This is a genomic window from Marinobacter sp. MBR-105 (assembly GCF_053628895.1).
The window spans coordinates 1-55,569 of sequence record NZ_JBRJHG010000021.1; the positions used below are offsets into that span (position 1 = coordinate 1).

The following is a 55,569-nucleotide window of genomic DNA, read 5'->3' on the forward strand; positions in this document are numbered from 1 at the left end:
CCCGCGTCGCTACGCTCCGATGGGTGGCAGCCTTGCTCCGGTCCGGGTGGCAGGCTTCACGTGGAATGGGTGGCAACCTTCAGCGGTTTACGCACTCATAAAACACAGACACCCTCTCACCGCGACTGAACGATGGCGGATTTGAGCCGGAGCGCGACCGGAACTCGATCTCCCGACCACGGATATCCTCGAAAACGACCACCGGATAATAGGTAGTTGAATCGCTGGAACGCGAGCGCTCCAGATCAATGACCGTGCCCATGGCTTCCGTAGCTCGCTCGATAAATGACACCGTACTGCTGTAACTCATCACCGCTCCGACAAGCATACCGGCGCCAATGAGTGTGAAGACGTATTTGAGGATATTCAGGGTTTTCAATGGTTCAATCCTTGTGTTTTGGGGTCTCTTTCCTTAAGCCAGCTGACCAATTTCGGCCCCTTCGGGAACGAGAGAAGGCATTTGGGGCTCACGCCCCTTCAACATATTTGCCAGACGCCGCTCTCGTACCTTGTGAACGGAGGGATCAAACCTGAGAACCTTAAGGGGCACCGGGTCACCCTCCTGCAACTTGTCGAACGTCGCCAGCTTACTCAGATAGAAGGCCCCGCTGTGATTTTGGCCATCAAACTGAAAATCAAACTCAATCAGAAGGTTACACTGATAATGCCCTTCCCCCTGTGGCTCATTTCGATGGTCGTATTCCTGATGAAACTGACAATCCGCTTCTTTTTTGGTCAGTACGCCGTCCACCTCTACACCGTGCTTCCGTAGCAAGGCCTGGCCGTAGAGGTAGCTGGCGCCCGAGTAAGTCGTGACGATAGCAAGCAGAACCAACCCAGCGCCCATCAATGCGAAGAAACCTCCCGCAATCATGGCACCCCAGTCGCCAAAGTCGACGTAGAAAATGCCACCACCCACAGCGGTGGTGATTATTCCTACGCACAGCATCGTTAGCATAATGCCTAGGTCAGCTTTTATTGCGGACCACAGGAGCGGCCAATCAATGTGGTTTTTTCTGAGCATTTTTCCGGCGCTGGGAGGTTAGTTAATGGGTTGAGACTGGTTATCAACTCAACGAACGATTGGCTCTGCTAAGAAAAGACCTACCGAGGAAGAGTTTTGCGCATTCTTTCATGAAGCTCGTCCAACTCCTTCTGTTTTTGCGCCATGTAGTCTTCTTCGATATCGATCAGTCGGGATGTCGGGATGTTGGGCCGTTAGGATCCAGGCGTTCCTGTACCACGTCTGGCCAGTGCTTTCCGCTTCTCATCCTATCGATTTTCTGGACACATTCCATCCCGAAGGCAAATGGGAAGAGAAGATAAGAATCTAACCAGTATAAGAAGGCGCTTCCAGAAATGCCGTTTCCTTCTTTACGCTCTTCGCCAATAAATTTTCTCCCCTGAAGCAACTGATCAAGAAATGAAACTCTGCCAGACTTCAAACCCTTTTCTATAAAGGTGTTCCGGGATTCTGTTTTCCTGCCCGCTTCATCAAACCAGGGGCCGACCGTCATAAAGCATCGTAAATACTCCCAAATGCCAATCAAGGCAGGCAAACGTTTGCCTGCCGGCACACCTGACAGATTCAATACGATCCGTTCGTCCGGTGCGCCAAATTTTTGGAGAATGATTTCCAAATTACCGTGGACTATCGATCCCGAATACTGATTTATAATCTTGTATTCGTAGGCAACCGCCTCAATACCATCCCAATTAGCATGATAAAGGTCCCCTTTCATTTCATAGTAAACTTCCTGAGTCCGCCGGTTAAAAATAATTGGCAAAGATGGGGGTCGACTTAATTCCCAAATAGTGGGCACTGCAATAAGTGCGATAGAAAGTAGCAACAAAAACCAATTCAAATTCGGCGATTGCCCAAAAATCCCGTGCAATAGGAAAGCTAGAATCCCGACACCGCCAATGAAGAAACCTACTCCAGTTAAAGTCCCCCTGCTATCTACACTAGCAGTTCGTAAAGACAAAAACTCCTCATCTTGTGACTCTACGAGACCGGGCTGTGACGGAGCGTAGCTACTACTAGAGCTGCCACTAAGCAGCAAAGTATTTGAGGACGTCCCGAATTTACTAGCTACAGCGTCGAATAGCTTTTTCGCGTCTTCAATCACCAAATATCAACCTTTACTGGAGGCATTTCTAGACCAGGTTGTGGGCGATATATCAGTTCCCCCTGAAGCCCGAAGATCTGGTCATCATCCTCATAAACCTTTCTATATGTTGCTGTGGCTACGGCATTATGAACTCTTGTCCCTTCATGAAGGGTGAAATCAGCGCCAGTCCAAGTCACAGGTGTCCGATTTGGCTGAAGTACCTGCTCTCTTTCCTCCGCATCAAATACAGATCGCAATTGCTGCTCTACCCGCGCCAGAGGTCGTAAATAACGCTTTCCCTCAACTTTAAAAGACCGACATTGTTGATAAAAAATCACCTTGGCAGAGTTTTACGCATCCGTTCGTGAAGCTCATCCAGCTCTTGCTGTTTTTGTACCATGTAGTCTTCTTCGATATCGATCAGGCGGGTTGTTGGGCCGTTTGGATCTAAGCGCTCTTGCACAACTTCCGGCCAACGATGTCGGGCTTTTTTTCTATCAATCTTCTGTATACATTCCATTCCGAATGCTGGCAGAAAGAGCATGTAAGAAGTCAACCAAGAAAGAAAGGCGGTTCCAGAAACACCATGGCCCTCTTTACGTTCTTGCCCCAGTGTTCTTCTTGACTCAAGTACAAGGTCAAAAAAGGAAAGTTCGCCAGACTTCAAGCTTTTGTCTATGAATAAACTCTTAAACTCGGTCCTATTGCCATTCTCGTCAAACCACGGGCCAATCGTCATATAACATCTTAGATATTCCCAGATACCGACCACGGTTCGCAGGCGCTTGCCCGCTGGAACCCCTGATAAGTTCAGCGCTATCCGGTCGTCAGGGGCACCAAATTTCTTAAGAATGATTTCCAAATTTCCATGAACAATGGAACCTGAATACTGATTGATCACTTGGTATTCGTAGGCAACAGCCTCTATGTCGCTCCATTCTGCATGGTAGAGTTCACCCTTAAGGTCGTAATAAATCTCCTGAGTACGCCGATTAAAAACTATCGGCAGTGATGGTGGGCGGTTTATCTCCCATATTGCAGGACCGAAAATAACTAAAACTGAGAGTAAGAAAACCCACCAATCTAGATTGGAGCTATAAGGCGCTCCAAACAGATTGGGCAGCAAAACAAGAAGTATCCCAACTGCACCCACGAAAAAACCCACGCCAGTTAGAATGCCTTTGCTTTCTGCACTGCCTGTTCGTAAAGAAAGAAACACGCAATCCTGTGACTCTACAAGACCTGGCTGCGACGGTGCGTAGCCACTACTTGATTTGCCATTCAGTAACAGTACATTCGATGATGTCCCGAATTTACTAGCTACCGCGTCAAATAGCTTTTTCGCGTTTTCAATCACCAGATATCAACCTTTACCGGAGGCATTTCCAGACCGGGTTGGGGACGATATATCAGCTCACCCTGAAGCCCAAAGATCTGGTCATCATCGTCATAAATCTTTCTGTATGTTGCTGTGGCTGCGGCATTATGAATTCTTGTCCCTTCATGACGAGTGAAATCAGAGCCAGACCAAGTCACAGGTGTTCGCTTTGGCTGAAGTATCTGCTCTCTTTCCTCCGCATCAAATACCGATCGCAATTGCTGCTCTACCCACGCCAAAGACCGGTAACCAACGCCGTTCCTCAACTCATCTCCTGAAAAGTAAATCGTTTCAGGGCCCAAGGCGCTTTGCCCCGGAAGCTCAAGAATCAACCAACAATCCTGCATATGGATTCCCGTATGCGGATTAAACCTCCGAACCCTCTCCAACCTGAGTTTGATAGGAAAAATAGCCGTGTACAATCGCTCCATCTCATCTCGATAGTTCCCGGCCCACCCAGCGGGCTTCACGCCAAATCGGGTATTTGCAAGCCAGCGCTCGAGCGGAGTATTCTGCAAGTAGTGACGGGCTACTAACCCTCCAATTAAAGATGCAGTTAAGCCTACTGACAACGCTGTGTAGTAGCCACCCAATCTGGACAAACCTCGAATTGAAGATGCAACTTGCAATCCCAGTGCCGCCGCCCTTGCCTCACGATATGCCCTGAAGGCTCTGACACTCAGCGCCAGTTGTCCTGATGACACTCCCATCAAACTGACTTCAACTGCAGCCGTATCAAAATCCCCCGCACGGTATGACTCGATCGCTTGAGTGCCAAAAACAACTATATCAAAAGCCGCAGTGACCGCAGTGAACGCGGCAGCAAACGCCCCCACCCCGTGGCTATACGCGTCTGGGTTAGCTGAACGGGATAATCCTTCTTTCCAATTAAGCTCAGACATCTTGTGCTCTAGAGATAAAGCCGCTGCTACGAACCCTGTGACACTACCAGCAGCCTTTGCAAAACCTCCGACATCTTTATCAGGATCAGTATAAAAATCTGAGATTGCAGACACCATGTTCATTCCAGTCAAAACAACCAGAACCGAACGCAACGGTGCCTTTTCTAAAGCGTCCGCCAGTCCATAAGGATTCCCTTTGAAATACTGTCCAGCATTTGCAGATACTGCCCTGATCACGGGCACTTTACGCGCATCGGCAACCGGAGGGCTGAGAGGCGACACTGAGTTTCCGCCATTTTTTGCCGACTCACTCAACCATTGATTAGACTGAACAGCACTCACGCTCTCCACCGCCAATGTCTGGCCAGTTCGAGCTAGCCCCGAAACCAGGAACCCGCTTCCTAAAAGTGATATTCGGTTTGGAAACCCTCTCAACTCGACCGCAGCGACAGGCGAAACAGCATTGAATAATAATTGTGTCGGAGGCGTCGGCGCTCTAGCGACAAGACCGGAAATCTTGGAATTAATCGCGGCAACAAGCGCTGTTGCCGTTTTCGAAAGATCTTCTATGGAGTCGTTCGCCATATCTCCGACTTCAACGAGCTTCTCGATTTCTCCGAGGGACAGGCGCTCTCTTACCCCAAGCAGCGCATTCCAGAACCACTGGGCACCCTCGCCCTGTATGTCGGCCAGACGACCAATCGCACCAGCGCCTTTGCTGAAGTAAGATGGGCCTAACAGAGCAAGACCAAATTTTTCTTGCAAAATGGTGTGGTGGTCTTCTCGGGTAAGATCAAGGCTCTCACAAGAACTTGCCAGTGTTTCAGGACCGTTTGCACATTCGAGCGTCTCCATCCACCGAATCCAGGAATCGAGCAGCCCTCCAACAACTTCTTCAAAATGGGATTGAGACGAATCTGACTCACGCCAGGCCCTCTGCAATTTGGGCAGCTCAACGAGCTCAGGAAGCTTTGCCTCAAGCTGACTGTCCGTCTCGTATAGATCCCTGATTGTCTTGGCAAGGCTCCACTCCCCACCGAACCGAGCTCGCAACCGCTCCTGATTGTCGTGGGCGAGCCGAACCAAAGCGGCCAGATCCTCTGTCACGCCCCAAGGGTCATCAACAACCCCCATTATCCGCTGATCAAACCTCCTCGTGGCACGTTCGATTTGAGGCCAATGCGGAATCGTTGGCGTTAACCCTGACCAATCGAAGTCTTCGATATTAGCGACTTCCGGCAGGCTATAAAACGTCTGTTCATCAAGCCCCTGACAGTGCGGCGCACTTCCCGGGACCATTCTCCTCATGAATTTCTCGCGCTGATCAGACTCATTCACAATCATATCAAAATGAGCATCAGACCACTGGTTTTCGCTCCAGGCAATATCGACCGGCTCTCCCGAGGGAAGCGCTAAAAAAACCGACGTTCTGGAATCAATAACCTCTCCGCCCCGGCTCGTTTCCTGAATATGGGAGTTCGTCACCGAGTACTCGATCAAGCGATCGTCATAGCTGCTCCACACATATAACCAGCCGTCTCTCAACAAACGAGGAACCAATCCAAGCATTCGATCCTGAAGACGCGTATACCGCTCAAAGTTGGGAAATAGATCTGGCAGGTCAGGTAACTCCAATCCAGCTAGCAAATCGCCTTCATAGTTCAAAGGACCAATGGCGTATCGAAGGGGCACAAAAGCTGTCATTAGCGGACAGGTTGCACAATAAGTCATAACACTTCCCTGTGTTTTAGATCGTTTGACGAACCCAGTGCAGATAATAGATCTGAGCCGAAATGGAAGTGAGGCACCACTTTTTGTGAGAGGAGCGCCGGCTCATCCGAAGCATTGTCCTCCGAGGCCCGTGTTGGTTGGTATCTTGTGATCGATGCTGTTTCAGATTGGAAAAAAATAGAGCCAACACCCGACCAGAATTGCGGAGGGAAATGACCGTCAGCCTCAGCCAATCTTGAAACTACCCTGGCATCACCGAGCCTCAACCAAGCCAACAACTCTCCGGGCATAATCACTTGCACTCGTGCCCTCAGAAAATCCAATAAACCCATCTCATCATAAGATGTGTGATACACCGCTGCTCTTCTCATTATGGGATGATTGTTTTCCCATAACGCCTTAAGAACAGTGCTAGCTCTCAGATCCGCAATCATCGGCCCCAAAGCAGACACACCATCATATACACCATCCTTCAATACCATGAGAGGGCATACATCTAACCCCAATTCATACCAGCTTCGCAGCCCATGCTTAGAACATGCGCCGTCAAAAACCAAGAACATATGCTCGGCCGGTGGTAAGGGCTGAAGGCTTTCGCTAATCGTTGAGGTTTGAAGCATCATGAAAGCGCCTCCTTATCAGACCTTACAGAGCAGACCTCCGAGAAAACTTCTTCCTTTCTTGCGGCATTTCTAAAGCTCGCGGCCTGCTTCAGGTCTGCCTCAATCGGCCTAACCTCATCCACCCTTAACGACAGAGCCTCAATGTCTGGCCGACCTCCGGTATCAGATATTTGGGGCCCTGTTGAGCTAATCGAGCCATCAGGTGTTAATGCATTTGGCAACAACGGCCCCGTGACCCCAACCCCACTGCCACTCCCCGGCCCACCCCCGGAGTTCATCCGCACCAGAGGCCCAGACACCGTCACCCCACTCGGGTCTACCTTCACAAAGCTGCCACCCGCTTTAAGTGTCACCTCGGCACCCGCCTCAATCACAATTTTCATACCAGCCTTGTGGTGGATTTCGGTGCCGGCTTCCACCAGCTGGTTTTTGCCCTGCTTGCTGTGGTGGCTGCCGTTTACGGTGAGACTGTAGTCGGCGCCGATGCTCTCGCGATGTTCGCCATCTGTGGTGTGGTGGCGGTTGCCTTTGGTATGGCTGAAGCGGTTGTTTTCCACCGTCAGGTGGCTGTCGTTCCTGATGACTTCGGTGCGGTTGTTTTCCGTCAGCAGGTCCAGGTCTTTCTGGGCGTGCACGTAGATCTGTTCTTCGCCGGCTTCGTCTTCAAACCGCAGTTCGTTGCTGCCCTCGCCCTTGTGGGTTTTGGTCTTCAGGGTGGTCCGGGTTTTGTGTTCCGGCAGCGCGTACGGCGGTGTGTTGGTGGCGTGGTAGGTTCGTCCGGTGATGATGGGCTGGTCCGGGTCGCCGTCCAGGAAGCTGACGATGACCTCGTGGCCAATTCTGGGCAAGGCCATGAAGCCGTACTGGCCACCGGCCCAGCCCTGGGCCACGCGCAGCCAGGCGCTTGAGTGTTCGTCGTTCTTGGAATAGCGGTCCCAAGGGAATCTTACTTTTACCCGGCCGTACTGGTCGCAGTGGATTTCTTCACCCTCGGGGCCGGTGACCAGAGCCATCTGGGGGCCGTCCATCACGGGTTTGTGGTTGCACAGCGGGCGCCAGGTTTTGTCGGCCGGGATGGCGCTGAAGGTGTTGTGGTAGCTGGTGGGCTCGCTGCCACCCTCTTCTTCCAGAGCCTGGGGCTGTTTGCCGGTGTGGGTGATGGCGGTGAGCAGCCATTCCCGGTTCAGGGTCTGGCTGTCGTGGTCCTGCAGTTCCACTTTGGCGCCGGGGGTGAAGTCCGGGCGGTTGCTTTTGCCGTTGGCCATGGATGCGTCGTTTCTAAGCGCATCCAGTTTGTTCTGGGTGAACGGCTGGCCGCTGGCGTCGGCTTTGTAACGGCCGGGGTAGTCGTAGTGCTGGTAGTCTTCCCGGTGGTTAACACCGCCAGCATTTTGTTCATGCATCAGGGCGTAGGCGGGGTTCTTGAAGGTGTAGTCCTTCATGGCCACGGAGGCGGCTTTGACCCGTTCTTCGTAGGCGAACTGGAACACGCAGGCCTGCTTTGTGCTGCCACCGGCTTTGGTGTTGCAGGTAACCGGCTCCAGTTTCGGGGCGTCGCCGTGGTGGTCGGCAAGAATCAGTGCCGGTTGTTCTTCGCCATCCAAGCTGCCGTGCTGGTAGCGGTAGTGCCAGCCTTCTTCGGCGGCCAGGCGTTCCAGGAACTGCAGGTCGGTTTCCTGGTGCTGGACGCAGTATTCCCGTTCTTCCGGTGGGCGTTTGAAGTCAAAGATGGAATCCACAATGCCCCGCTCTTCGAGCAGGGTGCGCACGATGGCGTCGGTGGTCTGGGTCTGGAAGATGCGGCTGTTGTGCATCAGGCCCAGGCGCCACAAGGGCGGCTGGATGACCACTTCGTAGCGGGTGCGGCGGTGGCCGGTGTCGCCCCGCATAAATTCGTTCACCACGCCGGTGAACCGGCGCAGGGGCTGGCCGTCCTGCCACACCACCAAGTCTACCGGTTGTTCCAGTACATCGGCGGCGGCCACATCCGGGTCGGTGCTGGCCAGTTGCAACCGGCCATGGAACAGATCAGACAGCCGTTCGGTCAGCGCGAAGCCGACAACGACAAAGTGATCCGAGGGGAATTCGCCTACACGGGCGGTGAACTGCAATCCGCTTGCCTGGGGCATGACTTCGATCCCTGAAGATTATGTTGAACTGACTCATCCTGAGCAGTCCCGATTATAACCACCAGCCTCCGGAATACCAACCAACAAACCGATGGCCTGTTTTAACCAGTTCTCACCGATGAAAACCCGCGCCTGCAACTTTTGTTGAACCCGGTGAACGGTTAACCTTGAACATCCACTAACAACAAGAGCTGCACCATGGCACAGTACACCATTGAAATTGATGAAACTTTCGATGTTCCCCGGCGCAAGGCATTTGCCGTTTTTAGCGACCACCACCGCTTCGGCAAACTGGTCGGGGCACCGGTCAAGCGCATCAAGGACAGTGACCAGGCAGACCCCAACGGCATTGGCTCGGTTCGCAAGATCGGCATTGGCCCGCTGTCTCTTGAGGAAACCGTACTCGGTTTTGAACCCGACTCTCTGATTGAGTACACCATCAGCAGCATCAGCCCTTTGCGTAATCACCTGGGACGTATTCTGTTCTCCGATGCAGGCGAAGGAAGAACCCGTATTCAGTACTCCATCCGTTTTGAGGATATTGTGCCGTTTACCGGCAAAGCCGTTCAGGTCGCGCTGGAAAAGGGATTACGCCGTGGTATCAAACGCCTGCCGTCAATGGCGTAAGCCTGTGGGAGCGCAGGCAACAATCGGTAACTTGATGAATATCAGATAATTGACCTGAGGCAACAATTTATATTTGTCAATTCTGTACTCTCCCGCGCAGTTTGCAATATCCGGCCATCGGGCTATAAGTGTGCCTGAAGCCGAAGACCCTACTGCTTTGCGGGAGACAGAAATGGCGGCAGCACCGATTGTTCTCTTCGACAACGGACACCACAAGTGCCTGATGTTCGATTCCCTGGTCACTGGCGAAGGCGTTCAGTCCAACCAGTTCCTGATTGTTGATGGCAAACACGAAGCCCTGATCGACCCCGGCGGAGATCTGACCTACACCCCACTCTCCGTCGCCGCGTCCAAGTATATGAACATCCGCGATATGGACTATGTGTTCGCGTCCCACCAGGACCCGGACATCATCGGCGCCATCGACCGCTGGATTGTTCACACTCGGGCAAAAATCGTTACCTCAAAGCTGTGGGCGCGCTTCTTGCCGCACCTGGTGTCCAGCTACGTCACCAACCAGCTCAGCGGCAGCGTCTACGACCGCATCGTCAGTATTCCTGACGGCGGCGCCAATGTGAGGTTCGGGGAGACTTATCTGCAGTGCCTGCCGGCGCATTTCATGCACTCGGTCGGTAACCTTCAATTCTACGATCCGGTCTCAAAAATCCTGTTCTCAGGTGACCTCGGCGCGTCCATGGGCGGCGAAGACGACCATGAGCCGGTGAAAGATTTCGACAAACACATCCCGAACATGATCGGCTTCCACCGCCGTTACATTGCTTCCAAGAAAGTCTGTCGTCTTTGGGCCAACATGGTTCGAGACATGGACGTGGCGATGATCGTGCCCCAGCATGGCAAGCGCTTTGAAGGCCCGGTGATGATTGATCGCTTCCTTAACTGGGTCAGCGATATGGATTGTGGCATTGATCTGGTATCCCAGGACAACTATCGCCAGCCGGTGGAATACGTGTAACAACCCGGTTCCGCAGGGACGCGGAACCACCTCCTGGCAAAAGCTGCGAAATCAGGCCTGTTGCAATCCGCTCAGGTTCAGTAAAATCCGCCTTTTCACTGAACCCTAGAGGCAGCGAATATGGGCAGAGCCTACCAAAACCGCAAAGAATCCATGGCCAAAACGGCCGCCGCGAAAACCAAGGTTTACAGCAAGTACGGCCGCGAGATCTACATGGCCGCCAAGGCTGGTGGCATCGACCCGCAAGCCAACCTTTCCCTGCGCGGGCTGATCGAGCGGGCCAAGAAAGACCAGGTGCCCACCCACGTTATTGAAAAAGCCATCGACAAAGCCAAGGGTGGTGCAGGCGAAGACTATGCGCCGGCCCGCTACGAAGGCTACGGCCCGGGCAACTGCATGGTCATCGTGGACTGCCTGACCGACAACCCGAACCGCACCTTTGGCGATGTTCGCCTGGCGTTCACCAAAACCAAGTGCAAGATCGGCACCCCGGGCGCCGTGGCCCACATGTTTGATCACTGCGCCATCTTTGCATTCGCCGGCCAGGATGAAGAAGCCGTACTGGAAGTCCTGATGGAAGCCGACGTGGACGTTACCGACATCGAAAGCGAAGACGGCAAAATCACGGTATTCACCCCGAACACCGAATACGCCAAAGCCAAACAGGCTCTGGAAGCCGCGTTTGAAGGCATTGAGTTCGATGTGGACGAGATCCAGTTCCTGCCAAAAACCACCACCGTGGTAGAAGGCGACGACATTCCGATGTTCGAGAAATTCCTCGACATGCTGAACGATCTGGACGACGTACAGAACGTATTCCACAACGCAGAACTGCCGCAGGAATAACCTCTGCCGGCAAAGAGTAGTCACAGCGGCGCGACAGGGCGGAGGTAGCAGGCGTGGAAAAGCCAAAGGTTATTATCCTGAAAACAGGCTCAACCTACCCGCAGATACGGGATCAGTTTGGTGATTTCGACGCCTGGTTCCTCCGCAACCTCAACGGTGATCTTGACGTTACCGTGCTGGATGCCGTGCAAACGCCACCCACGTCTGCTCCCAACGACTGGGCTGGCATCGTCATTACCGGCTCGCCGGCAATGGTCAGCGACAAAGCGCCCTGGAGCGAAGAAACCGCCCGCTGGATAAAACAGGCGGTCGAGGCCAAGGTTCCACTTCTCGGAGTCTGCTATGGCCACCAGTTGCTGGCCCACGCTATGGGTGGCAAGGCGGACTACCATCCGAAAGGCCGAGAGACCGGGACGCACACCGTGCGATTGCTCGACAGCGCCAGTTCAGACCCCCTGTTCAGTCAGTTGCCGGCAGAATTCCCCGCCCACCTGACCCACAAGCAATCAGCACTTGAACTCCCTCCGGGCGCTGTACTGCTGGCCAATTCGGCCTTCGAGCCACACCAGGCGTTCCGGGTTGGCGACCATGCCTGGGGCGTGCAGTTTCATCCGGAATTCACCGAAGCCATCATGAAAGCCTATCTCGAAGTCCAATTTCCGGACATCATCGCCGAAGGCCTGGACGCCCAGAGTCTGCTGCAGGGCGTGCGCCCCGCCCCTGATGCCAATCACTTACTGAAGCTTTTCGCTGAGTACCTGAACGCCCGCGCAATGACCAAATAGTCATGGAACCCGAGCGGCTGTGTGAACGTTTTGTATGTTGAATGAGTACAGATCGCTATCTACTGTACTGGAATACAACAGAGAAAGGAGCCTCACATGAACGGTATCAGAAAGCACTTAAGAAAGTTCTCACTGACGATGGCCGTACTCCTCGCGTTTGCGACCACCTTCTCCATGTCCGCCAACGCAGGCATGGTGGGTACCGGTGAGTTGATCCAGCAACAGCAGGTCGATCTGGACCGGCAACAACTGCTGGAAATGCTTGAAGATCAGGACGTGAAGGCAAAACTGCAGCAACTGGGCGTGACAGAAGCCCAGGTTGCGGAGCGCATCCAGAATCTGACGCCGGCCGAACTGGCCGAGTTCGAGCAACAACTGGCCGAAGCACCAACCGGCGAGGGGGTTGTCGGCATCATTGTTCTGTTCCTGGTGGTGTTCATCATAACCGATATGCTCTGCGCGACGGATCTGTTCCCCTTCGTGAAATGCATTCGCTGATTTGTAATGCTGAAAGCGAGCAGGTTTCCTGAACACACCACGGCCGTCATTCTGGCGGCCGTCATTCTGCTGGCGGGGTGCGCATCCACCCCGGACTGGCCAGATACCACGCCCCGTAGCGCTGAATCAGCAAGCTCTGCCACACTGCTTGAGAGTGTTCCCTTCTATCCGCAAGAAAAATACCAGTGCGGTCCGGCATCGCTGGCCATGATGCTGAACGCACAGGGGCTGGAGACCAATCCGGATATACTGAAAGAACTGGTCTACCTGCCGGGCAAGGAAGGCTCCCTGCAAGTGGAAATGGTTGCGGGTGCGCGGTCCCACGATATGCTGGTATACCGTTTACCACCAGAGCCCGAGGCAGTTCTCGCCGAGGTTGAAGCTGGCAATCCCGTTCTGATCATGCAGAACCTGCGCCTGGGCTGGTGGCCTCAGTGGCATTTCGCCGTGGTAGTCGGTTACGACACCGAGAAGCAAGTCTTGATTCTGAACACGGACACCCGGCGCCATTATGAAATGCCGTATAAAGTGTTTTACAACACCTGGGCCAAGGCAGACCACTGGGCTACCGTCATTCTGCCACCGGATCGGATACCCGCCACCGGTGAAATGCTTCCATACCTCCGAGCGGCCCACGATCTTGAAACAACAGGCCATACTCTCGCAGCTCAGCGGGCCTACGAAACGGCAATATCAAAGTGGCAAGAGCAGCCGACACCACTCATGGCAAAAGCCAATCTCCAGTACCAGCTAGGGCGTCATCAGAAGGCCGCTGACGGTTTCCTGAAAGTCATCAACAAATTCCCGGAGTTCGCTGAAGGCTGGAACAACCTCGCTATCGCACTGAACGATGCAGGGTGCCCGGCTCAGGCTCGAAAGGCCTCGGCTTGTGCGGCCACGCTTGCACCGGACCGGTTTGAGTCAGCCGGCGATGACATCCTGTCCAAAGGGGGAAATCCGGAGGGATGCCTGGCGATCCCCGCCTGTCCATCAGAAACGGATTAACAACCGGTCAAACCGGTTTCCTCAGTAATACAACATCTTTCGCCGGTATCTCAAGATCCCAGCCGTAGTTCTGCGCCAGCCAGTCAAAGGTGTACTCTCGGTAGAACACCACATGCGTCGGGTCACGCCGGTAGTGCCAGTTGTCAAACCGATCGTCGTCGGTCTGAAAACAGGTCATGATGCCAAGCAAGCCGCCAGGCCGTAACAGGCGATCCAGCATTTGGAACACCTCGGCCGGCTGGTAAAGGTGTTCGACGACTTCCGTGCAGGTGACAAAGTCATACCGCTGCGTCAACAGCCGGTCGTCGGGATAGAAGAACGGATCGTAAAGAGCCACCGCCAACCCGGCCTCTTCCAGCATCTTCGCTAATGCCGGACCGGGCCCGCAGCCAAAATCCAGGCCGCAGGCGCCAGGTTCCATACGTGCCAGCAAGGGCTCCGCGAGTTTGGTGAGAAACCGCCGGTAACCCGGGTCAGACTCGCTATTCTCGTGCAACTCGTAAACGGCCCGCTCCCGGTCCTCCGCCAAACGACACTCCGGGGCCATGACCGTTGCCTGACACAAACCGCAACGAAGATAGCGCAGATCTCCTATCGTCCGAAAAGGCGCCAACTGCCCGGTTTGGCAAACCGGGCAGTGCGATTGAAGACATTCCTTAGGCTCCGGCTTTTCAATCATGCACTTTCAACCTGACAAAAGTTTCATTGTCATATCCGGCCATGTGGCAGGTTTGTGACCGGCTACGTAAAAGCCCCCCTTTCCCGCTGCCTATACTGCCGCAGAGTAGAGAGGAGCCGGATAGTACCTCTTGAATGATACCAACAGAACAATTCAAGGCTAAGTGCCAGGAAGCCCCCGGCTCAGAGACAGGAACATGGAAACGTCATCCGAACTTGCACTGGAAGTGCCGATCGTCTCGGCTCGCTATGCCCGCCGTTTTGTCCGTTTTATGGAACATCGCGGTGTAAAGCGGCATACCATTCTTGCCAATACCGGCATCACCGACGAAATGCTGAATAACCCGGACGCCAGCTTGTCCATGCATCAGGTCATGGATTTGCTGCGACAGGCGGATTGGCTGATGACCGACGAACGCGCGGCGTTCGAATTTGGCCAACAACTAGACCTGCCCAGTCACGGCCTTCTCGGGTTCGCCATGTTGGGTCAGGAAAATCCGCGACGCCTGGTGAGCATGATCGTCCAATACCTGCGCGTAGGCCTGCCATTGATGGACATGGAACTGGAATCGACCGGCTCCACATTCCGCATCCGGCTGATCGATACCTGGGGCGTGGAGGACTTGAGACCCTGCCTGACCAAAATCTATATGGGCAGCATTCACCGTATCTCCTGCCAGGTTTGCAGCAACTTCCACTTCCAGTTTGATTTCCCGTCGTCTGCCTCGCTGGAGGACTGGCAACTCCTGGCCCCCCGGGTGCGAGTTCGAATTCGAGGCGCCGGTTGCTCAGGTCACCATGCCGTTGAAGGGCTCACCAGCCCCTAAAAGCGAGGCTAACCTGGAGTTTCTGGTAGCCCGTACCCGATGCCATCGAAAACCGGGCAATCTGGAAGCCGACGAGACCGCCATGCAGGTTCGCGAACTGATCATGAGCCAACCCGGCCGCCCCTGCACCACCGAAAACATTGCGCGGCGCCTGGATATCAGCCCGCGCACCCTGCGCCAGCATCTTGCCAGCGCCGGCACATCGTTCAGGGAATTGCGGAACGAAATTCGCGAAAGCTTCGCTACCCTTTATCTGAAAGACACCAACGTACCGTTGGAGTCCATCTCCGAAAAACTGGGGTTCAGTGACCAGGCCGGTTTTACCAAAGCCTATCGATCCTGGACGGGCACAACCCCCGGCGACGTTCGGCGGCAAGCCCGCTCAAAAAAGTGAACACAGCTCACTTTTCGTTTTGACACCGTTCACGGTTTAGACAATCCCTTCGCCTCTCTCCGCTTTGAACAAAAACGGTGCCGCGACAAGCAATGACCCGCGGCACCCTCTCCCCGTCTAATAACGCTGCACTCATACGTGAACACGTATGGCAAAGGGATCTTTGCAAGTCCGATTGAGCAGTCCTTATCGGTGTTGTCTGCAACCCACTACAACAAATAACGACGTACAGAGGACGAACTCATGAAACTCAGGAACCTCAATACGAGTGTCCGCAAGCTCGGCCCCGCGATTGCCGCGGCGGCTTTGATGGCGGGGGGCGCAGGTAATGCGTCTGCCGAGCAGGTTTCCCTGGAACTGGCCTTTGAATGCCCGTTCCCACTGATCGGCACCCAACCCATTCGCGCCCAGATCAGCGCCGACATACCGCCGGTCGCTACCGTTGGACAACCCACACCGCAGTTTCAGGTTGACGCCATTACCGTCGTTAATGACGACGCGCGCACTGGTCTGAAGCTGGTCAATTCCGAGACCCTCGAGGGGGTTGCCACCAGCATCAACGAAATCGTGACGGTCAACCGCACGTTTGACCAGATCGTAAAGCTGGACATTCCGCCAACCAACATTCCGTCCGAGACCGGAGAGTTTAACGTTCCCGCTGCAGGCACGGCTCCCGAGGTACTGTTCACCGATGAGGATATCGGTGAGGCTGAGATTCGCGTCGGCGCCCTGTCCCTGGATCTGATTGCTCGCACCGCCAATGGTGACATAGCCCCGGCGCCCATCGGCGAGATCACCACAGACTGCGTGCAGCTGCCAGACCAGGACAACCTGCTCCAGACCGTTCTCGTCGAAGGCGATACGGTTGAGGCGCCCCGCATTAATGTCGGCGTTGAGGAGCTGGCCTTTGGCAACGTTCAGGCCGGCCTGACCGCTACGCAAACCGTTACCATCTCCAACACCGGCAATTCGGATCTGGGCATCAATGGCATCTCCATTGGTGGCACAGATTCCACAGTGTTCACACAAACCAATAGCTGTACCACCATTGCACCCAGTGCCTCCTGTGATGTCGACGTAACGTTCGCACCGTCCACGGAAGGAACCCGCAACGCTACTCTGATCATCCAGTCTACCGACGCCGAAACACCGTCTGTGGACGTTGGGCTGACCGGCCGTGGAGTCCTGGCACCGGTTCCCGAAATCGGCGTCAATCCGGAGTCCATCGACCTTGGCCGGATACTCCTCGGTGAATCCGCCAGTGCGGAAGTGACCGTATCCAACAGTGGCAACGCTGCTCTGCAGATCGACAGCATTGTACTGGAAGGCGCGAACGCGGCCGACTTCACCCAGTCGACAGACTGTACCACCGTCGCGGCCGGCGAGAGCTGCGCTGTTCAGGTAGCCTTTACCGCAGCCTCGGTAGGCGTGAGCAACGCCAACCTGGTGATCCGTTCCAGCGATTCCGAGAATCCGGAGATCCAGGTTCCGGTCACTGCCGAAGCGTATGAGCAGACCGGAAATCCGACCCTGGAACTGTTGCTGGGCCTTGAAGGCTCAACCCTGATCAAAGCTACCGGCGGCACACTGCCTCTGACTGGCAGCATTGCCACACTCCTTGATCTTGCTTCTGGCACGTTCGAAGCGGACCTGGATGTTGAGCCAACCTCTGGCAACTTCTCCATCAAACTCCTGTTCAGCAAGATCCACGCATCTGCAAACGTTGAGTTTGAACAGGCTGAAGTAACCACCGGTTCTCTGGTCGACGGCAAGCTGACGGCGAACTCTCACCTGTACGTGAAGGTGCCCAAGGTTGCCATCAAACTGTTCGGCCTGCCGGTGAAGATTGGTGGTGGCGAAGAGTGCCAGACCAGCCAGCCAGTTGATATCCAGCTCACTTCCGTTGAAGGCTCCAACTTCTCGCCTGCCACCGGCGGCACGGTAAGCGGTGTCTATGAGCTGCCGGCACTGGAGAACTGCGGCTTGCTCACAAGCTTGCTGAATCAGTTCATGACAGGCCCGGGCAACACCATCGATCTGGAGCTGACTCCAGAGTAGTAAGAACTTCCGGCAATGCCGGAGGCGGGTCCATGGCCAGCGCGGCTGGCCGTGGACCTCATACGCAGTAAAAACAAAATCAAAAAAGGAACAATGCAATGAAAAGCCTGAAAAGAAATCTGCTAGCACTGGCTATCATCGGCGCGCCGTTTGCCGCGCAGGCAGAACTTAAACCAATCGACGATGCTCAGATGGGCAGCATCACCGGTCAGGCCGGTGTCACCATCGAGCTCGAAACCAAAGTAAACATTGGTGAATTCAGATATACCGATGAAGGCTCTCTCGCCATCAAGGACATCAGCATCGGCGGTGCTGGCGCCGGCTATGAAGATGAGATGTTCAAAGACATCGAGATTGGCAGAAGCCTGGCCTTCAAGGATTACACCGACCTGATCGACAATATCAAGATCGAGATCGACGTTGCCGCGGATGGCGACGCCATCATCAACGTACTGCCAATCACCGCAGCTCCTATCGATTTTGGCGTGACAACCGGTGAATGGAGCCTGCAGGGCAACACAGACTCCACGCTGCTGGCAAGCAACTTTTCAATGAGGGGTATCTTCAACAAGGTCGGCATCACGGTGGATACCGCGACCGACAAGCTGACCCTGGACACAAAGGTCGGTATTTCCGATCTGGATATCGATGTCGACTTCCTCGCGATCGGTATTCGTGACCTGCAGCTCACCAAGAATACCTATCTCGAAAAGGTTGCTGACAAAGCAACTGGCGGCAATGGCCCGACCATTCTGGATGCCGCCGCGGATATCGTTGTGGAGGTCTATAAAGACCAACGCTTCGGCAGCTCGGACGATTCCCTGGCGATTGATCTGCAGCAGTTTGACGCAGACATGAAGATTGGCCAGGTTCTGGTGGGCGGAACCAGCATCGGTTCCCTGACACTGGACAACCTCTCTGTGCAGAACACCCGCATGAGAATCTACGGTCACCAGTAATGCACCGAGGGCCCGTTCCGGGCCCTCACTCTGCCAACCCGGCGGCGCGTTTCATTTCCAGATCCAGATCGTTCTCTGCCAAAGGCTCTGAACTGATCAATTCAATCCGCGATTGTTCTCCCGGCTCACAGGGCTGAACGGTCAACGCACCTTCCACCTGATTGATCACGCGCCAACCATCCAGGGTATGCACGACGGCCTTGAACCGCACCAGGCGTTCGTCCATCGCCGTTGCCAGTAGAGACGCCTCAGAGAATTGAATTTCCGGGTGGATGCGCCAGCCCAGGCTGTAATGCCCCTGACCACGGTTGGGCATCCACTGCCATGGCTGCTCGTCCAGAGACGGTGCCGGGGGGCGAAGATCAAGTGCAGCACGCTGTTGATGGGCAGCCGGGCTGGATACCGGCTGACGCTCCATCTCACCGTCCAGCCACCCGGGCGCCAAATGCCCCTGGCTTGTCGTGTAAACGGCACGCTTCGTCAGGGGCAGCGTGGCAACCCAGTCTTCAAACGCCGAGAGTTGCTGTGCCGTGCACAGATCCGATTTGTTGGCGACCAGAATATCGGCAGCTTCGATCTGATCCCGGAACTGCACATTCTCAAGCACCTTCGGGTTCTCGAGCTTGCGTGGATCCACCAGAGTAATCACCGGCCCCAACGCCAGGACATCCTGATAATGCTCTCCGGTCAGGGTATCGAGAATCTGGGAAGGATGACCAAGGCCCGTGGGCTCAATCAGCAGACGATCCGGCTTGGCTCTGGCAATCAGCTGGTTCAGGCCGATCTGCATGGGCAGCCCCGCGACGCAGCACATGCAGCCACCCGGCACCTCGCGCACCACCGCCCCCTCGGTCTCCAGGATGGCACCATCAATGCCCACCTCGCCGAACTCGTTCACCAGTACCGCCCAGGTTTCCCCTTCCGGCTTCTGGCGTAGCAGGTCCAGAATGGCAGTGGTTTTGCCAACGCCAAGAAACCCCAGAATCAGGTTGGTGGGAATCGGTCGGGAAATGCTGGACATAATTCGGGCCTCAAAAACGTTATACTATAACAACATTGACCAGACCGGGCTACGCCCGACTAAGGAGGAGTTAATGCCAAGACTGTTCTTCGGGCTGGAAATTCCTGAGTCGATCAAGACCAGCGTCTTAACGGTAAAAACTGACATTAAAGGTGCCCGCTGGCAAAGCGAAGCCCAGCTTCACCTAACCCTGGCGTTTCTGGGAGAGGTGGAGAGCGAACAGGTTACCCAGGCTCGGGATAACGCCAGAAAGGTGGCCCATACGCCTTTTGAGCTGGAAGCCGCCGGGCTGGGTTGCTTCGGCAAGGAGGAGAGCCCGAAAATCCTATGGGCGGGGGTCTCCCCCGAGGCAGAACTGAGGGGACTGCAACGCACCCTTGCCCAAAGGCTCATCAACGACGGCTTCACTCTGCAGAATCCTTCATTCAAACCTCACATCACACTGAGCCGCTTTCGGGCTGGCGCGGGCTCGGTGGCCGAGCTGATCGAGCGTTATCGGAGCACCCGGTTTGGCAGTTGGTCGGTTCAGGAGTTTGCGCTGTTTGAAAGTACTCCAGGCCAGAGCGGCTCTGTCTATACCGTGCTGGAACGCTATCCGTTAAACGCCTGAAGCTTCAGGATTGCTCAAGTCGGTTTGCCTCGTAGTCCTCAATCAAGGCTCTGGCGAGAACCCAGTCCTCGTCAGCCACATGCACGTTGGTAAAGCCGGCAGCGCCGATTTCGCCCAGTGCACCCTGCAGGTAATGCCCGCCAACGTGCGCCTCTATGTGATTGGCCCTCAGCAGGCCAGCTATGATGTGAGCTTCGGTAATATCCCGGGCCCGATAGGCTATTTGCAAAACGGCGCACTCCTATATGCTTAACGCTGTTTCGACTATAGTCGTCCACATGCCCTGTGTCTCGCGCCCCAAGGATTGTCCATGCTCTGGTTTCTGCTCGCTGTCGTTACTCTTGTTGTCCTGATCACACTGCTGATCTTCCGGGTAAAGGATCTTTCCGAGTACGACGGCCAGGACTGGGTTATCAAGGAAGTTGCTCCAAACCCGGCTCATGATGAGGTCATCGAACGCATCAAGGACATGGGGCGCGCCTCCCGCGGACTGAAGGGCAAAGCCCGGCTGATCGCCCTCCGCAACCATCTGGACAGCCTGGGTGAAGGCGTGGATATCGAATCGGACATCCGGCATCAGGATCATCCACGTGGCGAATGGATATTGGCGCCCGGGGCCGATTCCCGCCGACGTGTGCTCTATATTCACGGCGGTGCCTGGGCTGCTGGCAGCCCTCGCAGTCACCGGGCGATTACCGACCGTTTTTCCCGGATTGCCAATGCTGCCGTTTTTGCGGTTGATTACCGGCTCATGCCCGAACACCGGTTCATGGATGGCATTCGGGACTGCCGCCAGGCCTATGCATGGCTGCTGAATCATGGCCCGGACGGCGAAGCGCCCGTCGACTTTATGGTGGTTGCCGGAGACTCGGCGGGCGGCAGCCATACCCTGTCACTGCTGGCGTGGATTCGCGACAATGGCCTGCGGCAGGCCGATGCCGCCGTTGCCCTGTCACCCTCCACGGATCTCACGCTGACGGCGCCTAGCAATCGCGAGAATATTCGCACGGACCCACTCCTGGGCCCGGTGTTTGGTGGTTTGTCCAAAATCCCGCTGCCCGTGTTGTGGTGGGGAACACTTGCCGCGTTCAGACTCTCTCCCACCAACCCGGTTGCATCACCTCTGCGGGGTGAGCTTAACAAGCTGCCACCCGTGCTTATCCACGCAAGCACCACGGAAATGCTGCTGGACAACGCCACGCGTTACGCCGCCAAGGCAAAAGCCCAGGGTTCACCGGTGGAGCTTCACACCTGGCAGAACATGGTGCATGTATGGCACATCTTCACGCCACTGCTGCCTGAGGCAGACGAGGCATTCGACGACATCGCGGCTTTTCTGAAGAAAGTGGAACAACCTTAGTGGGCTGGTGCCGGCATTACTCTGCCGGCTTTCGCCTGACGTACAGCACCTTATGGACTCGGGCAACGACCGTTCCTGCCTCGTCCACAACGTCGACATACCACTCCGGCAGGTACTTGTCGCCATCAGCGGTGGCTTCGCGTATTTCCTCGAGACGCGCATCGGTCAGCTCGAAGCGGGCCTTTACCACGCCCTTGCCGGGGCGGATAAAATCAATACTCGCGGACTTGTCCCACACGATGTAATCGTTGCCCAGTCGGCGCATCAGTAACAGCATATACATTGGGTCAACCATGCTGTAGAGAGATCCGCCGAAGTGCGTGCCCACGTAGTTGGTGTTGTACCAGTGCTGACGCATTTCCACCGTTGCAGAGCTGAAGTCATCAGCAATGTGAGTGACTTTAATACCTGCCCCCAGGTAAGGGGCGAAAGTAGAGAGCACTCTGCGCAGGGCGCCGGCACTGGCAAACCAGCGGCGAATGGTTGAATTCATAGGAACATCCAAACGGTTGAGAATCAGCCTGAAAACTGTGTAGCTGGCTATCCTCTTACAGCCACACTGCATTTTCAACGAAAATTCATACGACCGTTTGAATTATTTAGACTGGAAACATCAAGGTTTCACATTGAACCACTGGGGATAGTTCAGCAGGCAGTACAGTGCGAGCATGTCATAAACCGCATGCCAGACCATCACCATGGGCAAGCTGCCCCATACCAGGTAAGCGCCACCAAGAATCAGGCCCAGACACGTCGCTACCAGAAAATAGGTAAACGACACATAGTGCACCAACCCGAACAACACAGAGGCCGCCAGTAAGGCTGTCCAGGGCCCGGTGTGCTGCATTAGCCAGCCCTGCACTGCACCACGAAACAACAGTTCTTCCCCCACCCCGGCGAGCAGGCACAAGGTCAGCAATACCGGCCAGCGATAACTCGCCGCGAAACGGTAAAGGGCCTGCATTTGCGAACCAAGATCATCAGGGAACAGCCAGGAGAGCTGAGTCAGCAGCAATAGCACAAGGTAGGTGGTGCCAGCGCCCAGGATCCCATACAGCAGGATTTTCAGCAGATTCAGGCCGTTCAGCATTAACGGAATATCGAACAGCCAGATCGCGATCCAGCCTACCAAACCAATACCGCCCTGAAACAACAGGGCGGCGGTGATGGATAGTTTGGCGCGACCTTGGGCCATAACTCAGTTTTCGAACAGGCCCTTGACCGGGAACAGATCGTCGTAGGCGGGCGCCTGCTTCTGGGCCTTGGCCTGGAAGGATTTCATCATGTCCGTAGGGCGGAACATGCCGGACTGCCATGTGGCCATGTAGCGGAGGCTGTCTTCTACGCTGTGATCGCGGCTGAAGTTGATCATTTCTTTACAGCCGGTCACCGCCAGCGGCGAATTGGCAGCGATCTGGGCGGCAATGGACATCACGCCCTCAAGCATCGCTTCCTGAGTCTCGTATACCGAGTTCACGAAACCCAGGCGATGGGCTTCTTCAGCACCGAATTTGCGGCCCGTATAAGCCAGCTCACGCACCACGCCCTCAGGCATCAGTTTAGGCAGCCGCTGCAGCGTGCCCACATCAGCTGTCATGCCCAGCTCGGTTTCCTTGATTGTGAAATAGGCATCGGAGGTGCAATACCGGCTGTCAGCAGCGCACACCAGGTCCAGAGCCCCACCAATACAGCCCCCGTGCACGGCAGCCAGCACCGGCAGACGTACTTTCTCCAGAGAGCTCAGAGTATCCTGCAGCTGCAGTACGACTCTTCGCAGGTTCTCCGCCATACGGCCAGGGTCACCACTCATGGGCACGGATTTCGGATCCGAGAACACGCCCAGATCCATGCCTGCGGAAAAGTGCTTTCCGGTCGAGGAGATCACAATCACCCGGGCATCGGTATTAGCTTCAATGTCCTGAACGCAGCGCGGCAGCTCCAGCCAGAATGCCTTGTTCATGGTATTCAGCGCCTCGGGGCGACTGAACTGAACGTGGGCGATGTGGTCTTTTACTTCAATATTGAAACTTTCGTAGTTGGCGAGTTCAGACATGATGGATCCCGTATCATCTGAGAGCATGGTTTCGTATTATTAGGGTGCACATTACCGCGAAACGAGGCACGATGGAATTCACTTTCCTTGGCACATCGGCCGGAACACCAACCCGGTCACGCAACGTCACCGGCCTGGCGCTTTGCCTGTCGGGGCCCAAACCCTGGTATCTGGTGGACTGCGGTGAAGGCACCCAGCACCAGCTGATGCGCACACGGTATTCGGTGATGCAGTTGCGCGCCATGTTCATCACCCACATCCATGGTGACCACATCTTCGGGCTACCGGGCTTGCTTACCAGCGCTTCCATGCTGGGTCGCACCGAGCCTCTGGACATCATTGCGCCGCCACAGGTACGCCGGTTTATCGATGCGGTCATCGAAAACAGTGACTCCAGCCTGAGTTATCCGTTGAACTTCATCAACTCGGAAGCTCCGGGTTTTTACTGGCAGGATGACCATTTGGGTGTTACCAACGTGGCGCTTTCACACCGGGTACCATGCCGGGCCTACGTATTCACAGAGCGCAACCTGGAACGTCAGCTGCAAAAGGAGAAACTGGTTGCTGATGGCATAGAGCCTGGCCCTCAATGGGGCGACCTGCAGAAAGGCAAAGATGTTCTACTGGATGATGGGCGCCTGCTGCGTAGCGACGATTACACTCACATTCCCAGAACCGCGCGAAAAATCATTGTCGGCGGTGACAACGACACCCCGGAACTGCTGAAAGATGCCTGCCAAGGCACCCACGTCCTGATTCACGAGGCCACCTACACCCAGGATGTCGCAGACCGGGTTGGCCCCTGGCCCCAACACAGCTCGGCGCAGCAGGTGGCCCGGTTCGCACAGGCAACGAAGCTGCCCAATCTGGTACTCACCCACTTCAGCTCCCGCTACCAATCGGCTCCGGGTGGCACACCGCACATCAATCAGCTCGCCGCCGAGGCGTTGCAGCATTACACGGGCCACCTTTTCCTGGCCCGGGATTTTGACACCTACCGTCTGGAGAAAGACTTCCAGCTACACAAAGTTGATCACAGCTAATCAGTCGCTATTCTGGCCTAACGGCAGTACCACCCATTCAGGGTCTTCAAATTCACCCAAAGGCCGGATCTCAACAAACGGAGCGGCGCTTTTAATGATTTCCGCGATCCTCGGGTCCTTCCGGGCATCCATGGCATCGCGGTCGGCCTTGCTGTCCCAGCTGGCGATAGCGATCAACTTGTTCGGCTCACCAATCTTTCGGTGTAGTTCGGTACCACGGGCACCGGGCGCCTGCTGAATCAGCTCACTGGCCCGGACCCAGGCATCGGCATACTCCTCGGCAGAGTGCCCGTCTTTCACCGTGACCTCGAAAATATACTTCATCGCATCCTCCCGATTTGCAGCATCCTGAGGTCATGGTCCAGACTTGAAGAGTACAGATCAAATTCTGACCACAGGAGACGGACGCATGTATCAGAAAATACTGGTTCCCGTCGATCTTGCCCATCTCGACAAGATACCCAAAACCCTGAACACCGCCATCGACATGGCCAAACACTACCAGGCCAGCCTGTGCTACGTGACAGTCACCAACAGTACCCCGGGAGCCGCGGCCCACAACCCGAAGGAACTGGCAGACAAACTCACGGAGTTTGCCGAGGAACAGGGTAAGAGCCACGGCATTCAGACCGAATCCAGGGTGCTGGAATCGGTCGATACCGCCGTTGAGCTGGATAAAATACTACTGGGCGCGATCAAGGATACCAAGGCCGATCTGGTAATCATGGCCTCCCATGCACCGGGCCTCGGCGACACCCTGCACCTTTTGCGGTCTAACGGGGCAGAAATCGTCAAACACAGCGACATTTCGGTGTTCGTGGTTCGCTGAGCCTTGCGGTAGACTGGCCGGACATTCACAGGGAAGTCACCAATGTCCGCACCGCTTGTTTTTGCTGTTATCGCCAGTGCCCTGATTGGCGGCTCGCTGTTCTATTTGTTTTTCTACCGCAACTGGCGACGCCAACGCGAACTGCAACAACCGTTTCCTGCGCAATGGAGACAACACCTCCAGAGCAGTGTCCCCCTCTACAACCGGCTCGCCGACAGCCACAAAACCCGGCTGGAGAATCTGGTGCAGCTCTTTATCTCGGAGAAGGAATTCTACGAATGTGCCGGTTTTGAAATCGATGACCGGGTGCGAGTGACCATTGCCGGCCATGCTTGCCTTTTACTGCTTGAACGCGGGTTTTACGAATACGATGACGTCAAAAGCATCCTGGTCTATCCCGATATCTACCGAGTAAAGGACACCGAAAGCGATGGCCTGGTGGTCAGCGCCAGTGACGAAACCCGGGCCGGAGAGGCCTGGTCCCACGGCCGGGTGATTCTGGCCTGGAGCCAGTGTGAACAAGCCAGCGCCAATCCTCATGGCCCGCACAATGTGATTCTCCATGAATTCGCCCATCAGCTGGACTACCTGGATGGCACCGCGGACGGCGCGCCACCACTGAGTGGCGATGAGGCGGCGCACTGGCAGAAAACCATGACCGAAGCCTGGGACCACCTGCAGCATCGACTGGAACACCACCACAAACCCTGGCTTGACCCCTACGGCGCCACCGAACCAGCCGAGTTTTTCGCGGTGCTGACCGAGGCCTTCTATCAACAACCGCAGCACTTGAAACGTGAACAACCTGACGTCTACGCTGCCCTGTGCCGTTTTTACCGGATCGACCCGGAGCACATGCGTGCCTGCCTGCCTTGATGATCAGCCGCCTGGGCCGTTTCCCTTGACGCCGAGACGATCCAGGTACAGATGCAGCTCTTCCTCGCTGATATTCACGTATTCCAGTACCCGGCCATAGAGCATCACGGTAGGTACATTACGCCCGCCCAATTCCTTCTGGGTCTCGCTCAGGACGTAAAGTATCGTCCGTTCCGTTTTTGTGAGACCATCCCGCGCATCGGGGATCACCTCGTCTATTCCGCGTAAACTGCTCATATTTCTGAATCCGGTAAGCTGCCCATGGAAATCAAAGTCAATTATCTCGACAACCTGAGGCTTGAGGCCAAGTTTGACGATTTCACCGTCATCTCAGACCAGCCCGTCCGCTACAAAGGCGATGGCTCGGCGCCCGGCCCGTTTGACTACTTCCTGGCCTCATCTGCCATGTGCGCGGCTTACTTCGTAAAGGTTTACTGCAACGCCCGGGATATTCCCACAGACAACATCCGCCTGTCGCAGAACAACATTGTAGACCCGGAAAACCGCTACAAGCAGATTTTCAAGATTCAGGTGGAACTGCCGGAAGACATTTCGGACAAGGACCGCCAGGGCATCATCCGCTCCATCGACCGTTGCACCGTGAAAAAAGTGGTGCAAACCGGCCCGGATTTCCAGATTGAAGTGGTGGAAAACCTGGACGAAGACGCCCAGGCCCTGCTCACCGCCGCCCCGGGCGGCGACGGCAACACCTATATCGAGGGCAAGGATCTGCCGCTGGAGCAGACCATTGCCAACATGACCGGCATCCTCTCGGATCTCGGCATGAAGATCGAGATTGCCTCCTGGCGCAACATCGTGCCCCACGTGTGGTCTCTGCACGTGCGCGACACCGCGGCCCACATGTGCTTCACCAACGGCAAGGGTGCCACCAAGGAAGCCGCCCTGTGTTCGGCCCTGGGTGAGTTTATAGAGCGGCTGAACTGCAACTTCTTCTACAACGACCAGTACTTCGGCCAGGACATCGCCAACAGCGAGTTCGTGCACTACCCGAACGAAAAATGGTTCCAGCCAGGCCCGGAAGGCGAGTTGCCGGACGGCATTCTGGATGACTACTGCCTGAAGATTTTCAATCCGGACGGCGAACTGCTGGGCACGCACCTGTTTGACACCAACTCGGGCACGCCCGAGCGTGGTATCTGCAGCATTCCGTATGTGCGTCAGTCAGACGGAGAGACCGTTTACTTCCCCTCCAACCTGATCGAGAACCTGTACCTGAGCAACGGCATGAGCGCCGGTAATACCCTTCAGGAAGCGCAGGTACAGTGCCTGTCAGAAATCTTCGAACGGGCAGTCAAGAAAGAGATCATTGAGAACGAAATCGCCCTGCCGGATGTTCCCGAGAGCGTGCTGGCCAAGTACCCGGAGATTGTCGAAGGTATAAAAGCCCTGGAAGAACAGGGCTTTCCGGTACTGGTGAAAGATGCCTCCCTGGGCGGTCAGTTCCCGGTGATGTGTGTCACCCTGATGAATCCGAAAACCGGCGGTGTGTTTGCTTCCTTCGGTGCACACCCCAGCTTCCACGTTGCCCTGGAACGCAGTCTGACCGAGCTGCTGCAGGGTCGCAGCTTTGAAGGTCTGAACGACCTGCCGGCGCCCACCTTCAACTCCATGGCGGTGACCGAACCCAATAACTACGTTGAACACTTTATCGATTCCAGTGGTGTGGTGTCCTGGCGGTTCTTCAGCGCCAAATCCGACTACGATTTTGTGGAATGGGATTTTTCCGGCAGCAACGAAGAAGAAGCCGACACCCTGTTCGGCATCCTCGCGGACATGGGCAAGGAATGCTACATGGCGGTGTTCGAAGACCTCGGCGCTCCGGTCTGTCGAATCCTGGTGCCGGGCTATTCCGAGGTGTATCCGGTGGAAGACCTGGTGTGGGACAACACCAACATGGCCCTGGAATTCCGCGAAGACATCCTCAACCTGCACCGTTTGAGTGAAGAAGAACTGGCCGATCTGGTACAGCGCCTGGAAGAGGCCGAGCTGGATGTGTACATGACCATCGTCACCCTCACCGGCATCGAATTCGATGAAAACACCGTGTGGGGCCAGCTCACCATTCTGGAACTGAAACTGCTGATCTACCTGGCATTGGGCGAGCTTGAAGAGGCCCAGGAGCTGGTGGAGATGTTCCTGCAATTCAATGACAACACCGTTGAGCGCGGCCTGTTCTATCAGGCCATGAACGCGGCTCTGGAAGCCACGTTGAACGAAGAACTGGAACTGGACGACTACCTGTACAACTTCCGCCGGATGTTTGGTGACGAGGTAATGGATGCCGTAGTGGGCTCGATTAACGGTACGGTCCGCTTCTTTGGCCTGGAAGAAACCGGCATGGACCTGCGCGGGCTGGACCGGCACCTGAAGATGATCGAGAGCTACAAGAAGCTGCACGCGGCCAGGGCCCGCAAAGCCGGGCTGTCAGCCTAACCGGCGGGCGCCGGCTCGCCGGTGTGGATCACCCGCTTGCCGATCACCCGGATAGCCTCAGGCCGGCAGGTTGCGCGAAACGGGGTCTTGCCGGCCACGTCGCCATCCACCGTTACCGTCTTGGCGCGGGTGGTTTCTACGTGGCACCACTTGCCCTTGATCTGGATCACGGTGCTGGTCCGGCGCGGCGTCTTGCGGTTCAGGCGCACCATCAAAAATGCAAGTAACAGCTGCGGCAACGGGCGCGGTTTAACGGCAATGACATCCAGCAAACCATCGTTCGCAGAGGCCTCCGGTATTTCATGGCCGCCACCGAAATAGGCCCCCGTGGCAACGGCAATCGATAGCCAACGACCACCCAGATTAGAACGATCAGTACGTATATGGGCGTGGAATCCCCGCTGGGCGCCCAGTTGTCGGAACAGTGTGGCCATGTAACTGAACTTTCCAAGAAACCTTTTGGTGGGTGAACTGGCCTGGCGTGAAGGCAAAGTGCCCAGGCCAATGTGGGCCACGTTGAGATAGATGCGGTCATCAAACTCCGCCACATCAATCATCTCGGTGCTACCGTCCGCCACCAGACGGGCCACCTCTGCCGGTTCAGACGGAATACCCAGGTTGCGAGCAAAATCATTAGCGGTTCCCGAGGGAAGAACCGCGAGAGTCGCGCCGGTGCGCAGGCAAAGACCGGCCACACCGTTCACAGTGCCATCCCCACCCGCGGCCAACAGTACGTCGTTGCCAGTCACCAGGCGCAGCCACTGTTCAGCCTCATCCAGCCTGCACTCGGTTACGTTCTCGATGCCCTGCTCGCGCAGATAGGGCAACCAGAAATCCGCATCCCGGCAGCCATCACCGGAACCGGGGCTATCCACCAGCCAATACGCCATACCATTCCCTCTGGAGAAAGAAACTGTCCCCTTCATTTGATAGCATGGCTGATCGATTTCTTCATGCAGGAAGCATTACCGTATGGCAACGCGCATTACTCTCCATTACTGCACTGGCTGTAACTGGATGCTGAGATCCGCCTGGATGGCGCAGGAACTGCTGACCACCTTCGACGGCATGGTCGACGAGCTCACCTTGAAACCCGGCTCCGGCGGCATCTTTGAAGTCTGGGTAAACGATACCCGAATCTGGTCCCGCAAGGAGCAAGGGGGCTTCCCCGATATCAAGCAACTGAAACAGCTGGTGCGGAATCAGATTGCCCCGGAGCACTCACTGGGGCACTCAGACAAGCCGGTGTAGTACATCTACGAGGGTGGCTACCCGCTCCCGCACCTTTTCGCTACCATACGCCACCCTCAAAACGCCCGCCCGCTGCGCCATGCCCGTCTGCAGCTGCTGTTCGCCAGAGGTGATCCAGTTGATTTCTGCAGAGGCTTTCCCTTGTCCATCAACGCCTTATATACCGACTTGTCGGGCTACTACGATCTGATGTGTGCCGATATCGATTACCCGGCCCAGAGTCTCGGGATACAGCGGTTACATCAGCTATTTGGCAATGGCGGCAGGCGTCATCTGGATCTGGCCTGTGGCACCGGGCCGCACATCCGGCATTTCCTGAACCTCGGTTACCAGTGCGAAGGGCTGGATATTAATCAGCCCATGCTGGATGTAGCCGAGGAGCGTTGCCCGGAAGCCGTCTTCAGTGTTCGGGATATGTGCGAATTCCGGTTTGATAGTCCATTTGATCTGATTACCTGCTTCCTGTACTCCATTCATTACAGCGATGGTATCGAGAAGCTTCAGGGCTGTATCGAAAGCGCCCACCAGGCGTTATCAGCCAACGGATTGTTCTGTTTCAATGCCGTAGACAAGACCCGAATCAACAACAACCTGTATGTCAGCCACTCCGCCCGGCACGATGGCAGTGAGTTTACCTTTCGGTCTGGCTGGCATTACGTCGGCAGTGGTGAACGGCAGTCGCTCCGGCTTAGCATTGATCGCACCACCAATGGCATCAGTGAATCCTGGCAGGATGAGCACCCCATGGTGGCACTGAGCTTCCGGGAGCTGGCCACCCTGTTACAGCCCTGGTTCGACGTGACCATCTTCGAGCACGACTACGAACGCATCGTGCCCTGGGATGGCGAATCCGGAAACGCACTGTTTGTCTGCGTAAAGCGTTGAGCGTTACCGGATTTCGCTGAGAAGAATAGTGGTTAGTGCTTCATGCCGGCGTGGTCGTTCATCGCCGGGGCACCGTCAAGGGGGCGCACCATCAGTTCAATATTCAGGTCTTCGGCACCATCAAAATCCAGTCTTACCGGAACTTTCTCGCCCTCAACTAGGGGCTCAGGCAGCCTTTCAAGCATCAGGTGATAACTGTGAGGTTTTAACTCCACGGTTTTGCCGGCGGGTATCAGAAGACCACCATCTACCGGCTGCATACGCATGACACCCTCATGCATGGAAGTTTCGTGAATCGAAACGTTGCCGGCTCTAGGGGTTTCTGCGCCCACCAGGGTGATGGCCTGTTCACTGTGGTTGGTGATCGCCATATAGCCCACACCCATGGGCGTACCCGGCGGTGTTGGCCGACTCCAGGGCTGATTGATCTGTATCGGATGGCTCTGGTGGTCGTTACCGTGTGCGTGATCGGCGGCAAATGCGGCCGGGGCGAACAGGGCTGCGCCCAATGCCAGAGCAATCAGGGGTTGTTTCATTCGGCGTTCCTTGTTTTCTGACAAATATCACTACTGTAGCGGCCGGCTCCGACCACTTCAAAGCCATCAGGAGCGACGAATGGTCGCAGGGATATTGTCCGTGTTTGCCGTGTCAGTGAGCACCTGACGAACGTCTGCCATAGGCACCGGCCGGCTGAAATAGTAACCCTGGAAGCGCAGGCAGCCCATTTTGATCAAGGCCTGGGCCTGAGCCTGCTCTTCTACACCCTCAGCGATCAGACTCATGTTGTGGCTGCGGGCAATGGCGACGATGCTGCGCACCATATTGGCGGCTTTTTCATCTTCAACAATACCGTCCACAAAGCTTTTGTCGATTTTAAGCTCATCCAGAGGTAACTGGCGCAGCAGGCTGAGGGAAGAATAGCCGGTTCCGAAATCATCCATGGCCAGGCGTATACCGTGGCTTCTCAGGTCGCAGATAGTTTGCAGCACCTGATCGAAATTGCCCATGAACAGCGTTTCGGTAATCTCCAGAACCAGAGAGGACGGCGAGACATCGTGGGTTTTCAAGGCGTTCAATACTGTATCCACGAAGCCTGGCTGGCAGAACTGAATCACCGAGATGTTGATGGCCAGATCCAGCGGCTGTTTCACCTTGTCTATCAATTGCCGGAATTCCCTCAGGCTGGTGTCCAGCACGAAGTTACCCAGAGGAATCATCAGGCCGCTTTTCTCGGCCACATCCACGAATTCTGCCGGCGAAACGAATCCCAACTCTTCATCCTGCCAGCGCACCAAAGCCTCCAGACCAATGGTTTCGCCTGCATCGTTCACCTGCGGTTGGTACACCATATAGAGAGCATGAGAGGCCAGGCCATAGCGCAGCCTCTGTTCCACGTTCAGCCGCCGTAGATAAGCGGTTTCCATTTCTGCCTTGTAGACGCAGACGGCATTCCGGCTTTGTTTGGCCTCATACAACGCCAGGTGGGCACTACGAATCAGCTTGCTGAGGGAGTCTCCGTCTTCGGGGTACCGGGCCACCCCGACACTCGCGCCCACCTGCAGACGAAGCCGGCCCACTTCGAAGATTTGGGCCAGATCTTCTACCAGTGCCCGGCAGGCATCGGTCAACGAGGGGATGTTGGTATTGGGGGTAACGATGGCGAATTCATCGCTCCCGAGCCTCGCCAGATCGTCGTGTCGTTCCGCCAACCGCTCAAGTCTTCGCCCAAATTCCACCAGGGTGTGATCCCCGTACTCCAGCCCAAAGCGGTCATTGATGCCACTGAAGTTATCAATGTTGATCACCACCAGACTGAACGGCCTCGCCTGAGAAAGCCTGCCTTCCAATCGATCCAGGAGCCCGGCGCGGTTTAACAGGCCGGTGAGATCGTCATGTCGAGCCCGGTACAGCAACTCTTCCCGACGCTCTCCCTCGGCACGATCAATAACCCGGAACAACAGGTAGAGCAACCAGGCACCCAGTACAAAGCCAATCACGTAGGGTACGAGGGTACCCATAAAATCGCGGTAAAGAGGGGCAAAACGCGTCTCGGACACTGTCCAGATCTGATACCGAGCGTCGAAGGTGGCGGCTGTCAGATAATCTCGCTGGTCGCGGGTCATATGAAAAGAAACCGCCTCCGGACTGGCCATGATATCGGCCATGGTCTTTCCGGTTCCCTCCTCGAAATCACGCCGCTGTGCGCTCAAACGCTCCTCGTTGACCTGCGAGGCAGAATATCGCTCAGGCGTTGCGCCCTCTCGCGACATAAACTGGACGTATTTGTCTGCCTCCCGAAACAGGATGACACTGTCCTCGGGACCATCGTGCAGATCCTGCCCAAGAACTGAACCTTCGGCACCAATCTCCAGTCCGGCGGTCATTACTGCAACCACAGAACCATCGTCCGCTCGCAAGGCCTTTCGTATCGGGATCAACCAGGCACCGAGCGCATCCATATAATAAGTACGCCCTACCACCATCACATCCGACTCAAGGGCTTGCCTGAAACCTTCTGCGGTACTGGGGTTCTCCAGGAGATTGGGCAGGCGGCTGGTGTCCATATTGGTGCTGATACGAACCAGCGTGCCGTCCGGGCGAGCCAGGCCAAAACCTACGAGGGCCGGGTTAACCGAAAGGATACTGTCCAATAAAGGCATTTCCCTCCGCTCTTCCAGCGGTTCGCCACTGTCGAGGAGTTCGCGCCCCACGACATCAAGCACCAGCTCCTGAGTCCGGAACAGACTGTGAACGGATTGGGATATGAGCTCAGCTCTGGACAATTGATGCGCAGTTTCATCAGACAGGGTCTCCCGCCAGCGCTGCTGGAGAGACACCCCTAAAAGCGCAACGCCGACGATTACGATCAGAAAATACAGCGTCCAGATATTGCTTTTCAGAGCCGCCAAGTAGTCAGTCCATTTGTCCCGGTGAATGGGTTAATTTCGCTAACCATGATTATAGGATGACGCTGCAAATACGCACCCTGTTTTGACACAACCTTACCAAAAAAGATGATGCCAAAAGGAACTTTGCCGTCGTTATCCAGACAATCTGTTCATCTGGCGTTCATGCCGGATAGGGTTTACTGAGGCTAGAATCAAAACCGAAGCCAACGGCAACCAGGCGGAAAAGGAGCCAGACAATGAACGTAATGTCAGTGCTGAACCAGATCATGAACCAGGCCCAGGGCGGTCAGTCCCGCCAGGGCAGCCAGGGTGGAATGAACGTAAACCAGATGATGGGCAACCTTGGCAACCAGCTGTCCGGAGGTAAAAGCGGCAGTGGCATTGACGTAAAAAGTCTTCTGGGCGGCGGAGCACTGGGGCTCATGCTGGGCTCCAAGCGTGGCCGGAAAATGGGCGGCAAGGCACTGAAGTATGGCGCCCTGGCCGGCGTCGGCGTACTGGCATGGAAGGCCTATCAGAACTACCAGAGCACCAACCAGGGCCAGGCACAGCCCGCCCCGGTGCAACAGGGCCAACCCCTTGAGCAGTTGCAGGGAGCCGACCAGGAGCGTCGTGGGCTGGAAATTCTCCAGGCCATGATTATGGCCGCCCGTGCCGATGGCCATATCGATGCCAATGAAAGACAACTACTGACTCAGGAAATCGAGCGACTGGGCCCGGACGACGAACTCCAGGCATGGATCCAGCAACAATTCGATGCGCCACTGGATGCCAGTGCTCTGGCACGCAACGCCGATTCGCCCCAGGCAGCCCGGGAAATCTACGTGGTCAGCGCGGTGATGATTGACGAACAGAACCCGATGGAGCGTGCCTGGCTGGAACAGCTGGCCGGTGCCCTGAAGATAGAACCCAATCTGGCCAAAGAACTGGAACAACAAGTGCTGGCTACCAGTTAATCAATCACAGCAGACGGCACCGGACTCCCCGGTGCCGAATCCAAGTCAGGCCTTCTTAACAAACTCCGACTTGAGCTTCATGGCCCCCACACCATCAATCTTGCAATCAATGTCGTGATCGCCATCCACCAGGCGGATGTTCTTGACCTTGGTTCCCACCTTCACCACCAGGCTGGAACCCTTCACCTTCAGATCCTTGATTACGGTGACGGTATCGCCATCCTGCAGCTCATTGCCATTGGCATCACGAACCACCTTGCCTGCTTCAGCCGCTGCCTGCTCGGCCTCCGTCCATTCATGGCCGCACTCCGGGCACACCAGCTGAACGCCATCTTCGTAGGTGTATTCAGAACTGCACTTGGGGCAAGGGGGCAACTGAGACATTATCATTTCCTGTTAACTGAATGAGCACAGGATTATACCACTATTGCCCCGGCGCCACCCTCGCCAGAATGTCCGGGTTCTCCGACAACGGCAACGCCAGAATCACCCCTTCATTCGAAGCCGGAAAAATGCCCGTCAACGCTGTCACATTCACCTGGTGTGAGACCATCACCACCGGCATGCCGGGCCCAAGGGCATTCACCAAGTTGATGGTTTCACGGGTCTGTTGCGGGCCATCGCCCCGGTTGCGAAAAAATGAATTCAGAGCCGGCCACTCAGTCACTGGCCCCATATTCATCTCCTGGGCGGTCTCAAGACATCGACACCACTGGCTGGAAAACACCCTCGCCTCATCAATTCCATGTTCTGCCAGAAACGCTTTCCACGCCCGGGCCTGCTCACGCCCCGTGTCGTTCAGGTTCCTCTGGGTACTGCAATCTCCGAGCACAAACCCGACTGGATCACCGGTGCCTGGAGCCAGGGCATGACGCAGCATCAAAACGGCGCTCCCCTCTCTAAGGGCAGCCCAGGCGTCCTTTTCTGAGGCGTGGGTTTGAGAAAACCCTAAAGCGCCGATGGCCATCAAACAAAACACAAACGCTTTCATAATGATTCCTCAAAGATTCCGTCAGCGCGCATATCGCGGCGGTATCACCAGTGCCAGATCTGTGTCATTGGGGGTTACTTTCCAAAAATTTCGAAGGCCATGGATGGCCTGAGAGAAGCGCAAATGGATGTGCTCGTAGCGGTTTTTGGAAAGTAGCCGCCAATGACACAGGCACCCAATGTCTTACCGCCTAATAGCCAATACGCGGAACCAAACTAACAGGCTCACCCCATGAAAGGTTAAACTGACCACCAGCCAAACCAACGAAGGAAAACCGAAATGCCAATCTGGGTCGACGCCGATGCCTGCCCCGTTCCCATCCGGGAAATCCTCTGCCGTGCCGCTACCCGCTGGCAAATCCAGACCACCTTCATCGCCAACCACGCCATCAGCCTGCCACCAAGCCCACACATCAGCCGCCGGCAAGTCCCCCACGGTTTCGACGTTGCAGACAACGAAATCATGGACCAGATGAGCAAAGGCGATCTGGTGATTACCCAGGACATTCCCCTGGCCGCCGAAGCCATCGAAAAAGGCGCAGACGTCTTCAACCCCCGTGGGCAGGCCTTCACCAAAGAAAACATCCGCCAGCGCCTTGCCATGCGCAACTTCATGGAAGAAATGCGCAACGCCGGCCAGGTAACCGGCGGGCCGGCCCCATTCAGCCAGGGAGATCGAAAAGAGTTTGCCGACCAACTGGACCGGTGGCTGCAAAGAAACGCCCGCAAGTGAAAATGATTCTGTTTTAAAAAACGAAAGAATCCGCTACCCTTCCCGCCTCTGACAACCAGACAGCAGAAGGAAGCGGAACATGACCACACGCGCCCAGCACACCAGCAGCTTTGCCGCTCTCGGCCGCCTGCTTCGATACGCGCGTGGTTACCGGCGCCAGATCATCGCCTCCACCACCTGCTCCATCATCAACAAGCTCTTCGACATTGCCCCGGAAATACTGATCGGCGTCGCCATCGATGTAGTGGTGAACCAGGAAGAGAGCTTCGTTGCCGGCCTGGGCTTTGAGACTGCGCAGGAGCAGATCACCATCCTGGCGGTACTCACCTTCTTCATCTGGGCTGGTGAGTCGCTGTTTGAGTACCTGTTCCAGATTCTCTGGCGCAACCTGGCCCAGCGACTGCAGTCCGATCTCCGACAAGACGCTTACGAACACGCCCAGCGTCTGGACATGAGCTTCTTTGAGGCCAACAGCTCCGGACAATTGGTAGCCACCATGAACGACGATGTAAACCAGCTGGAGCGTTTCCTGGATGGCGGCGCCAATGCCATGATTCAGGTAGCGGTTACCGTAGTGGCTGTGGGTGCCGTATTCTTTGTGCTGTCGCCACTGATTGCCCTGTTGGCCTTCACACCTATTCCCCTGATCATCTGGGGTGCCTTCTATTTCCAGCGCAAAGCCGGCCCGCTGTACGCAGACGTAAGGGAGAAAGTGGGCGACCTGTCCAGCCGCCTGGCCAACAATCTGGGTGGTATCGCCACGATCAAGAGCTTCACCGCCGAACAGCGGGAAGCCAAACGCCTGAAGGACGCGAGCGAAGCTTATGTTGATGCTAACCGCCGCGCCATTCGTATCAGCTCCGCGTTCATTCCGGTCATTCGAATGGCCATTCTGGCCGGTTTCCTGGCCACCTTTACCGTTGGCGGTATGATGGCGCTGGAAGGCAGTCTGAACGTGGGCGCTTACGGGGTGCTGGTGTTCCTCACCCAGCGACTGCTCTGGCCCCTGACCGGGCTGGCGGAAGTGATTGATCTGTTTGAACGGGCCATGGCCAGTACCCGACGGATTCTCGATCTGCTCGCCGAACCGGTAAACGTCCGGGATGATGCCGGCAAGTCCCTGGAACAACCCGTTCGCGGAAAGGTCTCATTCAACCAGGTGAGCTTCCGTTACGCCGGCAGCGGCGCAGGCATACAGGACATTACCCTGAGCGTTCCAGCAGGCAATACCCTCGCGTTGGTGGGGGCGACCGGCTCCGGCAAGTCCACATTGATCAAGCTGTTATTGCGGTTCTACGACCCCTCCCATGGAGACATCCGGATTGACGGCCAGCCCATTCGTGGGGTGAGCCTGAAGTCCCTGCGCGATGCCATTGGCCTGGTCAGCCAGGATGTCTACCTGTTTGAGGGCAGCATCCGCGACAACCTTGCCTATGGCAAACCCGATGCCAGCGAAGAAGAGATCATTGATGCCGCTCGTACTGCCGAGGCCTGGTCCTTTATTGAGGCGCTACCGGAAGGCCTGGACACTCCTGTTGGTGAACGAGGCATTCGCCTGTCCGGCGGCCAGCGTCAAAGACTGTCCCTGGCCCGGGCGCTGCTGAAGAATCCACCCATTCTGGTTCTGGACGAAGCAACCAGCGCCGTGGATAACGAAACCGAAGCCGCCATTCAGCGCTCACTCAAGCGCATTGGTCATAACCGCACCGTCATTATGATTGCCCACCGGCTTTCCACCATTGTGGATGCGGACACCATTGCCGTGGTCGAGAATGGCCGGATTGTTGAGGAAGGCGATCACGACAGCCTGATACGCAATAACGGAGCCTACGCCGCGCAGTGGCGCGTGCAAACAGGTCAGGCGTGAGAAGGTAATGCTGTTCACCACTTATTATTGATAGGTATTCGCATTTAGATTATCCTGCCAGCCACAGAAACAGGGGAATCTGAATGTCCGCGTTTTTTGATGTCCGCGATCTCGCCGTTCACATTGGTAGCACGGCTATCCTTCATAACATTAACCTGGCCTTTAACGAAGGCCAGGTGACCGCCCTGCTTGGCCACAACGGCTCGGGGAAATCCACTTTGTTAAAGACACTGGCCAGGCAGATTCCAGCCAGTACCGGTGATGTCAGGCTTGAGGGTAACGCTGCGAAATGTCTGGGCGCCCGCGCTTTCGCCAGGATTGTCGGCTACCTGCCCCAGCACCCGCCGGGCACCGATGGCCTGACGGTCCGGGAGCTGATCGCGCTGGGCCGCTACCCCTGGCGAGGCCCGCTTGGCCGCTACAGCGATGCGGATTATGCGCTGATTGATCAGGCTATCGCAGACACCGACCTCAAACCTTTTGAACACCGCTCTGTCGACACCCTCTCTGGTGGCGAGCGCCAACGCGCCTGGATTGCCATGTTGCTGGCACAGCAAACACGCTGCCTGCTGCTGGACGAACCCATCTCCGCCCTGGATGTAAAGCATCAGGTAGAAACGTTGCGCCTTGTTCAGCGCCTTGCCCGCCAGCGCGAATTGACCGTGATTGTGGTACTGCATGATGTCGATCTGGCCTCCCGCTTCTGCGACCGGTTGGTGGCCCTGAAAGCGGGCCAGGTGGTGGCCGATGGCACTCCGGCAGAGATCATGGACAGCCAGATTCTTGAATCCATCTACAGCGTTCCCATGGGCGTGATGGAGCGGGCGCCGGGGCAATGGGTTTCCTATGTCCATTAACACGAAAGCCATGATGCTCGGTGCCCTGCTCTTTCTGCTGCCGACCGCAGGAACCGCCCAGACCTGGCAACACGAAGGCGGCACACTAACCCTTGAAGCCCCTCCTGAACGCATTATCGCGCTGAACTGGGCCGCCACCGAGACGCTGCTATTACTGGGTATCACCCCCGTTGGCGTGGCAGACAAAGCCGGCTATCACACCTGGGTTCAGGAGCCGGAACTGCCTGACAGCGTCGCCAATGTCGGCACCAGGGTCGCGCCCAGCCTGGAGGCAATCGCAGAACTGAAACCCGACCTGATCGTCACCAGCACCGAAATGGCTCCCGCGGCCGAACTGTTGGAGCGGATTGCGCCAACCTACGTCATCAGCGTGTATAAAAAAGACGCCCGACCATTCGACAGGGCCCGGGAAATGCTGATAACCCTGGGCGAAATCACCGGCCGGATCGACCGGGCCGAATGGGTACTGGCCGATATCGAACAGACCTTGCGTCAACAGAGGGAGCGCCTGGAACGGGCTGGCATTACCGAGAAGCCGGTTGCCCTGGTGAACTTTATGGACGACCGCCATGTCCGCATCTATGCCCCCAACGGTCTGTTCCAGACTGCCCTGGATAACCTTGGGCTTACCAATGCCTGGTCAGATCCAGGCAACTACTGGGGGTTTTCAGCCATAGGCCTTGAATCTGTGGCAGATGCACGAAACAGCCGCATCGTGGTGATAGAGCCACTGGTTCCGGGCCTGGCTGACAGTCTGGCTAACAGCCCTTTCTGGACCTACCTGCCACCGGTACAGAACGACGAGATCTACCGGATTCCCGCTGCCTGGCCTTTTGGTGGGGTTTATCCTGTGAAGCGCCTGGCCATTGCCCTGACCAACGCTCTGATTGAAGGGGGCAGTGACAATGTCCGCCGCTGAATCCGCTCTGCACACCGCCAGTCGCCCGGAGATTCCAGCCAGGCTCCCGATTGCGGTCGCGTTACTCTGGCTTACCGCATTCAGCGCCAGTGCCTTACCCTGGTTCGACCAACTGCACTTTTCACAGCTTCTCGCCGCATTCTGGACCTTTGATGGCAATCAGTACACCTCCGTTCTGGCCCACTTCAGCTGGGCACCGAGGGTCTCCATCGCGATACTGATTGGCTGCGCACTGGGATTGGCAGGAGCTGTTACCCAACAGGTACTTGGCAACCCATTGGCCTCACCCACAACCCTGGGGGTCGAAGCCGGAGGACAGTTCGGTGTTACCTTTGCCACCCTGTTTGCACCAGGTTTGCTGGCTTTCAGCCCTGATCTTGCCGCAGTAGCCGGTGGCTTGCTCGCCATCGGCCTGGTAATAGTGCTCACATGGCGGCTTGGCTTCTCACCTGTGACCGTGATTCTGGCCGGGCTGGTGGTTACCTTTTTTCTCGGCGCCATCAACATGGCCTTCCTGCTTCTGAAAGGTGAGTGGCTCGGTAATCTGTTTATCTGGGGCGCGGGATCTCTGGTACAGAACAACTGGACCCCATTCTTTGATCTGCTTCCCCGGGTGCTGGTTATTGCCGCGCTCATGCTGGCCCTGATACGCCCGCTACAGCTGCTTCAGCTTGGTCAGGCCTCAGCAGATTCGCTGGGAGCAAAGGTGTCGTTACTTCGCGCCGCTGCACTTTTCCTGGTGGTGCTTATGAGCTCCGTGGTGGTGAGCCGGGTTGGTCTTGTCGCATTTGTTGGCCTGGCAGCACCAGTATTGGCAAGACTGCTGGGCGCCAGAACACTGACCGAACGGCTGTTCTGGAGCACACTGGCTGGTGGCGGCCTGCTGTTACTGGCGGATACTCTGGCCCAATGGGCGACTGCCTGGGATGGCGGCTCGCTGGTGCCGACCGGTACGACCACCGCTCTCATTGGCGGCCCGGTTATCCTTCTGGCGCTCCAGGGTTTCCGAAACACCCACCACATGCCTGACCAGGGCAACGGACCTGCGGGCTTTCTGCCGCGCCGCCGAAGCCCGCTGTTGGTTGCCGGAACTCTGTGCTCTCTGTTAGCCCTGACGATCATTCTTTCCATGAGCTGGTCTCCGGGTCTTGAAGGTTGGAACTGGACCCCGTTGGCACAGTGGACAGACGCCTGGGTATGGCGAGGCCCAAGGTTAATGGCTGCTATCCTTGCCGGCATGGCTCTGGGTATGGCCGGCACCCTGATTCAGCGGATGACCGGCAACCCCATGGGCAGTCCGGAGCTCCTCGGCATCAGTGGCGGTGCAGCGTTGGTGATGGTGGTTATGGTCCTGACCGGACTTGAAATTGGCCGCCTTGGCCAACTGGCGGCGGCCACGGCGGGTGCCGCCGGCGCTCTGGGCCTGTTACTGCTGCTGGCCCGCAAGCACCAGTTCGCGGGCAACCAGCTGTTGCTTGGCGGCCTGGCACTGTACGTTTTCATGGATGCCGGCCTGAGACTGGTGATGGCCTCTGGCGGCACCGTTGCAGCGCGCCTGCTGAACTGGATGTACGGCTCCACCTGGCTGATCTCGGAATCCGAAGCCTTCGGTCTACTGGCACTGGTGGTAGGCCTTTCGACCTTGCTCTTGCTTGCCCTGCGACCGCTCACACTGCTGCCCCTGGGCGAAACATCCGCCTCTGCCCTGGGACTGCGGGTGCCACGAGCGCGACTTCTTCTACTGGTGCTGGCTGCCGTGCTGACCGCGGCGTCGACTGTAGTGATCGGGCCATTAAGCTTCGTCGGGTTGATCGCCCCGCACCTGGCCCGGGTACTGGGACAACAGACCGTGGGCCGGCAAATGCTGGTCGCAGCCCTGGCAGGGGGCCTACTGCTTTCACTGGCCGACTACCTGGCCCGGGTTCTGGTGTATCCCAATCAGCTACCCGCGGGGCTGCTGGCCGCCCTGGTCGGCGGCTTGTACTTCTTGTGGGGGCTAAGCCGTCATGGTCGCGGCTGAGACAGCAACGCAATGGCTGACGGATTACCACAATCTGTTGGCCCGCCACGACCTTGACGCTACCACTCTGATGGACAGCGCACTGACACCCGCCAACCGCGAACAACCCGCGTTGTTCTCCCTGGCCCAGCTACTGGCAAATCCAGACCTTCTGCAACAACAGGTCCTCAATGACTATCAGGATGCCGATCATCCGCGACTCCGCAAGGCGCGGCTTTCTGTCCTGCACCAGAGCCTGGCACTTCAGATTATCGGACCATTGGTGATCCGGCTGTTCAGGGATGGCAGCAGTGCTGCACTCGATCCCCGGCGGGTTTTCCTGTGCCCGACAACATCAACACCAGCGGACCCGTCTCGCTGGCAATATGCGGCCAGTGAACAGGAGATCCTGGAGCCTGAGGCGTTCATAAGAATTCTCAGTGAGCAGATGCAAGACTGGTACGGCGTGTTCCGCCACCATTTCGGGGTTAGTCCGGGGGCCTATTGGAGCAGCGTCGGGCTGGCGCTGGGTGCGCCCTATTCGGTGGTGTGGAACCGGGTTAATCCGGCAGAGTTGTGTAAACAGGCCGGCAGCTGGCTGGCGCAGTTCAAATGCGAGGCCAACCGATACATTGACTGGATTCCGGCAGAATTCAGCCAACAGTGGTGTGCCATCCCTCAGCGCAAAGGGTGCTGCCTCAAATATCTTTTGCCCGGAGGCGGCTATTGCGGAACGTGTGGGATCTATCGGAAAGAGCGGATCAGCTAGCTCCGAGCATCGAAACCAGTATCACTCCCAACGCAATCAATCCTATGACGGCACCTGAACCTGCCGCCAGCTTCAATCCATCGAGTATTTCCTGTTCCGGATTCATGCTCACTCTCCTTGAGGCTTGATCAACAAAACCGGGGCAGCCAGCGCAGCGCCGACTGCCCCACCCTGTGATTAATACACCCAGGAAACGGTCAGGCTGGCATTGGCCGGCTCACCGTAGAAACCCTGGGCCGAGGCACCAAATTTTTTCAGGCTCTCGATGTACTTCTCGTCGGTAACGTTGTTTACGTTCAGGGTTGCATTCCAGTGTCGGGCGAAATCATAGCTTGCCATCAGATCCAGCACCGCATAGCTGTCCTGCTCTGTGACGATGGTCTCACCGGCATTCGGGCCGGTAGTAGCAACACCCTGTTCCTGGGTAATCTCAGACTGCCAGCGTACCTTGCCACCAAGCTTGAACCCTTCGACCCCAGGCACCTTCCAGGTAGCGCGCAACTGGGCTAGATGCTCTGGCACGAAGGACTTGGCCCCTTTACCATCCTTGTCCTCAATATCCACATAGGTATAACCGGCGAAGAGCTGGATTCGGTCGGTGAGATCACCCACTATTTCGGCTTCCACACCCTGGCTGGTCAACCCATCCACAGCGGTGTAGTATGAATCATTGGTTCCGGCGAACACGCCTTCTACCTCGGCTACGTTCTTCTGCTCAGTCTGGAACAAAGCAATAGTGGTATTCACACGGTCGTTCTGAAACTCACTTTTCAGGCCCAGCTCGTAGTTGACCCCGTCAATCGGATCCAGTCGATCACGATTGATGTCCACCTCAGTCTGGGGAGTGAAAATCTCGGTATAGCTGGCGTAGACCGAATGATCGTCATTGATGTCGTAGATCAGACCTGCATAGGGTGTTTCTACGGCATCGTAGCTACTTTCCTTGGTCGCTCCGTAGCTTTCGCCCTTGTTATCCAGCCAGGTCAGACGGAGCCCTGTAATGGCGGTGAGTTGATCGGTCAGGGACCAACGAGCGGCAGCATAGGTGGACGTTTCGCGGTCGGTCCAGTCAGAGCCGCCAACACCATTATCGAAAGCAGGCTTGGGGTAGTTCCCATCCCACTCATTGAGCGGTGGCAAGGGAGTCCCGATGCCGCGGCCATAACGAGACTCATCCACCGTCTCTGAGCGCGACCAGGATGCCCCCAAAACCAGCTCGTGGGTTCGATCAGCCAGTTGGAACGGGCCGGTAGCGTATGCATCAACCACCCACTGTTCCACGTCAAGATCGTATTGACTGGGATAGGCAACGAGTCCCTCGCCAGTTTCCGGATTAAGCTGTACTCCAGAAGGCGTGTACTGATAGAACAGCTCGGACTCGCTCTCATTCTCCAAACGGAACACCGTGCCCGTGGCTCTCCAGCCACCAGCAAGCTCCTGACGCAATTCAACAAAGCTGTTGTGCTGGGTGTTGTCCCAGTAGGACCAGTCTGACGCCGTGCTGGTTGAACGCGCAAAATCCGTCGCTGAGCCATCGGAGTAGAACAAAGGCAGCGCACCCCACAACGGACTGTCTGTATCAGACGTCTGAATGGCGTGGCCAAGAGTTAGCAACGTGGTATCGGTCAGGTCTGCTTCCAGCACCCCGTAGAACATCTGCTTTTCGTTGTTATACCGGTCCAGGTAGGAGCCTTTGTCCTCATAACCTGCAACCACACGGCCGCGCACCGCACCGGATTCAGACACGGCACCGGAAACATCACCGACAATCCGTTTTTTGTCCCAGGAACCACCAGTCACCGCAACCGAGGCATTGGTGTCAGCGGTTGGGCGCTTGCGGATAAAGTTGACTGTGGCGGCCGGGCTGCCGGAACCGGTCATCAAACCGTTGGCGCCCCGAACCACCTCCACGCGATCAAAGAAGGCGGTGTCCAGCTCACCCTGAACGTTGTCATATACCGCCGGCATGCCAACACCGTCGTACTGGAAGTTGTTGATATCGAAACCACGTGAGGTGTAATACGTGCGGTCTGTTTCCACCGACTCTACGGTGACACCGGTGGTGCCTTCCAGAACATCGTTAATGTCGTTCTGGGCGAAATCGTCCATCTGTTCGCGGGTAATGACCGTGACGGCCTGAGGGACCTCCCGGTGTGACAGCTCCATCTTCATGGAGGTTGTGCTGGCTCCGCTGATGTAACTCTCCGTCGTTTCCGAGGCCACCTGGCCACGGGTTGCGGTAACATCCAGGGCTTCCAATGCCTTCGGTTCGCTGCCCTGCGCTGCTGCCAGTCCCGGCAGAGTCGCACACATCATGGCAGTGATCAGGGTTTTTCTTCTAAATCGGGGCTCCGGATTCAGAGACATCTAACGGCTCCTTGGTTGATTAAGACCATGTCATTTTTAAACCCCACTATGTTAATGCGAATGGTTTAGATTTGAAACACCAAATGCAAATGATCTGGGATTATCACGAAACTCTATATCTCCAGAGGCTCGCATCGGCCGCAATACCACGACCTGCTATGGTTATTGCAGGTGCTGAAGATCTCTAAAAACAGCAGAGAGGCGGAGACGGATATGTTCAAGCGCAAATTCTGGAAGTGGAGCCTGGCCAGCTTACTGGTCTCGGCAGCCCTGGCCACACAGGCAAACCAGACCTTTCAATCCGAAAAGGCAGACTTTCATCTGGAAACCGTAGCCGCGGGGCTGGAACACCCCTGGGCCATCGCTTTTCTGCCCGACGGGTCTGCACTGATTACTGAAAGGGAGGGCCGTTTGCGAATTCTGGAAAATGGGCAACTTCGCAGTGAACCAGTCAAAGGCCTGCCGGAGCTAGTCGTTTCGGGCCAGGGTGGTCTGCTGGATGTGCTGCTGCATCCGGATTTCGAGACTAACCGGCTGTTGTTCCTTAGCTACGCCCATCGTAATCGCGAGGGCATGACCACCCGGGTTGCCCGGGCAACTCTGGCTGACAGCTCTTTGCAAGATGTCGAGGTGATCTTCGAGGCTCTTCCCCGCTCAAACACCAGCCGGCACTTCGCAGGCCGGATGCAGTTTGATCGCGACGGCAATCTATACATCTCAGTCGGTGACCGGGGTGAAATGGATCGTGCCCAGGATACCGCAGACGATGCCGGTGGCGTTCACAGAATCACCATCAGCGGTGAGCCGGCAGAGGACAACCCCTTTGCCGATCGAAGCGGCTTCAAAGCGTCTTTCTTCACCTATGGCAACCGCAACATTCAGGGTATGACCCGGCACCCACAAACCGGTGAGATCTGGAGCCATGAACATGGCCCCCGGGGTGGCGATGAGGTCAACATCCTTCGCGCGGGTAATAACTATGGCTGGCCCAAGGTCACCTACGGCATTGACTACTCGGGCCTGCCGATTTCCAGTCGTACCACGATGGAAGGCATCACAGAACCACTGCATTACTGGGACCCATCCATTGCGCCCTCTGGCATGGCGTTCTACACCGGCGATCTGTTCCCGCAGTGGCAGGGCGATCTTTTTGTCGGCGCCCTGAAGCTTCAGAAACTGGTGCGCTTGTCCCTGGACGGAGAAAAAGTCATCGAGGAGGAAGATCTGCTCACCGAACTGGGTGAACGTATCCGCGACGTGCGTATGGGGCCAGACGGTGCACTCTGGCTGCTGACCGACTCCGATAACGGCAAGGTATACCGGATGGTGCCGGCGGATTGAGGCTCAGTGCGGGTCGTTGGTTCTTTCGGTTTTCTCGAACTGCGGCAGGTTGTCGGTGATATCGAACCAGTCGGATTTCGACCCCACATAAACGTGCTGGGCCGCCTTTTTTCCCAGCGGCTCATTGATCACGCCAATTCGCAGCCTGAGGATGCCAGGAATAGCATCGACCCGGCTGTAAAGAGGGCTTCCACAACGGCTACAGAAGGCCCGGTATTTGCCGGGCCGGGATTCAAATTCGGTGATCCGGTCCTCACCGGCCGTAAATCGGAACCGGACAGCCTGAACCGGCGCACTGGCTGAAAAGGCACTGCCATGATTGCGGCGGCACTGGCTGCAGTGGCACAGCGCTATAGGCCCAATCGGGCCATCGTATTCAAACTGGATATCACCACAAAGGCACTGGCCGGTATACATAACACTCCTGGCTCCGCGAAGGCTCACTGTTCGCGCAGATGATACCGGCTGGCAGCCGGATTAGCAGCCCCGGTTCCGCAAACTCGTTACCCGTAGTTTTTTTCCAGATAAGCAAGAATGCGAGCCGATTCAAACAACCCCTCCCCGCTATTGGGATCTTCCAGATAGGGCACCTGCACCCGGCCATGTTGCTGGAAAAACGCGTCCCGCTTGCCGCCAGGAATGGGCCGGTACGGACCGGGTTTGATGCGCTGTCGGGCAGGTCCGACTTCAGTCCAGTGTTCCTTGCCCAGATTATGCAAGGTGTACGGAATCTCGTTTTCGCAGAGTCGTTCCCGAATCAGGCGCGAGAACGGGCTGCCTTCGAAACTCCACAAGTGAAGCCCCTGCTCAGGGCGCCGGGCTGGCCGCGCACGCATCCCGCGAAGTTCACTGGCCCCGGAGCCTGCAGCGCCGAGTGCCGGTTGCCAGGGACGGCCCTGGTAGTAGCGAGGCACGGAACGATGCGCATACTGGCGGAACAGATACTCGATAATCGCCTCGGATTCATACAGCACTTCGCCGGTGTTCTGGTCATGCAGCAGGGGAAACTGCTGCTTGCCCCCCAGGGTCTCGGCTTCCGGGCGGAATACCCGACCACCCTTCGGGCAGGGTCGAATCTCAACGTCCAGATGCAATGCCGTCAGCACCTCACGAACACGTCGGCAGTATGGACAGGCTTCAATGTCATAGAGAACCAGCGGCTTCTCAGGTTGCGGAACAGCCTTGATAACCAGGCACCCGCGCCAGGCTGCAAAAGAAGAAGTGGCAACCGATTCCAGCACATTCACCTGATGCTTCAGCGTTTTTAACATGATCATTCCCTTGTTTTCGTCATTTTCTGCATTGTCCCACAGGAGAATCTGTGCCCATTGGCCCGCAGGCCCCTGTGCCGGCGTCATACTAACTCACTGATTCTTCAGGCCACTTACTCGATGTCACAAAAACTCAATATAAACAAAGACTCTACTGCCATTTTTTAACGTCATGTATAGCTTTTCTGCATAGTACATACGCAAAGAATGGGCTATTGTACAAAGAGAACACAACAACGGATTCCGGTCATGAATACTCAGGGGTTGCAGGCGGGCAAAAGCCTTGCCGCAGGCAGATTTGCGTCAGGAGCAGTGGCGCTGGCCATCGCGTTGGCCAGCGCCCCGCTCGGCCAGGCTTTCGCTCAAGAACAGACCTCTGCGGAAGAGGCCTTTGCCAGCTCCCGTCACTGGGCCAGCCAGATCCGAAGTTACGCCAGCAAATCCCTGAACAGCGATGAAGCTCTGAGTGTTGCCGTTATTCCCCTCAACGGCCCCGGCATTGAGCAGTATGTAAACGCTGACACACTGATGAGCCCGGGCTCCATCATGAAGCTGGTAACCACCTATGCTGCCCTGGAACTCCTGGGCCCTACCCACCACTGGAAGACCGATTTCCTCACAGACGGCATGATGGTGGGCGACAGCCTGAAAGGAAATCTCTACGTACGCTTCGGTGGCGACCCCAAACTGACCCTGGAACGGCTCTGGAGCACCCTGCGTGAACTCAAGAGCATGGGCATCAACCGTATTGAAGGCGACCTGGTCCTGGATGGCAGCTATTTCCGGGTCGACGGCGGCTTCCCTGCGTTCGAGGATAACGGCGACAACCCCCACGCGCCCTTTCTGGTGGAACCCTCCGGCTACCTGACCAACCTGAATCTGCTGCATTTTCAGGTGCGCGCCGATGAGCGTGGTACACAGGCCTGGACAACCCCGGATCTGGGCGAAGTCTCCATTGATAATCGGGTAACGGCGTTACCGGAAGGTCCCTGCCCTGCCCGCAGCCGGTTTGACTGGGAGCCGGTATTTCATGAAAACCATCAGGTAACGGTGCGGGTGACCGGGCAGTTACCGCAAGGCTGCCGCACCACCACCTACCTGTCTCTGCTACCGCACGAACGGTACTCGGCCTCAGTGATTCGCTCCGTGCTGTCTGAAATGGGCATTATTATCAGTGGCGGCGACCGCTTTGAGAGCGCACCGGAAGACGCACGGCTGGTCATGCGCACCACCTCCCCAGATCTGGTTTCCATGGTGCGAGACATCAACAAATGGAGCAGCAACGTCATGGCCCGCCAGATGCTGCTGACCATTGGCGCCGAGTTCCGCAAAGAAGATGACAAAGACGATCGGGTAGCCGGTATCCGCACGGTGTACGAATGGCTGGAGAATATGGGCATCAACACCGCTGGCATGGTGATTGACAATGGCGCCGGGCTAACCCGCCATGGTCGCATCACGGCCCGGCAAGGCGCCCAGATACTGCAACAGGCCTGGGACAGCCCCTACGCCTCTGACCTGATGGCCTCAATGCCCATTATCGCCATGGACGGAACCATGGCGCGCCGGCTTCGCAACACCGGCATGGATGGCGAAGGCCGAATCAAAACCGGTTATCTGGAGAATGTTCGCTCAATCGCGGGGTTCACCCGGGACGATAACAACACCACCTGGGCCATTGTCGGCATGGTGAACAACGACCCTGCCTGGAACGGCCAGGCGGTTCTGGATCGGGTACTTTATTCCTTGCATTTCCGGCCGCCGGTGGGAACCACGCTTTCCCAGTCTGATATGACAACGTCCACCATTCAGTAACAAAAAAGCCCCGGTAAACCGGGGCCCTTCATGTTTCAGTGTCTCAATCTCAGGTTTGCGGTACCACGAAGTCATCTAGCAGGGTCAGACTGGCAGTGTTTTCAGTATCCTCCGGCGCCAGGCGTGCAACAGCCGTGTATACCTTTGCGCTTTCCAAGGAGATAGTGCCTGTTCGGAGCAGCGTTGTAGAGCCATCGCTGGTGGTTATAAACACAACGTAGTCGCCTTCCGGCACGCTCAGGTAGCCAGAAGACTCACCGTACTCGAAATCGTTCAGAACCGGGGTAGCATTACCGGGATTCGCTCCGGCATTTGCAGCAGGTACCAGGAAAACATCCACAAGCTGAGCCTCTACAGCACCGTGAATGACCCGCAAACGGGCTTCGGTTGCAATTCGACGGTTATCATCTGAGAACACCAGAGCATCAAGGCCATCCGCCAACACGCCCGCTGCAATCACGGTTTTGATGTCACCATTTGCAAGCGGCAAAGTTGCATCGATTGCTATAGGTGTAGTGGCCCCGGTGGGCGTAATGGCAATTCGGGTATCCCCCACATTGCGGGCGACGTAATTGCCGAGGGTCGCAGATAGCGGGGCTGTCTCAGTAAAAGCGACGTTGCCCGCCGCCGGGGTACCATCAGGATCTTCGTTAAGATAAATATCAACCGCGGGAGTGGGAGGAGCGGAGTTGTGAACCGCGCGAATACCCGCACCAGCATTTACATCCAGTATTTCCGAGGTCTCACTGCCATTGACTACCAACAAGCTCACCGGCGAGTTACCGAACACCGTATTGTCAACAGCGGCAATCAACAGGTCCGAAGAGGCAGACAGGGCAACAGGACCACTGTCATAGACAACAGTTCGATCACCAGCAGGCGTAACGCGGATCTGGTAAGTTCCTGCATCCAGCTCCAATGGACCCACTGATTCACCGAAGGAAAAACTGAAGGTCGGATCTGCGGGTAGGTCAACACCATTGGCTGAGACGTAAACAGACACCTCTGAGGCAGCGTCCTGGGCGGCTGGTGATAAATGCGCAACCCGCAAACGGGCGGAATTCTCACTCTCGCGCTCGCCATCATCAGTGAGAACCAGAGGCTGGATGGCGCCAACCTTCCCGGTCGCGATAATGTCGTAGCTTGTATCATCATCAAAACGCGTACTACCCACTTCGATCACCGTCAACGTGTCCCCGGTGGGGAGCAGGGCATCAACATCAACAGAGTAGTTGCCTCGGTTCGGAGTCAAAACCGCGGCCTGCTTGAAGTCAGCTCCACGCACTCTGGTGGTACCGTTGAAGCTGACGTTGACCGACGGCGCATCGGATACTGCATGAATAACGCGAATGCTGGTGTCTGGTGTACTGCTCGAACCATCAAAACAACCCGCCAGCATAAGGCTGCTGGCGACCAGAACGGGTAAAGCCACTGTGCTTTTCATTGTTTCTGTTCCTCACATGCTTAAAGGTTGTATACCGGTTAAAGTGGTTCAAACCTGCACTGATTCAGTCCCTGACCAGTGTCGAAAGCAAATTACGGTGAGGCGAGAAAAATGGATTTACAGTTTTTTACATTTAAGCGAACAATTGTGAGGTGAACAGCATCGGTATGGTGATTTCATCAATCCGGCCGGCGTTCTTTGGAAAACAACCGGGCCATGGTCCAGTCCGCCATTTTGCCCGCCATTGGCGCGATAAAGCTGACCAAAGGGAAAGCCACCGCCCAGGCAACAGCAAAAGCTGCGCCCCAGCGATGGAAAAACCCCTCGGTCAGGCCGGTGTTGATCAGGGTAATAATCCCGGACATCAACAGCGACATGATGCCGGACATATAAAAGGCAAAAACGAACTGGCGCACACGCGTTTGCTTGTAACTGGACATGCTTTCCTTCCCGGTTTTGATGTATAGAGCAGTACCGAATCCAATCAGGCGCCCGCAGCGTACGAAAAAAGACACTGCTGCCGATCATAAGTTGCAACATCTTAATGAGCATGCAACGTTTTTCCATACGGCTTTTTACCAAGGAGCACAGGTAATGGATGACCCAACGCCCGGAATAATCCGCGCCCGCTGGATCGTCGGGCTGGTTTTGCTGATGTTTCTGGCGGGCTGTAGTCAGACGCGCCTGGCCTACCGCTACGCCGACTGGGGCGTCGTCTGGTGGGTAGAGGATTACATCAGCCTGACCGGTGAACAAGAAGCTCAGTTGAGTCAGGATCTGGAAGCGCTCAGACAATGGCATTGTTCATCAGAGTTGCCCCGTTACCAGCAGTGGTTGGCAGTCCTCAAATCAGATCTGGCGAAAGGGACGCCGAGCGAGGCCACGGTTCTGTTCCACCAGGAACAACTCATGGACTTCTTACCCGAATTGTTGGAACGGGCCACTCCGGTAGCCGTCAATCTGCTGTCTTCTCTATCGGATGAGCAGGTAGCGCAACTAGCCGACAACATGGCGGAGAAGCAGCAGAAGCTGGAGCAGGAAATGCTGGAGGGATCACCCGCTCAAACCGCACAGGCACGTTCTGAACGGACTATTGAGCGTATTGAACGATGGCTTGGCGAACTGAATCAGCAACAGCGGGCCATCGTCGAAAGCTGGTCAGCGGATCGTGGCCGGCAAACGGAAATCTGGTTAACAGGGCGGAGAAACTGGCAATTGGCATTGCTCGACACACTGGAGAGACGACGCCAGTCCGGCTTTGCTGAACAGGTGAACGAGTTGCTGGTTCACTCAGAGCGCGCCAGAGGAGCGGAATACCAGGCCATGCTGGCCGACAGCCGGGTGGCGATGGCCGGCTTGATGCACGATCTTCTGCAGGCTGGAGATACCCGGCATCAGGATCACCTGCTGGCCAGGGCCAGTGAGCTGAAAGGAGATTTTGCAGCGCTGACCTGCAGCTAAACACGGATCTCGATACCAAAAAAGGGCCGGATGAACCCGTATCATCCGGCCCTTTTTGCGTCTCGATCTGTGTCAGACCGTCAGGTAACCACCATCCGCATTAATGCAGGCTCCAGTGGTATAGCTGGAAGCGTCAGACACCAGGTACAGCACAGTACCCGCCATCTCATCGGGTTCCGCCACACGCTTCATCGGGATGTGGGCCATGGCCTGCTTCTTGATGGCCTCATTGGTGGTCAGGGCGCTGGCAAATTTGGTATCGGTCAGGCCCGGCAACAAGGCATTCACCCGCACATTCTGCTGGCCCAGCTCCATGGCGAAAGATTTGGTCATGGAAATCACTGCTGCCTTGGTCACCGAATAGATGCCCTGGAAGTGGCCGGGGTTTACGCCGTTAACCGAGGCCACGTTCACAATGGAACCACCACCGTTCTTTTTCATCAGCTGAGCGCCACGGGCGCACATGAAGAAGTAACCACGGATGTTCACGTCTACGGTTTTGTGGAAAGCACCCAGGTCGGTGTCTTCCACCGGACCGAAGTATGGGTTGGCGGCTGCGTTGTTCACCAGGATATCCAGTTTGCCGTGCGCTTTGGCGATGTGCTCCCACACCGCTTCAATCTGGTCCATCTCGCCAATGTGGCAGGCGAAGGCTTCGGCGCTGCCGCCGTCTTCACGGATGCTGCTGGCCACGGCCTCACAACCGTCAATCTTGCGGCTACTGACAATCACGTGAGCACCGTAATGAGCCAGCGTACGGGCGATACTCTCGCCGATACCGCGGCTGGCGCCGGTTACCAGGGCGACTTTGCCAGTCAGGTCGAACAGGTTTTTGTTGCTCATGGAATTCCCTCAGCTTATCGGAATGTCACCAGGGCGGGGTCTTCCGCTTCCAGGTGGCTATAGTTGTTGAATACGGCCAGGCTGCGCCGGGGGCCGGAATACAGAATGCGGGACACGCTGGTGTTGGCAATCACATTGTTCATCTCCAGCGCCTTGCGGTCTGACAGTTCAAGCAGGCGCTGGGCAATGACCGCAATGGGGCCGCCAGAGGTGGACACAATCACATCGGCACCATCGGCCAGTTCAATCAGCTGATCCAGTGCATGGCCAACCCGCTGCCGGAATCCGTTCCAGGTTTCGCTGTATTCCTGGTCGAACTCGCCACTCACCCAGCGGGTCACTGCCTTCTCGAAAGCCTGCTGGAAGGCTCTAGCAGGTTTGGGAAAGCTGGCGAGGTCCCGCGCCATCACCTGTTTATCCGCCCATTCCGGACGCAGGCGCTCCACCACTTCCAGATGATCAAACTCGTTCAGGCCTTCCAGCGCCTGCATATCCGGCAGGCTGACACCGTAACCGGTAGTGATCGCCTCCACAGTTTCCCGATGGCGCTGCAAGTTACCGCCAAAAATAGCACCCGGCTCCACCTTGCCCGCCAGCCAGCGGCCCAGAATCCTGCCCTGCTCCCAGCCTCGCGGCGAGAGCTGGTCGTAGTTTTCCTTGCCGAAACTGGCCTGGCCGTGGCGCACCAGATAAATCGTGGCCATTACAGGGTGCTCTCGCTAATCAGGCGCTGGCACCGTTTCTCCAGATAATTGGCGGCGTGGCCAAAGGCGGCAAAGCGCTTGTCTTTGGTCTGGCCGTGGTAGAAGCGGTAGTAGATTTGCTGGATGATTACCGCCAGGCGGAACAGCCCGTAAATTTCATAAAAATCGAACTTTTCCGCCCGGAAGCCGGATTTCTCCATGTAGTAGTCCACCACTTCCTGTCGGGTCAACATGCCGGGCCGGTGCGTGGGCTGGCGCCGCAGCATCTGGAACGGGCCTTCGTCGTCGGCTTCGATCCAGTAAGCCAGACTGTTGCCCAGGTCCATCAGCGGATCACCAATGGTGGCCATTTCCCAATCCAGCACGCCAATCACTTCAAACGGGTTGTCCGGGTTCAGCACCACATTGTCGAAACGGTAGTCGTTGTGAATAACCACCTGAGCGATATCATCCGGCATCTTATCGTTCAGCCAGGCCATGACCTCTTCGAAGTCACCGACATCGTCGGTACGGGCCTTGCGGAAGCGGTCGCTCCAGCCGCCAATCTGCCGCTGCACGTAACCCGCGCCCTTGCCCAGCTTGTCCAGGCCTGCGGCCTTGGCGTCCACCGTATGCAGATCCACCAGCTTGTCGATCACGTTCAGGCACAGTTTGCGAGTGTCTTCGGCGCTCAATTCCAAATCCTTCGGGAAATCCTGGCGCAGAATGATGCCCTTCAGGCGCTCCATTACATAGAAATCACACCCCAGTACACTGTGATCGTCGCAAATGGCAACAATGTTGGGCACGTAGGGATAGACTGGCTTCAACGCCTCCATCACCCGCGCTTCCCGCAGCATGTCGTGGGCGGACTTGGCGATCTTGCCGAACGGTGGCCGGCGCAGCACGTAGGACTGGTCGCCATAATCCACCTGATAGGTCAGGTTGGACGCACCACCGGGGTACTGCTTGATGCTCGGCTGGCCTTCCAGGCCCGGAATGGCCTTCTTCATGAACTGGTCGACGGCGCTGATATCCAGCTCTTCGCCTTCACGGATGTCTACGGCCTGGTCGATCTGTGTCATTCAATCTCTCCTGTGATGTGTTCAGGCGTTCGCCTTGCTACCCATCTTGCTCATCCAGCGCTTGGTTTCCTGGTGCATCAGCCAGTCAAACGCCCAGGGGGCGTGGCGCTTGAGCATCCACATGCGGCGCTCTTTGGCGTGGGGCAATACCCAGAAGTCCTTGTCTTTCACACTGCGGAAGATATCCTCGGCCACGTCTTCGGCGGTGATGCTGGAGCGCTTCATCAGCTTGTTCACGTTCTGTTGAATACCGGGAATATCCGAACGCATGGTGCTGGCCAGGTTGGTCTGGAAGAACGCCGGGCACACGCAGCTGACGTGAATGCCGGAATCACGCAATTCCTGGCTGAGGGT

General features: G+C 56.4%; 57 protein-coding genes (1 of these 57 only partly in view). 28 read left to right on the forward strand and 29 right to left on the reverse strand.

All coding sequences use genetic code 11. From position 1 onward, the window contains the following. Nucleotides 1–79: 79 nt before the first annotated feature. The 7 genes from ACSSVV_RS18845 to ACSSVV_RS18875 form a co-directional block, all read right to left on the reverse strand. Nucleotides 80–379, reverse strand: a complete 300-nt coding sequence (locus ACSSVV_RS18845; RefSeq protein WP_454106737.1) for a DUF3592 domain-containing protein — start codon at nt 377–379, stop codon at nt 80–82. A 33-nt stretch (nt 380–412) separates the two neighbouring features. After that, nucleotides 413–1,024, reverse strand: coding sequence for a DUF3592 domain-containing protein (locus ACSSVV_RS18850; protein WP_022993483.1), 612 nt, complete (start codon nt 1,022–1,024; stop codon nt 413–415). 166 nt (nt 1,025–1,190) lie between these two features. Continuing rightward, on the reverse strand, nt 1,191–2,129 hold the full coding sequence (locus tag ACSSVV_RS18855) for a hypothetical protein (RefSeq protein WP_454106738.1): 939 nt from the start codon (nt 2,127–2,129) through the stop codon (nt 1,191–1,193). 316 nt (nt 2,130–2,445) lie between these two features. After that, nucleotides 2,446–3,468 (reverse strand): hypothetical protein, encoded by a 1,023-nt coding sequence (locus tag ACSSVV_RS18860; RefSeq protein WP_023011532.1) that lies wholly within the window; start codon nt 3,466–3,468, stop codon nt 2,446–2,448. Then, nucleotides 3,465–6,122: a toxin VasX gene (locus tag ACSSVV_RS18865; protein ID WP_023011533.1), complete on the reverse strand. Its 2,658-nt coding sequence runs from the start codon at nt 6,120–6,122 to the stop codon at nt 3,465–3,467. Before ACSSVV_RS18865 ends, ACSSVV_RS18860 begins: the two co-directional genes overlap by 4 nt. Continuing rightward, complete coding sequence (locus ACSSVV_RS18870) at nt 6,119–6,745, reverse strand: DUF4123 domain-containing protein (RefSeq protein WP_023011534.1); 627 nt, start codon at nt 6,743–6,745, stop codon at nt 6,119–6,121. The genes ACSSVV_RS18865 and ACSSVV_RS18870 overlap by 4 nt, the downstream gene beginning before the upstream one ends. After that, nucleotides 6,742–8,874 (reverse strand): type VI secretion system Vgr family protein, encoded by a 2,133-nt coding sequence (locus ACSSVV_RS18875; RefSeq protein WP_454106739.1) that lies wholly within the window; start codon nt 8,872–8,874, stop codon nt 6,742–6,744. The genes ACSSVV_RS18870 and ACSSVV_RS18875 overlap by 4 nt, the downstream gene beginning before the upstream one ends. 198 nt (nt 8,875–9,072) lie before the next feature. On the opposite strand from ACSSVV_RS18875, the gene ACSSVV_RS18880 reads away from it, so the two are divergent. From ACSSVV_RS18880 to ACSSVV_RS18905, 6 genes are all read left to right on the forward strand, one after another. After that, a complete protein-coding gene (locus ACSSVV_RS18880) occupies nt 9,073–9,501 on the forward strand; it encodes an SRPBCC family protein (RefSeq protein ID WP_454106740.1) in 429 nt (142 codons plus the stop codon). Nucleotides 9,502–9,673: 172 nt separating this feature from the next. Further along, nucleotides 9,674–10,474, forward strand: coding sequence for an oxygen-binding di-iron domain-containing protein (locus tag ACSSVV_RS18885; protein WP_222534691.1), 801 nt, complete (start codon nt 9,674–9,676; stop codon nt 10,472–10,474). Between the two features lie 120 nt (nt 10,475–10,594). Then, entirely contained in the window at nt 10,595–11,320 is a 726-nt protein-coding gene (locus ACSSVV_RS18890; RefSeq protein ID WP_454106741.1) for a YebC/PmpR family DNA-binding transcriptional regulator, read from the forward strand. Between the two features lie 53 nt (nt 11,321–11,373). Then, nucleotides 11,374–12,105, forward strand: a complete 732-nt coding sequence (locus ACSSVV_RS18895) for a glutamine amidotransferase (RefSeq protein WP_454106742.1) — start codon at nt 11,374–11,376, stop codon at nt 12,103–12,105. A 96-nt stretch (nt 12,106–12,201) separates the two neighbouring features. Further along, nucleotides 12,202–12,603 (forward strand): PA2779 family protein, encoded by a 402-nt coding sequence (locus ACSSVV_RS18900; RefSeq protein ID WP_014420840.1) that lies wholly within the window; start codon nt 12,202–12,204, stop codon nt 12,601–12,603. Between the two features lie 6 nt (nt 12,604–12,609). Further along, entirely contained in the window at nt 12,610–13,608 is a 999-nt protein-coding gene (locus tag ACSSVV_RS18905; RefSeq protein WP_454106743.1) for a PA2778 family cysteine peptidase, read from the forward strand. A gap of 7 nt (nt 13,609–13,615) precedes the next feature. Here the strand turns inward: ACSSVV_RS18905 and ACSSVV_RS18910 are convergent, their stop codons facing one another. Beyond that, the gene (locus tag ACSSVV_RS18910) at nt 13,616–14,155 is read right to left on the reverse strand and encodes a class I SAM-dependent methyltransferase (RefSeq protein ID WP_022992929.1); all 540 of its coding nucleotides are present in this window, start codon (nt 14,153–14,155) and stop codon (nt 13,616–13,618) included. Nucleotides 14,156–14,483: 328 nt separating this feature from the next. Between ACSSVV_RS18910 and ACSSVV_RS18915 the strand changes: the two genes are divergently transcribed. The 4 genes from ACSSVV_RS18915 (at nt 14,484) to ACSSVV_RS18930 (ending at nt 18,524) form a co-directional block, all read left to right on the forward strand. Further along, nucleotides 14,484–15,113, forward strand: a complete 630-nt coding sequence (locus ACSSVV_RS18915; RefSeq protein ID WP_022992930.1) for an AraC family transcriptional regulator ligand-binding domain-containing protein — start codon at nt 14,484–14,486, stop codon at nt 15,111–15,113. Continuing rightward, nucleotides 15,091–15,507: a helix-turn-helix domain-containing protein gene (locus tag ACSSVV_RS18920; RefSeq protein ID WP_454106744.1), complete on the forward strand. Its 417-nt coding sequence runs from the start codon at nt 15,091–15,093 to the stop codon at nt 15,505–15,507. The genes ACSSVV_RS18915 and ACSSVV_RS18920 overlap by 23 nt, the downstream gene beginning before the upstream one ends. Before the next feature lie 243 nt (nt 15,508–15,750). Then, complete coding sequence (locus ACSSVV_RS18925) at nt 15,751–17,565, forward strand: choice-of-anchor D domain-containing protein (protein ID WP_022992932.1); 1,815 nt, start codon at nt 15,751–15,753, stop codon at nt 17,563–17,565. 98 nt (nt 17,566–17,663) lie between these two features. Then, entirely contained in the window at nt 17,664–18,524 is an 861-nt protein-coding gene (locus ACSSVV_RS18930) for a DUF6160 family protein (RefSeq protein WP_011785631.1), read from the forward strand. Nucleotides 18,525–18,549: 25 nt separating this feature from the next. Here the strand turns inward: ACSSVV_RS18930 and ACSSVV_RS18935 are convergent, their stop codons facing one another. Then, complete coding sequence (locus tag ACSSVV_RS18935; protein ID WP_022992933.1) at nt 18,550–19,545, reverse strand: CobW family GTP-binding protein; 996 nt, start codon at nt 19,543–19,545, stop codon at nt 18,550–18,552. 73 nt (nt 19,546–19,618) lie between these two features. Here ACSSVV_RS18935 and thpR point away from each other — a divergent pair, with 73 nt between their 5' ends. After that, nucleotides 19,619–20,155 (forward strand): RNA 2',3'-cyclic phosphodiesterase, encoded by a 537-nt coding sequence (thpR, locus tag ACSSVV_RS18940; protein ID WP_022992934.1) that lies wholly within the window; start codon nt 19,619–19,621, stop codon nt 20,153–20,155. A gap of 4 nt (nt 20,156–20,159) precedes the next feature. Here the strand turns inward: thpR and ACSSVV_RS18945 are convergent, their stop codons facing one another. Beyond that, nucleotides 20,160–20,384 carry a putative signal transducing protein gene (locus ACSSVV_RS18945; RefSeq protein WP_011785634.1) on the reverse strand — a complete coding sequence of 75 codons (225 nt, stop codon included), beginning with the start codon at nt 20,382–20,384 and terminating at the stop codon, nt 20,160–20,162. 81 nt (nt 20,385–20,465) lie between these two features. On the opposite strand from ACSSVV_RS18945, the gene ACSSVV_RS18950 reads away from it, so the two are divergent. Beyond that, entirely contained in the window at nt 20,466–21,515 is a 1,050-nt protein-coding gene (locus tag ACSSVV_RS18950) for an alpha/beta hydrolase (protein ID WP_022992935.1), read from the forward strand. A gap of 16 nt (nt 21,516–21,531) precedes the next feature. Here the strand turns inward: ACSSVV_RS18950 and ACSSVV_RS18955 are convergent, their stop codons facing one another. The 3 genes from ACSSVV_RS18955 to ACSSVV_RS18965 all read right to left on the reverse strand — a co-directional run bounded on the left by ACSSVV_RS18955 (nt 21,532) and on the right by ACSSVV_RS18965 (nt 23,568). Beyond that, nucleotides 21,532–22,008, reverse strand: coding sequence for a DUF4442 domain-containing protein (locus ACSSVV_RS18955; protein WP_022992936.1), 477 nt, complete (start codon nt 22,006–22,008; stop codon nt 21,532–21,534). Nucleotides 22,009–22,128: 120 nt separating this feature from the next. Then, nucleotides 22,129–22,710 carry a CPBP family intramembrane glutamic endopeptidase gene (locus tag ACSSVV_RS18960; RefSeq protein WP_454106745.1) on the reverse strand — a complete coding sequence of 194 codons (582 nt, stop codon included), beginning with the start codon at nt 22,708–22,710 and terminating at the stop codon, nt 22,129–22,131. A gap of 3 nt (nt 22,711–22,713) precedes the next feature. Next, complete coding sequence (locus ACSSVV_RS18965; RefSeq protein ID WP_011785638.1) at nt 22,714–23,568, reverse strand: crotonase/enoyl-CoA hydratase family protein; 855 nt, start codon at nt 23,566–23,568, stop codon at nt 22,714–22,716. Nucleotides 23,569–23,639: 71 nt separating this feature from the next. Between ACSSVV_RS18965 and ACSSVV_RS18970 the strand changes: the two genes are divergently transcribed. Continuing rightward, nucleotides 23,640–24,611: a ribonuclease Z gene (locus ACSSVV_RS18970; protein WP_454106746.1), complete on the forward strand. Its 972-nt coding sequence runs from the start codon at nt 23,640–23,642 to the stop codon at nt 24,609–24,611. Here the strand turns inward: ACSSVV_RS18970 and ACSSVV_RS18975 are convergent, their stop codons facing one another. Further along, the gene (locus tag ACSSVV_RS18975) at nt 24,612–24,935 is read right to left on the reverse strand and encodes an antibiotic biosynthesis monooxygenase family protein (protein ID WP_454106747.1); all 324 of its coding nucleotides are present in this window, start codon (nt 24,933–24,935) and stop codon (nt 24,612–24,614) included. 85 nt (nt 24,936–25,020) lie between these two features. Between ACSSVV_RS18975 and ACSSVV_RS18980 the strand changes: the two genes are divergently transcribed. Beyond that, nucleotides 25,021–25,440 (forward strand): universal stress protein, encoded by a 420-nt coding sequence (locus ACSSVV_RS18980; RefSeq protein ID WP_011785641.1) that lies wholly within the window; start codon nt 25,021–25,023, stop codon nt 25,438–25,440. Nucleotides 25,441–25,482: 42 nt separating this feature from the next. Then, nucleotides 25,483–26,316, forward strand: coding sequence for a M90 family metallopeptidase (locus ACSSVV_RS18985; RefSeq protein ID WP_022992940.1), 834 nt, complete (start codon nt 25,483–25,485; stop codon nt 26,314–26,316). 3 nt (nt 26,317–26,319) lie between these two features. Here the strand turns inward: ACSSVV_RS18985 and ACSSVV_RS18990 are convergent, their stop codons facing one another. Next, nucleotides 26,320–26,553: a hypothetical protein gene (locus tag ACSSVV_RS18990; protein ID WP_011785643.1), complete on the reverse strand. Its 234-nt coding sequence runs from the start codon at nt 26,551–26,553 to the stop codon at nt 26,320–26,322. Between the two features lie 24 nt (nt 26,554–26,577). On the opposite strand from ACSSVV_RS18990, the gene ACSSVV_RS18995 reads away from it, so the two are divergent. Next, nucleotides 26,578–28,770, forward strand: coding sequence for an OsmC domain/YcaO domain-containing protein (locus tag ACSSVV_RS18995; RefSeq protein ID WP_454106748.1), 2,193 nt, complete (start codon nt 26,578–26,580; stop codon nt 28,768–28,770). On the opposite strand, the gene ACSSVV_RS19000 is transcribed toward ACSSVV_RS18995, so the two are convergent. Then, nucleotides 28,767–29,660 carry a diacylglycerol/lipid kinase family protein gene (locus ACSSVV_RS19000; RefSeq protein ID WP_014420826.1) on the reverse strand — a complete coding sequence of 298 codons (894 nt, stop codon included), beginning with the start codon at nt 29,658–29,660 and terminating at the stop codon, nt 28,767–28,769. The genes ACSSVV_RS18995 and ACSSVV_RS19000 overlap by 4 nt on opposite strands. Nucleotides 29,661–29,742: 82 nt before the next feature. Here ACSSVV_RS19000 and ACSSVV_RS19005 point away from each other — a divergent pair, with 82 nt between their 5' ends. Both ACSSVV_RS19005 and ACSSVV_RS19010 read left to right on the forward strand, forming a co-directional pair. Further along, the gene (locus tag ACSSVV_RS19005; RefSeq protein WP_011785649.1) at nt 29,743–30,021 is read left to right on the forward strand and encodes a SelT/SelW/SelH family protein; all 279 of its coding nucleotides are present in this window, start codon (nt 29,743–29,745) and stop codon (nt 30,019–30,021) included. A 141-nt stretch (nt 30,022–30,162) separates the two neighbouring features. After that, nucleotides 30,163–30,906, forward strand: a complete 744-nt coding sequence (locus ACSSVV_RS19010; RefSeq protein ID WP_011785650.1) for a class I SAM-dependent DNA methyltransferase — start codon at nt 30,163–30,165, stop codon at nt 30,904–30,906. A gap of 32 nt (nt 30,907–30,938) precedes the next feature. Here ACSSVV_RS19010 and ACSSVV_RS19015 read toward each other — a convergent pair whose 3' ends face one another. After that, nucleotides 30,939–31,442 carry a copper chaperone PCu(A)C gene (locus ACSSVV_RS19015; RefSeq protein ID WP_011785651.1) on the reverse strand — a complete coding sequence of 168 codons (504 nt, stop codon included), beginning with the start codon at nt 31,440–31,442 and terminating at the stop codon, nt 30,939–30,941. Nucleotides 31,443–31,508: 66 nt separating this feature from the next. Next, a complete protein-coding gene (locus tag ACSSVV_RS19020; RefSeq protein WP_454106749.1) occupies nt 31,509–33,815 on the reverse strand; it encodes a putative bifunctional diguanylate cyclase/phosphodiesterase in 2,307 nt (768 codons plus the stop codon). A 236-nt stretch (nt 33,816–34,051) separates the two neighbouring features. Between ACSSVV_RS19020 and ACSSVV_RS19025 the strand changes: the two genes are divergently transcribed. Continuing rightward, on the forward strand, nt 34,052–34,771 hold the full coding sequence (locus ACSSVV_RS19025; RefSeq protein WP_454106750.1) for a tellurite resistance TerB family protein: 720 nt from the start codon (nt 34,052–34,054) through the stop codon (nt 34,769–34,771). Nucleotides 34,772–34,816: 45 nt separating this feature from the next. On the opposite strand, the gene ACSSVV_RS19030 is transcribed toward ACSSVV_RS19025, so the two are convergent. After that, the gene (locus tag ACSSVV_RS19030; RefSeq protein ID WP_011785654.1) at nt 34,817–35,155 is read right to left on the reverse strand and encodes a zinc ribbon domain-containing protein YjdM; all 339 of its coding nucleotides are present in this window, start codon (nt 35,153–35,155) and stop codon (nt 34,817–34,819) included. A 40-nt stretch (nt 35,156–35,195) separates the two neighbouring features. Continuing rightward, nucleotides 35,196–35,738, reverse strand: a complete 543-nt coding sequence (locus ACSSVV_RS19035; protein ID WP_454106767.1) for a histidine phosphatase family protein — start codon at nt 35,736–35,738, stop codon at nt 35,196–35,198. Between the two features lie 303 nt (nt 35,739–36,041). Here ACSSVV_RS19035 and ACSSVV_RS19040 point away from each other — a divergent pair, with 303 nt between their 5' ends. From ACSSVV_RS19040 to ACSSVV_RS19065, 6 genes are all read left to right on the forward strand, one after another. Further along, nucleotides 36,042–36,494 (forward strand): YaiI/YqxD family protein, encoded by a 453-nt coding sequence (locus ACSSVV_RS19040; protein WP_011785656.1) that lies wholly within the window; start codon nt 36,042–36,044, stop codon nt 36,492–36,494. Nucleotides 36,495–36,573: 79 nt separating this feature from the next. Further along, nucleotides 36,574–38,361 (forward strand): ABC transporter ATP-binding protein, encoded by a 1,788-nt coding sequence (locus ACSSVV_RS19045; RefSeq protein WP_454106751.1) that lies wholly within the window; start codon nt 36,574–36,576, stop codon nt 38,359–38,361. Between the two features lie 83 nt (nt 38,362–38,444). After that, nucleotides 38,445–39,218 (forward strand): ABC transporter ATP-binding protein, encoded by a 774-nt coding sequence (locus ACSSVV_RS19050; protein ID WP_454106752.1) that lies wholly within the window; start codon nt 38,445–38,447, stop codon nt 39,216–39,218. Next, nucleotides 39,208–40,137 carry an ABC transporter substrate-binding protein gene (locus ACSSVV_RS19055; RefSeq protein WP_454106753.1) on the forward strand — a complete coding sequence of 310 codons (930 nt, stop codon included), beginning with the start codon at nt 39,208–39,210 and terminating at the stop codon, nt 40,135–40,137. The genes ACSSVV_RS19050 and ACSSVV_RS19055 overlap by 11 nt, the downstream gene beginning before the upstream one ends. Then, nucleotides 40,124–42,157: a Fe(3+)-hydroxamate ABC transporter permease FhuB gene (fhuB, locus tag ACSSVV_RS19060; RefSeq protein ID WP_454106754.1), complete on the forward strand. Its 2,034-nt coding sequence runs from the start codon at nt 40,124–40,126 to the stop codon at nt 42,155–42,157. Before ACSSVV_RS19055 ends, fhuB begins: the two co-directional genes overlap by 14 nt. Beyond that, on the forward strand, nt 42,144–42,905 hold the full coding sequence (locus ACSSVV_RS19065; RefSeq protein ID WP_014420811.1) for a (2Fe-2S)-binding protein: 762 nt from the start codon (nt 42,144–42,146) through the stop codon (nt 42,903–42,905). The genes fhuB and ACSSVV_RS19065 overlap by 14 nt, the downstream gene beginning before the upstream one ends. Nucleotides 42,906–43,082: 177 nt before the next feature. Here ACSSVV_RS19065 and ACSSVV_RS19070 read toward each other — a convergent pair whose 3' ends face one another. Then, entirely contained in the window at nt 43,083–45,272 is a 2,190-nt protein-coding gene (locus tag ACSSVV_RS19070) for a TonB-dependent siderophore receptor (RefSeq protein WP_454106755.1), read from the reverse strand. A 213-nt stretch (nt 45,273–45,485) separates the two neighbouring features. On the opposite strand from ACSSVV_RS19070, the gene ACSSVV_RS19075 reads away from it, so the two are divergent. Further along, the gene (locus ACSSVV_RS19075; protein ID WP_454106756.1) at nt 45,486–46,613 is read left to right on the forward strand and encodes a PQQ-dependent sugar dehydrogenase; all 1,128 of its coding nucleotides are present in this window, start codon (nt 45,486–45,488) and stop codon (nt 46,611–46,613) included. A gap of 3 nt (nt 46,614–46,616) precedes the next feature. Here the strand turns inward: ACSSVV_RS19075 and ACSSVV_RS19080 are convergent, their stop codons facing one another. Then, on the reverse strand, nt 46,617–47,030 hold the full coding sequence (locus tag ACSSVV_RS19080; RefSeq protein WP_454106757.1) for a GFA family protein: 414 nt from the start codon (nt 47,028–47,030) through the stop codon (nt 46,617–46,619). Between the two features lie 86 nt (nt 47,031–47,116). Beyond that, nucleotides 47,117–47,884, reverse strand: coding sequence for a glutathione S-transferase N-terminal domain-containing protein (locus ACSSVV_RS19085; protein ID WP_370258212.1), 768 nt, complete (start codon nt 47,882–47,884; stop codon nt 47,117–47,119). A gap of 249 nt (nt 47,885–48,133) precedes the next feature. Between ACSSVV_RS19085 and dacB the strand changes: the two genes are divergently transcribed. Further along, nucleotides 48,134–49,699, forward strand: coding sequence for a D-alanyl-D-alanine carboxypeptidase/D-alanyl-D-alanine endopeptidase (gene dacB / locus ACSSVV_RS19090; protein ID WP_454106758.1), 1,566 nt, complete (start codon nt 48,134–48,136; stop codon nt 49,697–49,699). A gap of 49 nt (nt 49,700–49,748) precedes the next feature. Here the strand turns inward: dacB and ACSSVV_RS19095 are convergent, their stop codons facing one another. Continuing rightward, a complete protein-coding gene (locus ACSSVV_RS19095; protein ID WP_023010864.1) occupies nt 49,749–51,143 on the reverse strand; it encodes a DUF4397 domain-containing protein in 1,395 nt (464 codons plus the stop codon). 179 nt (nt 51,144–51,322) lie between these two features. Continuing rightward, nucleotides 51,323–51,583 (reverse strand): DUF2798 domain-containing protein, encoded by a 261-nt coding sequence (locus ACSSVV_RS19100; RefSeq protein WP_023010865.1) that lies wholly within the window; start codon nt 51,581–51,583, stop codon nt 51,323–51,325. A 154-nt stretch (nt 51,584–51,737) separates the two neighbouring features. Between ACSSVV_RS19100 and ACSSVV_RS19105 the strand changes: the two genes are divergently transcribed. Then, nucleotides 51,738–52,604 (forward strand): DUF6279 family lipoprotein, encoded by an 867-nt coding sequence (locus ACSSVV_RS19105; RefSeq protein ID WP_454106759.1) that lies wholly within the window; start codon nt 51,738–51,740, stop codon nt 52,602–52,604. A 72-nt stretch (nt 52,605–52,676) separates the two neighbouring features. Here ACSSVV_RS19105 and ACSSVV_RS19110 read toward each other — a convergent pair whose 3' ends face one another. The 4 genes in view from ACSSVV_RS19110 to ACSSVV_RS19125 are tightly spaced (at most 21 nt apart) and all read right to left on the reverse strand, a layout consistent with a single transcriptional unit that may run on beyond the window. After that, nucleotides 52,677–53,447, reverse strand: a complete 771-nt coding sequence (locus ACSSVV_RS19110; RefSeq protein WP_114433616.1) for an SDR family oxidoreductase — start codon at nt 53,445–53,447, stop codon at nt 52,677–52,679. A gap of 14 nt (nt 53,448–53,461) precedes the next feature. Next, nucleotides 53,462–54,151 carry a histidine phosphatase family protein gene (locus ACSSVV_RS19115; protein ID WP_454106760.1) on the reverse strand — a complete coding sequence of 230 codons (690 nt, stop codon included), beginning with the start codon at nt 54,149–54,151 and terminating at the stop codon, nt 53,462–53,464. After that, nucleotides 54,151–55,215, reverse strand: a complete 1,065-nt coding sequence (locus ACSSVV_RS19120) for a phosphotransferase family protein (protein ID WP_454106761.1) — start codon at nt 55,213–55,215, stop codon at nt 54,151–54,153. Before ACSSVV_RS19120 ends, ACSSVV_RS19115 begins: the two co-directional genes overlap by 1 nt. Nucleotides 55,216–55,236: 21 nt before the next feature. Next, nucleotides 55,237–55,569, reverse strand: partial view of an SDR family oxidoreductase gene (locus ACSSVV_RS19125; RefSeq protein WP_011785673.1) — the end only. The gene runs 489 nt beyond the window's last position; 333 of the gene's 822 nt are visible here — the last part of the coding sequence; its start codon lies off the right edge, out of view; the stop codon is at nt 55,237–55,239.

What these genes read in the sequence shown, in the direction of transcription:
- ACSSVV_RS19045 (WP_454106751.1), top strand. Translation starts at nt 36,574, where the DNA reads ATGACCACACGCGCCCAGCACACCAGCAGCTTTGCCGCTCTCGGCCGC.
- ACSSVV_RS19040 (WP_011785656.1), top strand. Translation starts at nt 36,042, where the DNA reads ATGCCAATCTGGGTCGACGCCGATGCCTGCCCCGTTCCCATCCGGGAA.
- ACSSVV_RS18915 (WP_022992930.1), top strand. Translation starts at nt 14,484, where the DNA reads ATGGAAACGTCATCCGAACTTGCACTGGAAGTGCCGATCGTCTCGGCT.
- ACSSVV_RS18960 (WP_454106745.1), bottom strand. Translation starts at nt 22,710, where the DNA reads ATGGCCCAAGGTCGCGCCAAACTATCCATCACCGCCGCCCTGTTGTTT.
- ACSSVV_RS19055 (WP_454106753.1), top strand. Translation starts at nt 39,208, where the DNA reads ATGTCCATTAACACGAAAGCCATGATGCTCGGTGCCCTGCTCTTTCTG.
- ACSSVV_RS18980 (WP_011785641.1), top strand. Translation starts at nt 25,021, where the DNA reads ATGTATCAGAAAATACTGGTTCCCGTCGATCTTGCCCATCTCGACAAG.
- dacB (WP_454106758.1), top strand. Translation starts at nt 48,134, where the DNA reads ATGAATACTCAGGGGTTGCAGGCGGGCAAAAGCCTTGCCGCAGGCAGA.
- ACSSVV_RS19015 (WP_011785651.1), bottom strand. Translation starts at nt 31,442, where the DNA reads ATGAAACAACCCCTGATTGCTCTGGCATTGGGCGCAGCCCTGTTCGCC.
- ACSSVV_RS18900 (WP_014420840.1), top strand. Translation starts at nt 12,202, where the DNA reads ATGAACGGTATCAGAAAGCACTTAAGAAAGTTCTCACTGACGATGGCC.
- ACSSVV_RS19065 (WP_014420811.1), top strand. Translation starts at nt 42,144, where the DNA reads ATGGTCGCGGCTGAGACAGCAACGCAATGGCTGACGGATTACCACAAT.
- ACSSVV_RS19110 (WP_114433616.1), bottom strand. Translation starts at nt 53,447, where the DNA reads ATGAGCAACAAAAACCTGTTCGACCTGACTGGCAAAGTCGCCCTGGTA.
- ACSSVV_RS18925 (WP_022992932.1), top strand. Translation starts at nt 15,751, where the DNA reads ATGAAACTCAGGAACCTCAATACGAGTGTCCGCAAGCTCGGCCCCGCG.
- ACSSVV_RS18875 (WP_454106739.1), bottom strand. Translation starts at nt 8,874, where the DNA reads ATGCCCCAGGCAAGCGGATTGCAGTTCACCGCCCGTGTAGGCGAATTC.
- ACSSVV_RS18990 (WP_011785643.1), bottom strand. Translation starts at nt 26,553, where the DNA reads ATGAGCAGTTTACGCGGAATAGACGAGGTGATCCCCGATGCGCGGGAT.
- ACSSVV_RS19035 (WP_454106767.1), bottom strand. Translation starts at nt 35,738, where the DNA reads ATGGCCATCGGCGCTTTAGGGTTTTCTCAAACCCACGCCTCAGAAAAG.
- ACSSVV_RS19100 (WP_023010865.1), bottom strand. Translation starts at nt 51,583, where the DNA reads ATGTCCAGTTACAAGCAAACGCGTGTGCGCCAGTTCGTTTTTGCCTTT.
- ACSSVV_RS18950 (WP_022992935.1), top strand. Translation starts at nt 20,466, where the DNA reads ATGCTCTGGTTTCTGCTCGCTGTCGTTACTCTTGTTGTCCTGATCACA.
- ACSSVV_RS18985 (WP_022992940.1), top strand. Translation starts at nt 25,483, where the DNA reads ATGTCCGCACCGCTTGTTTTTGCTGTTATCGCCAGTGCCCTGATTGGC.
- ACSSVV_RS19005 (WP_011785649.1), top strand. Translation starts at nt 29,743, where the DNA reads ATGGCAACGCGCATTACTCTCCATTACTGCACTGGCTGTAACTGGATG.
- ACSSVV_RS18850 (WP_022993483.1), bottom strand. Translation starts at nt 1,024, where the DNA reads ATGCTCAGAAAAAACCACATTGATTGGCCGCTCCTGTGGTCCGCAATA.
- ACSSVV_RS18975 (WP_454106747.1), bottom strand. Translation starts at nt 24,935, where the DNA reads ATGAAGTATATTTTCGAGGTCACGGTGAAAGACGGGCACTCTGCCGAG.
- fhuB (WP_454106754.1), top strand. Translation starts at nt 40,124, where the DNA reads ATGTCCGCCGCTGAATCCGCTCTGCACACCGCCAGTCGCCCGGAGATT.
- ACSSVV_RS18885 (WP_222534691.1), top strand. Translation starts at nt 9,674, where the DNA reads ATGGCGGCAGCACCGATTGTTCTCTTCGACAACGGACACCACAAGTGC.
- ACSSVV_RS18865 (WP_023011533.1), bottom strand. Translation starts at nt 6,122, where the DNA reads ATGACTTATTGTGCAACCTGTCCGCTAATGACAGCTTTTGTGCCCCTT.
- ACSSVV_RS19120 (WP_454106761.1), bottom strand. Translation starts at nt 55,215, where the DNA reads ATGACACAGATCGACCAGGCCGTAGACATCCGTGAAGGCGAAGAGCTG.
- ACSSVV_RS18910 (WP_022992929.1), bottom strand. Translation starts at nt 14,155, where the DNA reads ATGGCCCCGGAGTGTCGTTTGGCGGAGGACCGGGAGCGGGCCGTTTAC.
- ACSSVV_RS18955 (WP_022992936.1), bottom strand. Translation starts at nt 22,008, where the DNA reads ATGAATTCAACCATTCGCCGCTGGTTTGCCAGTGCCGGCGCCCTGCGC.
- ACSSVV_RS18870 (WP_023011534.1), bottom strand. Translation starts at nt 6,745, where the DNA reads ATGATGCTTCAAACCTCAACGATTAGCGAAAGCCTTCAGCCCTTACCA.
- ACSSVV_RS18970 (WP_454106746.1), top strand. Translation starts at nt 23,640, where the DNA reads ATGGAATTCACTTTCCTTGGCACATCGGCCGGAACACCAACCCGGTCA.
- ACSSVV_RS18935 (WP_022992933.1), bottom strand. Translation starts at nt 19,545, where the DNA reads ATGTCCAGCATTTCCCGACCGATTCCCACCAACCTGATTCTGGGGTTT.
- ACSSVV_RS19095 (WP_023010864.1), bottom strand. Translation starts at nt 51,143, where the DNA reads ATGAAAAGCACAGTGGCTTTACCCGTTCTGGTCGCCAGCAGCCTTATG.
- ACSSVV_RS19080 (WP_454106757.1), bottom strand. Translation starts at nt 47,030, where the DNA reads ATGTATACCGGCCAGTGCCTTTGTGGTGATATCCAGTTTGAATACGAT.
- ACSSVV_RS19075 (WP_454106756.1), top strand. Translation starts at nt 45,486, where the DNA reads ATGTTCAAGCGCAAATTCTGGAAGTGGAGCCTGGCCAGCTTACTGGTC.
- ACSSVV_RS18995 (WP_454106748.1), top strand. Translation starts at nt 26,578, where the DNA reads ATGGAAATCAAAGTCAATTATCTCGACAACCTGAGGCTTGAGGCCAAG.
- ACSSVV_RS18905 (WP_454106743.1), top strand. Translation starts at nt 12,610, where the DNA reads ATGCTGAAAGCGAGCAGGTTTCCTGAACACACCACGGCCGTCATTCTG.
- ACSSVV_RS19000 (WP_014420826.1), bottom strand. Translation starts at nt 29,660, where the DNA reads ATGGCGTATTGGCTGGTGGATAGCCCCGGTTCCGGTGATGGCTGCCGG.
- ACSSVV_RS19030 (WP_011785654.1), bottom strand. Translation starts at nt 35,155, where the DNA reads ATGTCTCAGTTGCCCCCTTGCCCCAAGTGCAGTTCTGAATACACCTAC.
- ACSSVV_RS19085 (WP_370258212.1), bottom strand. Translation starts at nt 47,884, where the DNA reads ATGTTAAAAACGCTGAAGCATCAGGTGAATGTGCTGGAATCGGTTGCC.
- ACSSVV_RS18890 (WP_454106741.1), top strand. Translation starts at nt 10,595, where the DNA reads ATGGGCAGAGCCTACCAAAACCGCAAAGAATCCATGGCCAAAACGGCC.
- thpR (WP_022992934.1), top strand. Translation starts at nt 19,619, where the DNA reads ATGCCAAGACTGTTCTTCGGGCTGGAAATTCCTGAGTCGATCAAGACC.
- ACSSVV_RS19070 (WP_454106755.1), bottom strand. Translation starts at nt 45,272, where the DNA reads ATGTCTCTGAATCCGGAGCCCCGATTTAGAAGAAAAACCCTGATCACT.
- ACSSVV_RS18880 (WP_454106740.1), top strand. Translation starts at nt 9,073, where the DNA reads ATGGCACAGTACACCATTGAAATTGATGAAACTTTCGATGTTCCCCGG.
- ACSSVV_RS19025 (WP_454106750.1), top strand. Translation starts at nt 34,052, where the DNA reads ATGAACGTAATGTCAGTGCTGAACCAGATCATGAACCAGGCCCAGGGC.
- ACSSVV_RS18930 (WP_011785631.1), top strand. Translation starts at nt 17,664, where the DNA reads ATGAAAAGCCTGAAAAGAAATCTGCTAGCACTGGCTATCATCGGCGCG.
- ACSSVV_RS18965 (WP_011785638.1), bottom strand. Translation starts at nt 23,568, where the DNA reads ATGTCTGAACTCGCCAACTACGAAAGTTTCAATATTGAAGTAAAAGAC.
- ACSSVV_RS19105 (WP_454106759.1), top strand. Translation starts at nt 51,738, where the DNA reads ATGGATGACCCAACGCCCGGAATAATCCGCGCCCGCTGGATCGTCGGG.
- ACSSVV_RS19050 (WP_454106752.1), top strand. Translation starts at nt 38,445, where the DNA reads ATGTCCGCGTTTTTTGATGTCCGCGATCTCGCCGTTCACATTGGTAGC.
- ACSSVV_RS19115 (WP_454106760.1), bottom strand. Translation starts at nt 54,151, where the DNA reads ATGGCCACGATTTATCTGGTGCGCCACGGCCAGGCCAGTTTCGGCAAG.